Genomic DNA, 57,671 nt, shown 5'->3' with positions numbered 1-57,671 from the left:
CTCCCAGTAGAAAGGAGTGTTTTTACTGCTCCTTTACAACGCCGTTCTTTCCTGCAATTTGCTGGAGCAGGTGCTGCGACCATTGCATTAGTAGCCGCAGGATGTAAAAAAGACAGGAACGATCCTATGGTTCCTGGCGGAGTAACATTAAATTTTAAAGATGATTTCGGTGTATTGAATTACGCTTATGCTTTAGAACAATTAGAAGCTGCCTTTTATATTCAGGTAGCGTCAAACCCACCATCAGGTTTTTCTCCTGCTGAAAAGCAGTATTTTCAAGATATCCAATTTCATGAAATTGCACATAGAGAGTTTTTTAAGAAAGCTTTAGGCACAGCTGCAATAGGAAGCTTAGAAGTTGACTTTTCAAGCATAAATTTCACAGATAGAGCGAGCGTTTTAGGCGCAGCTATGGCTTTTGAGGATTTAGGTGTTGGCGCTTATAATGGTGCTGGTAAACGTTTAACAACAAATGCTTATTTAGAGTTAGCGGGAAAAATTGTTTCAGTTGAAGCGCGTCACGCAGCATATGTTCGTGATTTAATTTCACCTGGAAGCTTTGCTTCTAGTCCACAAGTTGATGCAAACGGTTTGGATAAAGCCTTAACACCTGATGTAGTTCTTGCAGCTGCAGGAAAATACATCAAAACTAAAATTACTGTAACTAACCTATAACCTAAAACTTTAGAAAGCATGAATATCGTAAATATATTAGAAGAAATAGAAAAAGTAGATGGGGAGATCTATGAGAGATTAAATCCGAGAAGATCTGCAATGAATGATTTTTATAACATGGGTAAAAAAGTGGCTTTGGCAGCAATGCCAATGGCTTTAGGATCCATGTTTACCAAAGCATATGGACAGGCAGCTCCAGCTGCCGTTCTTGAGGTCTTAAATTATGCTTTAACATTGGAGTATCTGGAATATCATTTTTACAACCATTCTTTATTGGCCGCCCCTGGGTTAATTCCAGCCGGTCCCCCGACAGGTGCCATCACTACTATTCGTGACCATGAGAAAGCACACGTAGCTTTGTTAAAAGGAGCTGTTATACAAAATGGTGGAACACCAGTAGAGTTTGCTTACGCAGATTTTGATTTTACTGCGGGCGGTACATTTGGTGATGTCTATTCCAACTATGATACCTTTTTAGCCGTTGCTCAGGCATTTGAAGATACAGGAGTAAGAGCCTATAAAGGTCAGGCTACAGTGCTAAAAGGAATGGATGTTTTAACAGTTGCGTTACAAATCCATTCTGTTGAAGCACGTCACGCCGCCCACATCCGTACAATGCGCGCTGGCCGTGGGGCAACCATCAAACCATGGATTAGTCTTGGAGCAGGAGGTTCTGCTAACGATACTGGTATAGGTGCAGTTGATCCGGTTTATGCTGTTGAAGCTGTTGATATGCAGGCTAATGTAACTATCACAGGCATTGCAACAGGTGTGACTAAGGCGGCGGCCGTAGAATCATTTGATGAGCCTTTAACTAAAGCAAATGTTTTAGCAATTGCAGGATTATTTATTAAATAGTTTAAACCACACTTATTTTATATACAAGAGTTGTTTAAGTTTAAGAGAGGGAAGGGGCGAAAGTCCTCTTCCTTTTTTAACTATATGAGGAATCTTAGTAGTTAATCACTTGCTCTTCCAAATGTTCTGGCAAATCACGGTAATTATACTGTTGACCGCGTAACTGAGGTTCAAAGCCAGCTTCTCTAATCGCATCCTGTATTCCCTTTGCAGTAAAACGATGCGGAGCTCCTGCAGCCGAAACCACATTCTCTTCAATCATAATAGAACCAAAATCATTGGCGCCGGCGTGTAAACATAGCTCAGCAACACTTTTCCCTACGGTTAACCAAGATGCCTGTATGTTTTTAACATTTGGCAACATAATTCTACTTAGCGCTAGCATTCTTATATACTCATCACCAGAAACATTATTGCTAATACCTCTCAGGCGTTTTAATAAAGTACCATCATCTTGAAAAGGCCATGGAATAAATGCCAAAAATCCTTTAGCATCTGCAGGTTTCTCACTTTGTACTTCTCTAATCCAAACTAAATGTTCAAAGCGTTCTTCAATGGTTTCCACGTGTCCGAACATCATAGTGGCAGAAGTAGTGATGTCAAGCTGATGAGCTGCACGCATCACATCCAACCATTCTTGTCCACCGCACTTTCCTTTTGAGATCAATCTTCTAACACGGTCATTTAATATTTCTGCTCCCGCCCCAGGTAACGAATCCATACCAGCCTCTTTAAGTGCTTTTAAAACTTCGGTATGAGAAATGCCCTCAAGTTTTGCAACGTGTGCAATTTCCGGTGGGCCCAAAGCATGCAGTTTTAGATCAGGATATAGTTCCTTTAATTGTTTAAACAGATCTGCATAAAATTTCAAGCCTAAATCCGGATGATGTCCGCCTTGCAATAACAATTGATCTCCACCTAGTCTGAAGGTTTCTTCAATCTTTACTTTATAAGTTTCTATATCTGTTATATAGCTTTCATCATGTCCCGGTCTTCTAAAAAAATTACAGAATTTGCAGTTTGCAATACATACATTAGTCGTATTCACATTTCTGTCTATCTGCCAGGTAACCTTGCCACTGGGTACTTGTTTCTTTCTCAATTCATTGGCAACATAAGCCAGCTCAGCCGTAGCTGCATTATTGTATAAAAAAACACCCTCTTCTTTTGTTAAAAAGTCGAACTGTAAGGCCCTTTGTAGTAATTCGGCAGTATTCATAGCACAAACTTAGATAAAATTGATGCTTATATTTTCAATACTGTGCAATATTTTTATCAGTGTGCAAATGCTAACGCAGTTTTATCTAAGTTTGCCGGAATTATTTTTAATCTATGGTAGACTTTAATCGTTTTACATTACCCAACGGACTTCGCGTGCTTGTGCACGAAGATGATACAACGCCAATGGCGGTATTAAATATCCTTTACGATGTTGGTGCTCGTGATGAGGAGCAAGATAGGACCGGGTTTGCACACTTATTTGAACACCTGATGTTTGGTGGTTCTGTAAATATTCCTAGTTATGATGAGCCTTTGCAAAGAGTAGGGGGAGAAAATAATGCCTTTACCAGTAACGACATTACTAACTATTACATTACCCTTCCGGCTGTAAATCTGGAAACTGCCTTTTGGTTAGAAAGTGATAGGATGTTAAGCCTTGCCTTTTCAGAAAAAAGTTTGGAAACACAACGTAATGTAGTTTGCGAGGAGTTTAAACAACGTTATCTGAATCAACCATATGGCGATGTTTGGTTAAAGTTAAGACCACTGGCTTATAAAAAACACCCTTACCAATGGGCAACTATAGGTCAGGACCTAAAGCAGATTGAAGATGCAAAAATGGAAGATGTTAAAGCATTTTTCAAAAAACATTATAACCCTCAAAATGCCATTATGGTTGTAGGCGGTAATGTTAAAACAGAAGATGTTAAGGCCCTTGCCGAGAAATGGTTTGCACCTATTCCTGCCGGAGATAAATATAACAGGAACCTTCCTCAGGAACCATTACAAACCGAGGAACGTAAGGAAACCGTTAAGGCTGATGTTCCATTGAATGCCATTTACATGGCTTTTAAAATGCCTGCCCGAAAAGATCCTGAGTACCAAAGTTTCGATCTGATGTCTGATATTCTTTCACAAGGACAATCGTCCAGATTATACAATAGTTTATTAAAAGAGCAACAACTATTTAGTGATATACATGCTTATGTTACCAGCAGTATAGATGAAGGTCTATTTGTTGTAGAAGGAAAGCTTGTTCAAGGTGTTACCGTTGAGGCCGCAGAGGCTTCGATATGGGCTGAACTAACAAAACTAACGCAGCATGAAGTTACAGAAGAAGAAATCACCAAGGTGAAGAATAAATCTGAATCAATTATGGTCTTTGCTGAAATGAGTCTTTTAGATAAAGCCATGAATCTTGCCTATTATGAATTGTTGGGTGATGCCAACGGACTCAATACCGAAATAGATAAGTATTTAGCTGTTACCCCTCAGGGCATTCTTCAAGCCGCTAAAAATACCTTTGTAAAAGCGCAATGTTCAACTTTATATTATTTAAACGCCAAAGATGCTTAATCGTACACTAGCCCCGGAATCATTACAGGTTAATGAGATCAAATTTTTAGAGCCCTTAGCCCAACATCTCGACAATGGCATACCTGTTTTTACCATTAATGCAGGTAAACAGGAACTGGTAAGGATAGAGTTTATATTCGAAAATGTAAACTGGGATGCATCAAAGCCATTACAGGCCGTAGGAGTTAGTCATTTAATCAACAATGGTACTGCTCAGTTGAGCGCTAAGGAAATTGCAGATAAAGTAGATTATTATGGCGCATTTTTACAAACGGAATATGGAGCAGATCAGTCTAGCGTAAAACTATATACGCTTAACAAACACCTGCAATCAGTACTGCCTATTTTAAGATCAATCTTAAATGAAAGTATTTTCCCTGAACAGGAACTGGCTATTTTTGTTCAAAATCAAAAACAATCCCTACAGGTAAATCTTCAAAAGAATGATTTTCTTGCCAGAAGACAATTTGCAAATTCAATTTTTGGCGATACGCCTTATGGATCAAATATCGATGCTGAGGATTACGATGCACTAAAAAGGGAAGATCTGATCAACTATTTTAAAGCTGCTTTTAAACCAGAGAATTGTACCGTAATAGCTGCCGGAAAGTTCGAAGAAAACGAATTCGCGATACTAAATAACGTTTTTGGGAACCAGTGGGAAAATACTGAATCCTCTGTAATCAATAAATTTACATTTGAAGCGAGCCCTAAAGGTGAACTTTTAATTGAAAGGCCAGAGGCCATCCAATCTGCCATTAGAATGGGAGCTTTAAGTATTAGCAGAAATCACCATGATTTTCCTGGATTTCAGGTGCTAAACTGTTTGCTTGGGGGTTATTTTGGGTCACGACTAATGGCCAATATCCGCGAAGATAAGGGCTATACTTACGGAATAGGCTCGGCAGTTGTTTCTTTAAGAGATGCCGGATATTTCTTTATTGCAACCGAAGTAGGAGCAGAGGTATGCAATAATGCCCTTATTGAAATCGAAAAAGAAATCAACTTGTTAAAAACCGAATTGATTGCTGATCAGGAGTTAGACCTGGTACGTAATTATATGCTCGGTTCAATGCTTGGTAGTTTAGAAAATGCATTTTCTCATGCAGACAAGTTTAAGAACGTTTATTTCTCAGGACTTGATCATAACTATTACGAGAACTACATCACTACAGTAAAAACAATTACCTCACAAGAATTGAAAGATCTTGCTGGTAAATACTTAAATACAGAAACCTTTGCCAAGGTTATTGTAGGTAAGAAATAAGAGTCAGATGAATTGGTGATGAGGATCGCTTTTAAAAACGATCCTCATCCGGACCCTCGAAGAAGCTACGAAGCAAATTTATCTCAGGATCCCGTTTAAGCGGGTTTTGACAGTACCTTTTCGGATACCATTACTCAACAATTTTAGCAAAAATACCTTTTTGCTTATCTGCCTGATAGATTTTTTTAGAAAATGCTACATAGTCATTGTATTTCTCTGGCGGATATTTTTTGTTGTTAATCGTTTTTGTCCGGCTATAGATAAGACTGTTGTCTTTTTGTACCACTTTGGCTGTGTACTTGCCAAATTCTGATTCAATCACAATATCTTTAGGCATAAACTCTACTTTATAACCTTTAGGGATATTTTATCGCGTTCATGAGAGCGTGTAATTTGTTTGACAATAATATGGTATATCCCGATAACAAATAGAATAATTTTTTTTCATAATTAATCTATTTGTAGAATATATTTACATCATGAACCACAAACTAATTTACCTATCTGTTTTTATAATAATCAGTCAGTTAAGCATTGCTCAGGATAAAGCGAAATATAAGGTCTGGAATCCTGCAAATGATACTTTAAATGTTTTGGAAGGTCAGGGATGGCCAAAAAAGGTAAAAGATTATTACGATCGTTTACCGGCAAAGGCCGAAGGCATAGTGCGTGCAGATGTATGGAAGTTATCAAAGAACAATGCTGGTGTAAACCTGCGTTTCCGTACAAATTCAAATGAAATCATCGTAAAGTATGCTGTTAAAGGCAATCTGCAGCTTTCGCACATGCCGGCCACAGGCGTGAGCGGTGTCGATTTATATGCAAAGGACAGAGATGGCAGATGGCTTTGGAGTGCCGGTGCTTTCTCTTTTGGTGATACCATTACTTATCGCTTTAATAACTTGGAACAGGCTAATAATCCAGATCGGGAATATACACTTTACCTGCCATTGTACAACGCTGTAAAATGGATGGAAATCTATGTGCCCAACCAAAAATCGTTTACGCCAATGTCACTGCATCAGGAAAAACCGATAGTAGTTTATGGGACTTCAATAGCACAAGGAGCCTGTGCAACTAGACCTGGTTTGGCCTGGACATCCATATTGCAGCGCAAACTAGACCAACCCCTAATTAATCTGGGCTTTTCGGGTAATGGTCGTTTGGAGAAAGAAGTAGTTGATTTGCTTACAGAAATTGATGCTAAATTATACGTGTTAGATTGTTTACCTAATCTTATCTCTATATCAAAAGAAGATCTTGCAGCAAGAATTGAGGCCTCTGTACTTCAATTGCAGGCAAAAAGGCCGGGAGTTCCCATTCTGTTAACAGAGCACGATGGCTATACAGACGAGCTGATAAGCCCTAAAAGGAAAACCGATTATGATAATCCAAATATTACCTTAAACGATGCATTTAAGCAATTAAAGGCGAAGGGGATAAAAAACATCTACCTGCTTTCGAAGAAGGAGATAGGTCAGGACATCGAGAGTACTGTTGATGGCGTACATCCCAATGATATTGGAATGATGAACTATGCAAATGCATACGAGAAGACCATTAAAACGATATTAAACCAGCCTGAGGGAAATATCAGTACAACCAAACCGACTACACAATATCGAGAGCTTCCTGGCTATGACTGGGAAAAGAGGCATAACGAAGTGTTAAATCACAACAAAACCAATCCGCCTCAGTTGATTTTTATAGGCAACTCGATCACCCATTTCTGGTCTGGTGAGCCCTTGGCGCATGTTGCAAGAGGAACCGAATCATGGAATAAATATTTTAAAGACAAGAACGCCTTAAACATGGGCTTTGGCTGGGATAGGATAGAGAATGTTCTTTGGCGTGTTTATCATGGAGAACTGGATGGTTTTGCAGCTAAACAAATTGTATTGATGATCGGTACAAACAATTTGCAATTTAATACTGATGCCGAGATAGCCGAAGGATTAAAGGCTCTTATAACATCGATAAAAGCAAGACAAACGAAAGCAAAAATTCTTGTCCTTGGCTTGCTGCCACGCAGAGAAATGGAAGTCAGGGTTGCTAAATTAAATATGTTATACGCAAAAATAGCACTGCACTTAAAAGTTCAATATGCTGATGCAGGAAGTCTTTTGCTTAATCCAAAGAAGAAAGTAGCTGAAGCACTTTTTACGGATGGATTACATCCTAACGCACAGGGCTACGAAAAACTGGGGGCTTTTATTAATAAACAGATTACCAATAATTAAGCAAAATAATATTACGCCTGTAAAATGAAATTTACGCAACCGTTTGTGTGAAAAAAACTTTTCCTGCCTGCCCATAAGCTGTGTATATTGGTGGTATAAACTGATTTGACTTCTGGTCAAACACCTATTCTTAACCATATAAAACACAAGATGAAACCAAACCGTAGAAAATTTTTACAACAACTGGCAATAGGTTCCGGAGCTGTGGCTATCGGCCTTCCTACATTTGCCAATGAAAATGCACCTAGCGATCATGAGCTGGCAGTGGCATTACATCAGGGCAATAGTAGTCAGAGATTCAATATGAGTGGATATGCCGCTCCAAAAATTGATAAAGTAAGGGTTGGGATCATAGGTCTCGGAATGAGAGGCCCGGGTGCGGTTTCCAGATTGTCGCATATAGAGGGAGTAGAGATCAAAGCACTTTGCGACAAATTACCTGCAAGAGCTTCAGCTGCACAAAAATATCTTACTGATAAAGGCCTTACTAAAGCAAAAGAATACTCTGGCGAAGATGGCTGGAAAGAAATGATTGAAAAAGAGGATCTTGATTTGGTTTATATCTGTACGCCTTGGCATTACCACACGCCAATGGCTGTGTATGCTATGGAGCATGGTAAACATGCAGCAACAGAGGTTCCTGCTGCGCTTACGCTTGAAGATTGCTGGAAGCTGGTAGAAACATCAGAGAAAACACGCAAGCACTGTATGATGCTCGAGAATTGTTGTTATGATTTCTTCGAAATGCTAACGCTAAACATGGCCCGTAATGGCATGTTTGGCGAATTAATACATGCCGAAGGTGCATACATCCATAACCTGTTGGGGTTAAACTTCGATAAAAATGGTTATGCAGATATGTGGAGGTTAAAAGAAAACATCGATTATAATGGTAACATATATCCAACCCATGGTTTAGGCCCAATTGCGCAATGTCTAAACATTAACAGAGGCGATAAAATGGATTATTTGGTGTCCATGTCGACCAATGATTTCCATATGGAACATGAGGCTGAGGAAAGAGCCAAAAAAGATGATTTTTACAAACAATTTGTAGGTAAAAATTATCGTGGTAATATGAATACTACAACCATCAGAACCGCTAAAGGAAAAACAATGATGTTGCAGCACGATGTGACATCGCCAAGAATCTATTCCAGAATTCACCTGCTTAGCGGAACCAAAGGTTTTGCAAGTAAATGGCCAGAACCTGAACGTATTTCATTTGGCGAAGAATGGGTTACTGAAGATGGATTAAAGAAATTATATGATACTTATAGCCCTCCAATTATTAAACACGTTGGAGAGATCGGTAAAAAGATTGGTGGCCATGGTGGTATGGATTTTATTATGGACTGGCGTTTAATTGATTGCCTGCGCAATGGATTACCTCTTGACCAAAACGTTTATGATGCTGCATCATGGAGCTCTATAGTGCCATTAAGCAAAAAATCAGTATCTAAAAAATCTGGAAGTGTTGATGTGCCTGATTTTACCAGAGGAGCATGGACTAGCAATGCACCTGTAAACTTAACCCTAGATGGTGGTGGTAACACTACCGTTAGAAGCGTTAAATAAGAGCGGTTTAAAATAAAAAAAAGAAGAGGGTGTGTAAAAAGGTAAGGTCGTCATTTAGAGGTGAGCTATAGCAGGATGTTATTAGAATGACGACCTTACCTTTTTACACACGCCCTTCCTTTTTTATAAAACAAAATCTTACAAATTACTCTCAATCGCACCCACTTTTTCCCTGTAAAGGTCAACCGGGCCATCAAGCAATACCGCTACCACTGTAAGATCTTTATCAAGTCGATCTTTTGGCAATGGAATATAAACAATCCCGGGTACAGCACTCCAATAAAGTTTGTTGTATATCTGCGGTTCAATCATAGTTCCCTCTCCAACAATTCTAATCCGGCTAATTTTATTTTTAATTCCTTTTAACGCAACTGGCCCTGTAGGTTTTCCTTCCACAAAAAGATACACCGTCTGCTTGTCGGCAGATAAAGCGCTTGTACCTTGGTAATGTCCATCAGGCAGGCCTTTTCCTGTCTTGTATAAGCTCTCTGCATTTTTGGTGACCCATTTGTACAGTTCAGCGTTTAAACCTGTCTTGCCTGCTTCAAAGTCAAAGCCATCGGCTGGCAAATCTGTATCCTTAAACGGATTAACCCCATTATGCAATGAACTTGCAATGTTGTTAATCTGTGTTTTATAGTCTGCTTTTTTACTGGTAAGATCATTGAAACTTAAAGAAACTAAAGATTGATCATTCACTTCAACAGGGCTATCAAATTTTAGAGCAATTACCGTTACATCCTGATCAGCTGCGGATGCAGGGATCTTTATGGAAACATTTTCGCCATTGCGCTCAAAAGTCGCTTTCAAATCAGAGCCCACAATCTTAGCAGAGCGTACAGCCGGTTTGATTCCACTTAACAACAAGCCTCCATTATCCGGAATCCAGTCGGCATATAAATAAAGTGTTTTTTTATCCGCAGAAAGCGCAGTTTTTCCATTAAAATGACCTGCTGGTAAGCCAGCATGAGTTCCATAAATGGCTTCAGCATGCTTTTTAGTCCACCTGCCTAAACCTTTCAGGATATCCACCTGCTCTGCAGCAATAGTGCCATCGGCTTTTGGCCCAATGTCAAGTAATAAATTACCGCCCATGCTAATACAATCAACCAACGTACGAACAATCATATTTGGCGACTTATATTTAAAATCATAAGGCTGATAACCCCACGAATCATTCATTGTGTAGCACAGCTCCCAATGTTCGCTATTTGGCTTAAGTACCGGAATACCCTGTTCAGGAGTTTCATAGTCGCCATGATGATTCAAACGGGAATTGATTATAATATTCGGATTATACTTTTTAAGGTCTGCTGAAATCTTTCCGGCCTGCCATTCTTCCGCAGAATGCTCCCAATCGCCATCAAACCACAATAAATCAGGCTTAAAGTTCACAGAGATTTCATTCATTTGAGTATGTAAATATTTCTGGAACTTATCCCATCGCTTAGGCTCTTCACTAAGCTTATACCTTTTTCTGTCTCTGGTAAAACCATCATAATCAGGATGGCTCCAGTCTGGTAAAGAAAAGTAAATACCCGTTTTCAAGCCAGATTTTTTAACTTCCTTTATAAAAGGAGTAATTACATCTTTCTTAGCGGCACTTTGCTTTAAGGTAGTCGTTGCATCAATTGCCTTGCTGCCCCAAAGAGATACCCCATCATGATGCTTAGTGGTAATTACAGTATACTTTGCGCCACTTTCTTTAATCAGTTTAATCCATTCTTCCGGGCGATACTTAGCCGCCGTAAAACCAGCCAACTGCTTCATGTAATGATCATGATTGATGTAGTTATTAAAAAACGACCATGATTCGGATATGCCGTTTACAGAATAAATACCCCAGTGTATAAAAATTCCAAGTTTTGCATTGGCAAACCATTCCATTTTTTGTTTTTTGTTACCACTATCCTTAGCACCTGGTTGCTGGGCATTTACTTTGCCGCATAGCATTATTACAAATAGTAAAGGGGTTATTCTTTTTTTCATTAAAAGGACCGTTTTTTGTTTTTATGATTTAGTGATTAATTATTTTTGCAAATAAGATTTCTGATAAGAAAGCGGACTTTTTCCTGTTATAATTTTGAAATGTTTATGGAAGCTGGCAAAATTATGGAAACCACTTTCATAACAGATCTGTTTAACGTTCATACTGTCCTCAATCAATAATTTGCAGGCATGTCCAACCCTTATCTCACTTATAAACTGAGTATAAGTTTTCCTTGTTCTTGATTTAAAGTATCTGCAAAATGAATTAGGGCTAATGTTGGCCACCGCTGCCATTTCCTCCATCTGAATCTTCCTTTTAAAATTAGCCAGAGAGTAGTTGTAAATGGCATTGATCCTGTCATTTTCTGTCTCTTCAAAATCGTGGCGGAAACCGATAGACGACAATAGACTGCCTTGTGAGTAGTTTTCTATGGCCAGCAAGGCTTCTACGAGCAAAATAATCCTTTTAGGCCCTTCAGATAATAAAATAGACTCGATCAGTTCCCCAATTAATTTTTTGCTTTTATCTTGAATCTGAACACCCCTCTGCGCACGCTCCAGCAACAATTTAAGTGATTTGTTTTCAGGAAGATTTAAAAACGAATTACCCCAAAAGTTCTCACAAAAGTGTACCACAACTACATCTGCATTACTTTTTTCGTCATTAAAGTAATTATCATCAAATCGCCAGTAGTGGGGTAGGTGAGCCCCAACAAGTACTACATCGCCAGATCTGAAACGTTTAATGCTATCGCCAATAAATTGAGTGCCATTGCCTTTTTTAAAATAGATCAGTTCAACTTCGGCGTGGTAGTGCCAGCGGTTATTAATGTAAGGCACCTTGTCTCTTCTCGCGCTAAATGAATTTACAGAGTTGTTAGCTACTTTAAGCAATTGAGGTTTCATCTTAGTCTAATTTAGTTGTCAGATGTAAGTCACTTAACCTAACTTATACTTAAAAGAATAAGGTCAAGATCCGGTTCATTTGATTTGGTTAGGGTAATGATTTCTAAATGTATAAAAATCTTTTAAAATTACATGTATTGATGATTAAATGATATTAAATTGTAAAAATCGCTGAATATTTGATGATTTTTCGGCTCAAATGAAACTACGCAAACGTTTGATAGTAGCTTTAAACCGCCTTAATTATTAAGCAATACGATCCTTTTTTAATTGCATGAATATTAATAAAGAAAAATAAAACAGGATGATTTTTCGTTTGTTATCATAGGCTAGCTAATTAAAAAGGAATGATTGAATTATCCGAGAAAAAAGAGCGAAAATCACAAAATATACTAATCATTGAAAATGATGATGATTTAGTAGAGTTATTAGAAGAGTTATTTAATTACGAAGGCTATCAGGTACGTTGTTATAAAGAGACTAATGATATTTTTTCATTAATGGAGGATTTTACACCAGATATTGTATTGCTAGACTATTTACTTCCCGGAATTAACGGCGGAGAATTATGCGCCCAATTGAAAAGGGATCCGTCTACCAAACATATTCCCGTGGTGATATTTTCAGCATACTCTCAGGTATTGCTATCTCTGGGTAGCTATGGCTGCAACGCATTTATTGCTAAGCCTTTTGAACTGACTTCATTGTTAAATCAAATAAATAAATGTTTAGAAAATCCTTTGAAAATATTTACTGAAAAAGGGTTTGATAAAAAAACTTCCGCATCAGCGGGTGTTAATGAATAGGTAATCTTAGTTAAGGTACCAATAGAGTTTCAGTCATGAATGCAATTGGTTACATAAGGGTATCACCGTATCTGGAGTCTGTAATAGCTCAGGAAACAGCAATCAAGAATTTTTGCGAACAAAAAGGGTTAAACCTATTAATCGTATTTAAGGATACCGGCGAGTACAATGAAGATATGGAGCGCGAAAGCTGGCTCGCGCTCGAAGAATACGTAAGATATAACGAAAGCGGAGTCGATTTCCTACTGTTCTTACTACCAGCAAAAATAACAAGATTCAATAAAATGATAGATCAGATTCAGGATCATTTTAAACGGGAATACGGTGTGATGCTAGTAGCTGTATTATAGATTGTCTACGTGCTTACTAATAGCTGAACCTAACTCATCAACCTGTTTAGGCGTAAGTGAACCCCATATTTGCTCCCATTTTTCATCCTTTCTAATCTGGGCCTCTTTACCATCCAGGCTGCATACATAATACGGTATCCCATCGGTAGTTTCAGTTTGCTTAACTTCTACCTTAATCTTTTTTTGTTCGTTGTCATGAAGCATAACAGTGAACTTTAAGTCTTCAGATGCTTCCATAATTTTCTAATTTAGTTTTGTAACTTATATAACAACTAGCGCGAACTAAAGTTTGGCTTTTGTTGTGTTCCTCATATAGTTCACACCTCCTTCACAAAAAGTTTTGGGTTTGGTGTGAAGAATATGTGAAGAAACTTTAATGCTGTGAAGAACTGTACTTAAAACGTTATAAAAGATATATGATCAAAATTTTTAAGTTGTTTATATTTGGTGAACACTAATGTTCATCTTTAGATAATGCTAAAAGGAATCACGAAATTGTTTTTGTTGGGAAGCTGTGCTTTGATCGTTCTCATGCCCACCTTTGTTAGCGCACAATCAAAAAAAAGTAATGCTTCAAAGCCTAATGTCATATTTATCTTAACTGATGATCTTGGATATGGCGATCTGGGCGTGTTTTTTCAAAATCAGCGGAAGGAAAAAGCGGATCCAAAATTTCCTTATCAATTTACTCCAAATCTCGATAAAATGGCTGCCACTGGTGCGCAATTAACTAATCAGTATTGCAATGCCCCGGTATGTGCCCCATCCAGGGCATCTCTTTTAACAGGGCTTAATCAGGGCAACGCAAAGGTAAGAGACAACCAATTTGATAAGCAAATTGAAAATAACCATACTATTGCAACGGTATTGAAAACTGCAGGCTATGCTACATCGGTTATCGGAAAATGGGGTCTGCAGGGCGAAACTAAAGATGAACCTAACTGGCCGGCACATCCTCAGAAGAGAGGGTTTGATGATTTTTTTGGCTATATGCGCCATGCCGATGGGCATGAACATTACCCTTACGAAGGAATTTACAGAGGTAAAAAGGAAGTGTGGGATAATTATAAAAACCTAGCTGCTGATTTAGCGAAATGTTACACTACCGATTTATGGACAGCACGTGCAAAGAAATGGATAGTAGATCATGAAAGTGCCAAAGGACCCGAAAAACCTTTCTTTATGTTTCTTGCCTATGATTCTCCGCACGCTGTGTTAGAGCTACCTACTCAGGCCTATCCTGAAGGTAAGGGACTAAAAGGTGGTATACAGTGGCTCGGTACCCCGGGCAACATGATAAATACAGCATCTGGTAAAGTTGATTCTTTTGTGCATCCAGATTACAGAAATTCAACATACGACAATGGAAAAGTAAAAAATGCGCCATGGCCTGATACCTTTAAACGCTATGCTACAGCTACCCGAAGAATAGATGATGCAGTAGGCGATATTTTGCAGCTTTTAGAAGATCTGAAAATTTCTGAGAATACTATTGTTGTTTTTACATCTGATAATGGACCATCTATTGAATCTTATCTTCCGGCAGGTTATGCGCCTAATAACCCTGAGTTTTTTACAAGTTTTGGACCTTTTGATGGAATAAAAAGAGATGTTTGGGAAGGTGGATTAAGGATGCCAACTCTGGTAACCTGGGCTCAGCACATTCCGGCTGGTAAAGTGGTGGTATCGCCAAGTATGCTGTCAGACTGGATGCCTACTTTTGCTGATGTTGCAGGTATAAGTGCACCAGCCAGAACAAATGGTGTTTCGTTGGTTCCATCTTTAACAGGAAAAGGCAGCCAGGCAGAAAGTTTAATTTATTCTGAATATTCTGAAGGTGGTAAAACACCCGATTTTAAAGCTTTTGAAGCCAGCAGGAGAGGCCGGAAACGTGGGCAAATGCAAATGATCCGTCTTGGTGATTTTGTTGGTGTGCGTTATGATATCAAATCTGCCGACGATGATTTTGAAATCTATGATATAGTAAGTGACCCCAAGCAAACCACCAACCTTGCGTCAATACCTTCGTGTAATGAATTGCAGATTCAAATGAAAGCCAAGTCATTACAGGTTAGAAAGGCAGATCTTGAGGCTCCACGACCATATGATAAGGCCGAAATTCCGGCTGTTGAGATTTTAGATAAAACATATCCCGGACTTTCATGGAAATTCTTTAAAGGAAATTTTCCGTATGTAGTTTCAGAAACAGGTCTAACTGAAGTTTTAAATGGAATTAGCAAACATTTAGGAGAAGAAGTGCCAAAATCAAGACCGGGAATGACTTTGTATGAAGGTTTTATCAAGGTTCCATCCAATGGAGAATACAGTTTTTCACTTCAGGCAAGTGGAAAAGCTTATATGAGAATTCATGAAGCAGAGCTAATTGATGCGGATTTTGGTTATCAGTCGGTGAGTCAGGAAACAGAGCGTGTTTATCTCAAAGCCGGCTACCATCCGGTTAAGATTTATTATTTAAGAGCGGCAGGTAAAGAGCGCATACTTTCTTTAAAAATGAGATATAAAGATGGTGATTGGAAGCCCCTAAAAGGTGCCGATTTTTGCGCTATTAGATAATTTGTTAACCGGATTTTCTGACTTCGCAATAATATTCTAATTAAGATGAGAAAAAAGTATGTTTAAACTTTCTTTTATTCAAAAAGATAATTACATTTGGGCTTACCCTTTCGGGGGTATGTTTTTCATAGGTAGATGTAGGGTCGAAAATTAATTTTCGGCCCTTTTTTGTTATCTAAGGTTCCGTATCTTTATCCGTGCTATGAGGAAGAAGAAAATTATTGTTGCAATTACTGGTGCCAGCGGATCTATTTATGCTAAATTACTGTTAGATAGTTTGTTGAAATTGTCGGATCAGATTGAGAAAGTAGGAGTTGTAATGTCAGACAATGCCAAGGAAGTTTGGCGTTTTGAACTTCAGAATCAGGATTACGACAGTTACCCCTTTGCTTTTTACCCAAAAATGGATTTTAATGCTCCATTCGCATCAGGATCGGCAAAGTTTGATACAATGATTATCATTCCATGTTCAATGGGTACTCTGGGCAGAATTGCACATGGGGTTTCTAACGATTTAATTTCAAGAGCCGCAGATGTTGTATTGAAGGAACGCAGAAAATTAATAGCCGTAGTAAGGGATACACCTTTTAGCCTGATACACATCAATAACATGAAAGCTGTAACGGAAGCAGGAGGGATTATATGCCCTGCCAGCCCATCTTTTTATTCCTTACCCAAAACTATTGAAGAGGTTGCACAAACAGTAGTAAGCCGTGTAATAGATCTTGCAGGACTAGAGCAAGATAGTTATCGATGGAATGAATCATAATTTCATTTAAAACCTTATCTTTGCGGGCTGTTAGAAATTAACACTGAATGAAGAAGGTTGCATTTTATACACTGGGTTGTAAGTTGAATTTCTCTGAAACGTCAACAATTGGCAGGTTATTTACCGATGCCGGATATGCTGTTGTAGATTTTACGGATGGGGCGGATGTGTATGTAATAAACACCTGTTCTGTTACAGAGCATGCTGATAAAAAGTGCCGTAAGGTAGTTAAAGAGGCATTAAAGTACTCGCCTGATGCTTATGTAACCATAGTAGGGTGCTACGCTCAGCTAAAGCCTGTTGAGATTGCCGAAATAGAAGGCGTTGATATGGTGCTTGGTGCAGCAGAGAAATTTCGGATAGTTGAATACATCTCTGATCTTACCAAACAGCCTAAGGCCGTTATTCATCAGCAAAACATCGAAAAAGTTAATCATAATTTTATTGCGGCCTATTCAATAGGTGATAGAACACGTACCTTCTTAAAGGTGCAGGATGGATGTGATTATCCATGTACTTATTGTACTATACCATTGGCGCGTGGGGGCAGCAGAAGCGACACCATTGAAAATGTAGTAAACCGCGCTAAACAAATAGCTGAAAGTGGCGTTAAAGAAATTGTGCTTACAGGGGTAAACCTTGGCGATTTCGGGATAAGAAACGGAGAAAGAGAAGATAAATTCTTTGATTTGGTAAAAGCACTGGATGAGGTTGAAGGTATAGAAAGGATAAGAATTTCTTCTATCGAGCCGAACTTGTTAAGCGATGAAATCATTGAATTTGTTGCTGCTTCCAAAAGATTTGTGCCTCATTTTCATATCCCCCTGCAGTCTGGATCTAATAAAATATTAGGTTTAATGCGCAGACGCTACCAACGGGAACTTTATACCGAACGTGTTGCTAAAATTAAAGCTTTAATACCCGGCTGTTGTATTGGAGTTGATGTAATCGTTGGATTTCCTGGTGAAACCCATGAAGATTTTCTGGATACTTATCAGTTCCTAAACGAGCTTGATATTTCTTACCTGCACGTATTTACCTATTCAGAACGCGAGCAAACAGCAGCGGCTGAAATGAAAGGCGTTGTTGCCGGAAGTGCCCGTGCGGATAGAAGCAAAATGCTTCACATCTTGTCAGAGAAAAAGAGAAGGGCCTTTTATGAATCTCAGATTGGTTCAGTTGGCGAAGTGCTTTTTGAAGACGATCAAAAGAATGGTTTTATGCATGGTTTTACCAAGAACTATGTAAAAGTTAAAGCTAAATATGATCCGGTAATGGTAAATGAAATCAAAACCGTAAAACTTATTGAACTTACTGCTGAAGGTGAAGTAGAAGTTGCCGAAACAGAAGAAGTTTTAGCGCATTAATACTATATTCGCATAAAACTTTTTTATACGTATGTTTCCTACTGTATCTCATTTTTTAGAATATCTTTTTGGTATACAAGTCCCGCTGCCGTTTAACACATTTGGTGTTTTTGTGGCTTTAGCTTTTATTGCTGGTTACTGGGCTTTTACTCAGGAGTTTAAACGTAAGGAAGCACTTGGTATTCTTCATCCCATCAAAAAAACGATGACTATTGGTAAGCCTGCTACAACAACTGAGCTGGCTTATAATGGAGTATTCGGGTTCCTGATCGGATATAAATTGGTTTATGCACTCTTAAACTATCAGCTGTTTGTAAGCGATGCCCAAACAGTACTTCTTTCATTAAAAGGAAATATACTTGGAGGCTTGTTTTTTGCGGGCTTGTTTGCTTACTGGGATTATAAAGAGAAAAATGCGCATAAATTACCCAAGCCAAAAACTGTTGAAGTAACCCAGCACCCATACGAACTAATGGGTACACTTATCGTTTGGGCTGCTATCTGGGGCTTTCTTGGTGCAAAGATATTCGACAACCTGGAACATTGGGATTCATTTGTAAAAGATCCTATCGGCAGCTTATTGTCATTTAGTGGTTTAACATTTTACGGTGGACTAATCTGTGGTGGTGCTGCTGTTTTATATATCGCAAGGAAAAATAACATTAAAGTATTGCACATGCTTGATATTGGCGGACCGGGTATGATGCTTGCGTACAGTGTGGGCAGAATTGGTTGCCACATGTCTGGTGATGGCGACTGGGGAATTGCTAATCTAAACGCTAAGCCAATTTCATGGCTTCCGGATTGGTTATGGGCTTATACTTATCCAAATAACGTTGCTAACGAAGGAAATCCTATTGCAGGTTGCGTTGGCAGGTTCTGTAACGAATTGCCTCAGCCGGTATATCCAACACCTATATATGAGGTAATTGTATGCTTTATACTGTTCCTGATCTTATGGAAGATCCGTGACCGCATTAAATCTCCGGGAATGATGTTTGGTATATATTTAATGCTAAACGGTCTGGAGCGCTTTTTTATTGAATTGATCAGAGTAAATACTAAATATAATGTTGCCGGTATACAATTTACACAGGCAGAGCTAATTTCAAGTATTCTGTTTTTGTCTGGCTTAGGTCTTGTTTTATATTCATATAAGAACAAAGAAAAGCTGGCTAACTATTAAAATCTGTTTCTGAGTTGAATTACGAATTAATATGTTCTAAGGTAATTGCTGTTACCCGTTTAACAGGCAATTTTATAAGAAAGGAGTCAATGAACTTCGATGCAGGTGCTGTCGAGTTTAAAGGCTTAAATGATATGGTTTCTTATGTAGATAAGAATGCTGAAAAGTTATTGGTTAGGAATTTAGCCAAACTAATTCCTGAAGCAGGTTTTACTACTGAAGAAGAAACCATAAATAGTAAAGGCACTGTTTACAATTGGATCATAGATCCATTAGATGGTACTACCAACTTTATTCATGGTGTTCCCACTTATTCTATAAGTATAGCGCTTTATGAAGAGGATAAACCCGTTGTTGGTGTAGTTTATGAGATAAACCGCGGAGAGATGTTCTATTCCTATAAAGGCGGCGATGCTTATTTAAACAATAAAGTGATTAAGGTTTCCTCCAGGCCGGCTTTATCAGATTGTTTACTGGCTACAGGATTTCCATATTATCAGTTTGATAAACAAGCACAGTACATGCAGTTGCTTTCAGAAATGATGCAGAAAACGCATGGCTTACGGCGCATAGGTTCGGCTGCGGTTGATTTAGCTTATGTGGCATGTGGTAGGTTTGATGCTTTCTTTGAGTATAACCTGAACGCCTGGGATGTTGCTGCCGGTGCTTATCTGGTACAACAGGCAGGAGGAAATATATTGAACTTTTCCGGAGGCGATGAATTTCTAGAAACCAGAGAAATTCTGGCTACAAATGGTTTGATTGATGGTGAAATATTAGAAGCGATTAAAAGGAATTTTCATAATTAATAGAATTTAGTCAGCTATCACTGGGTCATCTCCTTTGTCCTTTGGTTAACCAAAGGAGGTGACGAGCGCTTTAAAACAACGATAAGGCATATCCATAACACAAAAGCGCCTGCTTCAGTATGAAACAGGCGCTTTCTTTATATTTAAATCAGCTTACAAAGCTTCAGATACTACTTCTTTTACTTCAGGAACCATGCGTTGCAATAAGTTCTGAATTCCTGATTTCAAGGTAATGGTAGAAGAAGGACAGCCGCTGCATGAACCTCTAAGTTCAACTGTTACAATACCCTCATCAAATGATTTGTAGCTAATTGCACCACCATCTTGTTCAACTGCCGGGCGAACATAATCGTGTAGAATTTGCTGTATTTTAATCTCAAGGTCTGTTCCTTCAAAAGTAGGCGTCTCATCAGATGTTTCTTCTTTTATTTTATATTCAGATTCAACAGCTCCTTTAACAAATTCTTTAAGAATTGGTTCGATATCCGGCCATTCAACACCCTCTGTTTTTGTAATCGTAACAAAGTTACTTGCAAAAAAAACACCATTAACAAAGTTGAACTTAAACAGTTCCTTTGCAAAAGGAGAGTGCTCAGCACTTTCTTTAGTTGCGAAATCTTCACTGCCATTGATCAATAATTTATTGACCATGAATTTCATTGTAGCAGGGTTTGGAGTTTGTTCAGTATATACGTTGATAGTCATTGTCTTCTTTTTTTCTACAAAAATAAATAATTCGCCGGTGCAATTTAAGGTATCGATGTCTGTTTTAGGTCATTATATCTAAAATATGCCCGTGTAGTTAAAAGGAGTGATGTTCTTTAATTCCTGTTTAATCTGATCATTCACATTTAAGCCATCAATAAAGTTCGCCATGGTATCAGCAGTAATCTTCTGATTGGTACGGGTAAGATCTTTAAGTGCTTCGTATGGATTAGGATAAGCCTCTCTTCTAAGTACAGTTTGAATTGCTTCAGCAACTACAGCCCAGTTGTTTTCAAGGTCAGCATGGATAGCGTCATTATTCAGTAACAATTTATTTAAACCTTTTAATGTAGATGCAATGGCTATTGTAGTATGCGCAAGAGGCACGCCTACATTTCTAAGTACCGTAGAATCTGTAAGGTCTCTCTGTAAGCGTGAAATTGGCAATTTAGCAGCAAAAAATTCGAATAAGGCATTTGCTATACCCGCATTACCCTCTGCATTTTCAAAATCAATAGGGTTTACTTTATGCGGCATTGCAGAAGAACCAACTTCACCTTCTTTAATCTTTTGTTTAAAGTAGTTTTTAGAAATGTATGCCCAAATGTCTCTGTCAAGATCAATAATGATGTTGTTTATTCTTTTTAAAGCATCGCATTGTGCCGCGAATTGATCATAGTGCTCAATTTGCGTAGTATACTGAGCGCGCGAAAGGCCTAATATCTCATTTACAAAATTATTAGAGAAATCAACCCAGTTTACATCAGGATAAGCAATATGATGTGCATTAAAGTTGCCTGTTGCACCGCCAAATTTTGCGCTGTTAGGGATGTTTTTTAAGCTGCTTAACTGAATCTCTAAACGTTCTGCAAATACCATAAACTCTTTACCAAGTTTAGTAGGAGATGCAGGCTGCCCATGCGTATGTGCAAGTAAAGGCACATCTTTCCATTCAGTAGCCAGATTTTTTATTTTAGCAATTAACTCAGTTATTTGAGGATAGTAAACCTCATCTAAAGCTAATTTAATAGTATAAGGTATAGCTGTGTTGTTGATATCCTGAGATGTTAATCCGAAATGGATAAATTCTTTATAAGCTTCCAGACCCAATTGATCAAATTGCTTTTTTATAAAATATTCAACCGCTTTAACATCGTGGTTGGTGATTTTTTCTGTGTCTTTAATTTCCTGAGCATGATTATCGTCAAACTGCTCATGAATTAAACGTAGTTTACCGTAAATAGATTTATCGAATTCTTTTAAACCAGGCAAGCCTGTTTCACAAAGTGCAATAAAGTATTCAATTTCTACAAATACTCTGTATTTTATTAATGCTGACTCTGAAAAATATTTAGAAAGGCTTTGTGTAGTGTTTCTATAACGTCCATCAACTGGAGAAATAGCTTGAAGAGGAGATAAATTCATGAATTTGACTTATTTTTACAAGCGCAAATGTAGCATTTATTAGCCTTTTAATGAAGTAAGGTTGCTGAAAAGCAAAACTTTGGACAACAAAAAAGGCCTTGGAGATTCCAAAGCCTTTTTTATTTTGTTAAAAATGACTAGTGTTTAGTTGAGTCAACAGTAGTAGTTACAGTTGTATCTTTTACAGTTGAATCAGTTACGTTAGTATCAACTTGAGTAACAACAGTAGATGAATCAGTTACAGTAGTATCTGTAGATTCGCCTGATTTCTCAGAGTTACAAGCTGCTACTGATAAAGAGATTGCTAAAGCTAAAAAGCCAAATTTAAATGCGTTTTTCATTCTAATTCTATTTTAAATAATTAATTAATTTTACAGATTAATACAGTAAAGTTTAAAAGGTAACCCATCTAATTGAAAAAAAAATAAAAAATATTTTAATGCTGGTGACTGGGTTACTCTTTATAGTATTGCCGTATTAAGGAGGAAATAAAAAAAGTAATTTTTTTTGTTATCATTGGGTTACCATTCACGTTTAAATGTATTAATTGGTGAGTAATAAGTTAAGCAGTTCAGTTCCAACAGATAGAGAGGTAGTTTTAGGGGTCTTAAATAACTCAGAGGAAGCGCTAAATAAATTGTATACGGGGTATTTTCCGATGATTTTACAGTTTATCTTAAATAATAACGGTGATGAAGATGATGCAAAAGATGTGTATCAGGAAGGCATAATTGTTTTATATAATAAAATTAAAAGCGGAGATTTCGAGTTAAGCAGTAAACTAAAGACCTATATATACTCCGTCTGCAGACGTATTTGGTTAAAGAAGTTAGCACAGCAAAGCAAAAAAACCAATAACATCTCTGATTTTGAGGATGTGATAGCGATAGAGGAGGATGTTGAACAGCATGAAGAGAAGGACAGGCAATTTGATAAGATGCAAGAAGCACTCCTCCATTTAGGCGAACCCTGCAAGACCATTATTCAGGATTTTTATATTAACAACCTTTCCATGCAGGAAATTTGTGAAAAGTTTGGGTATACCAATACCGATAACGCAAAAACACAAAAATATAAGTGCTTACAAAGGTTAAAGAAATTATTTTTTCAATCGTGATATGAGGAACGAAATAGAGTTAGAGGGTATAATCGAAGATTACCTTAACGGTAAACTTACTGAGGCAGAAGCCACCGCTTTTGAGCAACTACGCTTAAATGATCCAACTGTTGATCATAAGGTTGTTGCGCATAAGGTTTTTCTGGATTCGTTAAAGGATTATGCCTCAAATCTTGATTTGAAAAACAAGATGGATCATGCACATGATCAGATCGATGTTGATGTATTAAGCAGAAAGCTTGGACCTCATCCTTCGTTTATTGTGAATATGTGGCGTAAAAATAAATCAGCAATTGCTGTGGCGGCCTCTTTTATATTATTAACAATTGTTACCATTTATTCTATACAACAAACTACAGAGCAAACGGGTAGCTATAAACAAATGAGTGCTGAGCTTAGTAAGCTTAAAAGCTCTACGAATAATTTGATCAGAGATGTGAAATTCAGCCAAAACTCAAAGGTTCCTGTTAAACCTGTGAAATTTGGAGGTACTGGTTTTGCAATTTCTTCTAACGGATATATTTTAACAAGCTACCACGTAATCGAAAAATCTGATACCGTTTACGTTCAGAACAACAAAGGTGACCTTTACAAAGTTGATATTACCTATAAGGATCCTATTAACGACATTGCTATTCTGAAAATCATTGATAAAAAGTTCTCATTAGGCTCTTTACCTTACTCATTGAAAAAAGGGAAAGTTGGCCTTGGGGAGTCTGTTTATACACTTGGCTATCCTAAAGATGAAGTAGTATTAGGAATAGGCTATTTAAGTTCACAAAGTGGTTTTAATGGTGATACTTTAGCTTATCAGGTAGCTCTTGATGTTAATCCTGGTAATAGCGGTGGTCCGTTATTAGATAACAGCGGAAACGTAATAGGCATAATCAATGCCAAAGAAAGCTATACGGACGGAGCAACCTTTGCGGTAAAAGCAAAGTTCCTACAAGAAGCATTAAGCTCTATTCCGCAAGATTCTATAGTTGGCAGGATATCTTCTGTTAGAAAGAATCGAATATCGAAATTAGAGCCATCAAAACAAGTATCCAAAATACAGGAATACGTTTTCATGATAAAAGGTTATAACTAATAACTAACACATACATTTGAAACCCCGAAACTTTAATTAGTTTCGGGGTTTTGTTGTTTTTGACCTGTTCAGAGGTATTCTTACCGCATTTTTTATTATTTGGTTAAACAGTAAATTAATGGTAATAAAATTTATAAATAATTTATTATTTCACAGGCTAACCAAATAATAAAGACAATGGGAGTAAGAGAAATAGTTATCATAATCGTTTCCCCTTTTGATGTTATATCAGGGATGTAGATTGGGCGAAAAACGAACTATTGGAGGTACTGGTGGGCTTATACTTGTGTTTTGTTTTAGTTTTATCGGATTAACAATTGTTTATTTTTCACCAAATAAGAATGATCCCGATCAAGCTAAAAATGGAAAGAATTTTCGAGAGGCGCTCGTTTTCATTGGGTTGTTAATTCTGTTTTTAGTTTTATTTGTTGTAGTTGTTTACAATATTAAACACCAAAGCGTTTAATCAGAGATTTATTTTTGCTATCTTGTTGATAATTAGATGTAACTATATGGGTGTCATATTTGAATTACTTTTCGTTATCTTCCAAGTCGCTGCTGGTAGTAGCAATAAGGAATCCACAGCAAATAAGTATGTCGCTGTGGGCTTCTTTGTCGTTTTGTTATTAGTTACAATCCTAATTTGGTGGTACAATCCTGCACCACATGTTACTGGTATTAAAACGCTCTAATCAGTTTTTATCTTCTCTAATCCTCCATGATCAATCCTTATTGTACTAATTCGGTTAGATCAGAATAATAGCGAAATCTGTGATTTATTGCAATATTTGATAATTGTTGTTTAACGGAGTCGTTTAATAATTAGTAGATTTAGCCTTAACCTGATTGCTTGCAATGTTAATGTGTTTTGAGGCGGGTTAAGACCACAAAAAACCGATGAAAGAACTTTGATTTCGGGGTTTTGTTTAATATAAAATTTTAAATATGGATTTCGGAAAAGTAGCAGATAGCCAGATAAAGGATGTAGATTTTACCTTGCCAAAAGATGGTATACAGACTTCAAAAACATTGTCGAAAGATAAGCCGGTGAAAAACCCTGAGTTTTACGTGGGTTGTGCCAAATGGGGCCGAAAAGAATGGTTGAATATGATTTATCCACCAAAAACTAAAGAAGCTGACTTTCTGGATCAATATGTAAAACATTTCAATTCTATTGAGCTGAATGCGGTTTTTTACAGTATCCCAAATGCAGAGCTGATTAAAAAATGGAAAGCCAAGGCCGAGGATAATTCCGGTAATAGTTTTATTTTCTGTCCAAAATTTTCCAGAACAATCAGCCATATTAAAAGGCTAAAAGATGCAGAGGTACCAACAGATCTTTTTCTGGCAAGTATTTCTGAATTTGGTCAGTTTCTGGGGCCATGCTTTTTGCAGCTTGGAGATAACTTTACACCTAAAAGTCTCCCTGTTCTGGAAGAATATCTGAAATACCTGCCTACCGACCTTGCTGTTTTTGTGGAGTTGAGGCATGAAGGATGGTTTTTGGAAGAAGCGAACAGGAACCAGGTGTTTGATATGCTTGCAAAGCTAAATAAGGGTGCAGTAATTACTGATGCAAGTGGTAGGAGAGACTGTGTACACATGGAACTAACCATACCGGAAATATTTATTCGCTTTGTCGGAAATGGATCGGCACACCAGGATTCTGACTTTGCAAGGATAGACGATTGGGTGCTGAGAATTAAAGAGTGGTTGGATAAAGGTCTGGAAAAAGTCTACTTCTTTCTACACCAACATGATGAAAAGGATACGCCCATTCTTGCAGATTATACCATTAAACAATTTAACAAACACTTGGGAAGCAAGATTCCTGAAATTAATTTTATTACAAAAACAGGAGAATTATTTTAAATAGTATACTTAACTTGTAGACTTTAATATTTACTTTTAAACATTGTTATTTACTACTAAAATATATAATTATGAGTTTAAGAATAGGGGACGCAGCTCCCAATTTTAAGGCAGAAACTTCTATAGGTAATATCGATTTTTATGATTTTCTGGGAGATAGCTGGGGAGTCTTGTTTTCTCACCCTGCAGATTATACTCCGGTATGTACCACAGAACTTGGCCGTACGGCATCTTTAAAAGGAGAATTTGAAAAAAGAAATGTTAAAGTATTGGCGCTTAGCGTTGATTCTGCAGAGTCTCATAAAGGCTGGATTAAAGACATCAATGAAACTCAAAATACAAATGTAGAGTTCCCTATCATTGCAGATGAAGACAAGAAAGTTGCCGATCTATATGATATGATCCATCCAAATGCATCAGAAACTTTAACTGTACGTTCGTTATTCATCATCTCTCCTGATAAAAAGGTTAAATTGATGCTAACCTATCCAGCGTCTACAGGCCGTAATTTTAACGAAGTATTAAGAGTAATCGATTCATTGCAACTTACTGCTAATTATAGCGTTGCAACCCCTGCAGATTGGGAAGATGGAGAAGATGTTGTTGTAATGAACAGCATTAAAACAGAAGACATTCCTGCAAGGTTTCCCAAAGGACATAAAGTAATTAAACCTTATTTAAGAACTACACCGCAACCTAACAAGTAAGCGTGTAATAAGGATAAACAACAAGAGGGGCATTGCAAAATGCCCCTCTTGTTGTTTTCTGAAATTCCGTTTCTCCGCATTTTGTCAATAGCTTAATATCAATCACAGCTGTTTAAAGCTGTCATCATCTCTGCTATCGAGATGGCGAAGCGAACTAACTAAACTTAGCCTGCAGTTCTTCAAACTTTTTGGCGATTTTATTACTAAGCTCAGTTTGTTTGTAGCCCACAGTCACCCGGTGAAGGTTGCTCAAAACATACATTCCTACCTGAATATCTCTTCCATAAGCATTAAGCCGCTCTGGTTCTAAAGAAGTAATATAAGTAAGCTCTTTATCTAAAAATTCAAGTGTTTCATTTGTCAATTTATTGGCGGCCTTAGTTTCATTTAAAGCATACATGTTTTGTATGGTCTGATACCTGTTTATCGTATCATCAACTGAATAATTTGTAAGAGGAATATCTTTAACGCTTTTAACTAAAATGTTGCGTGCCTTATCCGTTTTTCCTTCCATGAAAAGGTTTGTAGTAAGCGAGTTGGAAACACTCCATGAACTTTGGGCAACTCTTCTGCTTTCCGGATCGATGTATTTTGCAGTTTTAAAGCTTTTAAAATCAAATTTATGCATCAGGTTATCATACATCGGATCGCTATTGGTTTTCTCCATTTTATCGCGCGTATCCTTAGGATCGGTTTTGAAAGGTAACAAACGGAGCGCATATCCTTCAAGATATAGGTATTTGCCTAAACCTGCATAAGTATCTTCAGATACATTTGATTCAAAATATATTGGCCTTTCCCAATTGTTGTTTGCAATGATATCCAGCAAAGCCAGATCATATTTGTACATGATATCTTTATTGTATTTCCACTCCATCAAAGGTGTAACCTTGTCTTTGTCTTTAGCCGAAATGGTATGCGTTTTTACCAATTGATCTGAATCTACCGTTAAGTGCAAGTTTTGAGTAGGCAGGAAATTCACGAAACTTCCATCCGATAGTGGAAGTTTATCTTCCTTATTATCTGAAGTCAATACTGCTAAAAGGTCTTTTAACTCTACACTGTCTTTCAAATCGTAATCATAGTAGCGAATATAATCTCTAACGCCATTTACATACTTCTCTGTTGGCATTGTAATAGGCAGAGCAGCGGATTTATTCAACTGCAACTTCATTTGATTGATATATGCATCATCAGAAAGGTATTGAATATTTACTACCCGTATATCAGTACGAATACCTTCAACCTCTTGTGCATACCATAAAGGGAACGTATCGTTATCGGCCGTCACAAACAATATGGCGTTCGGAGCGCAAGAGTTAAGATAGTTTTTCGCCCATTCTAAGGCAGTTGCTTTGCCAGAACGGTTATGGTCGCCCCAGCCCTGAACACCCATAATTGTGGGTGCGGCTAATAAGCCAACCAACGAAGCCACTATAAGGCTCAATTTAGGTGCATTAAAGCGCGATAACCACTCCCTGATAGCAAATACCCCGAAGCCAATAAAGATAGCGAAGGCATAAAAGGAACCTACATAAGCATAATCCCTTTCTCTTACCTGTCTAGGATCTTGATTTAAATAAACAATAATGGCCAGACCGGTAAATAAGAAAAGCGTTGTAATTACTAACGTGTCATTTCTATTTCTACGGTATAAAAAGAACAGACCCGCAATACCTAATATTAAAGGTAAGCCGTAAAATCTGTTAAATCCTTCATTGTCAACAATACTTGGCGGCAGGTTAGTTTGGTTTCCCAATCGTATAGCATCCAGTGATTTAATTCCGGTTATCCAGTTTCCTTCGCTATAGCCTCCCTGCCCCTGATTGTCATTCTGTCGACCAACAAAGTTCCAGAAAAAATAGCGCCAGTACATAAAACCTAGCTGGTATGAGGCAAAGAACCTTAAATTCTGGGCAAAAGAAGGGGTTTGTCCGTCAGCAAGATTTAACCATTGCTTGTAAAAGTCTACATGATCTGGTTTGTCGCTATATGTTCTTGGAAACAATAAATTCTTGTCGTATTCCACTTCTATACCTCTTCCTGAAACCTCATATTTATCTTTTCCTTTCCTGTATTTGGTATAAGTTTCTTTGCCATCAATTTGTTTAGCATCAAAAGTTTGTCCGTATAAAAGGGGCGTTTGTCCGTAATTTGTACGCCCTAAATAGCCATATAAGGCAAAAGCATTATCGGGATTCGAAAGGTTTAAGCTCGGTTTCGCGTCTGCTCTTATAATGATTAAAAAGTAAGAGCTAAAGCCAAACAATACAAATGTTAGGCAGATCATGCTGAGGTTAAGATTGTACTTTTTATGCTTAATTGAGTAGTAGATGGCATAGGTAATACTGGCGGCCAAAAGCAGTATAAATGTTATGGCACCGTATCCAAATCCAAAACCCAGTGTGTTTACAAAGAACAAATCGAACCTTGCGGCAAACAGTACAAAGTACTGGATGATAACGAACTGAACTATTATCCATATAAGCCCTGCAATACCTATTGCTTTAATGATACCAAAGGTGGTGGGCTTTGCTGTTTTTTTGAAATAATAAACCAGTACTACAGCTGGAATGGCCAATAAACTTAATAAGTGGACCCCTATAGATAATCCTATTACAAATGCAATTAGTACCAGCCAACGGTCGTCTGTTTTACTTTCCCATTTCAAAATCGCCCAGAATACAAGGGCTGTAAATAATATGGAAAGTGAATACACCTCGGCCTCAACTGCCGAGAACCAAAACGTATCGGAAAAGGTAAATGCCAATGCACCCACTACGCCTGTGGCAATAATGGTAAGCATATCTGCGGTAGTTTTTTCCTGTTTGTAAAGCTTATTGGCAATCAGGGTGATGGTCCAATACAGAAACATAACCGTGGCAGCACTAAAAATTACAGAGCTGAAGTTCATCCAGTAGGCAATTTTTGTTACCTCACCTGCAGCCAACAAAGAAAACAGCTTTCCTATCATCAGGAACAAAGGAGCACCAGGCTGGTGACCCACTTGTAATTTATCGGCTGCGGAAATGAATTCTCCGCAATCCCAAAAGCTTACGGTTGGCTCCATGGTTAGCCAGTAGACAACTCCTGCAATCAGAAAAAGCAGAAATCCTACAAGATTGTTAATTTTTTGATAGTGGTTCATAGTTTGAGGGTAATTTTCTTAATAGTAAAAATAACTAAAACATTGAAAGTAAGTGGTTTTAGGAATGTTAAAGTATGTTAAAGAATGTTAAAATTGTTCGCAAAGAATGCTTGCGCTTTGGTTTGGAATTGTAATTTTATGCAAGCCAGCCTGAGCTTTGTATGGCACGAAAACTAATAACTGGATAAATGGAAATTAAAGTGATCCTTACAGGAGCTACCGGTATGGTAGGCGAGGGAGTATTATTAGAATGCCTGTCGCATCCGCAGGTAAAAGAGGTGCTTGTAATTGGGCGCAAGCCTTATCGCGGTCAGAAGCATCCTAAATTAAAAGAATGCATTGTGCCGGATTTTTTCAATATTGGTGGCATCGAAAATCTGCTAGCCGGTTACGATGCTTGTTTTTATTGCGCTGGTATAAGTTCAAATGGGATGAAAGAATCGGAATATACTTACATTACTTATGATACCACGATGCACCTTGCAAATAAGCTTGCTCTTCTTGATCCTGGGATGGTTTTCAGCCATATATCCGGTAGTCATACCGATAGTTCCGAAAAAGGGCGTGTGATGTGGGCACGTGTAAAAGGTAAAACAGAGAATGCTTTAATGGAGTTGCCATTTAGGAATATATATAATTTTCGTCCGGGTTTCATGAAGCCTACCGCAGGTCAGGTAAATGTTAAGGGGCTTTATAAAATTATAGCATCATTATATCCTTTACTGCGCTTGCTAATGCCGGGCCAGGTAAGCACTTTAAAAGAAGTTGGACAGGCCATGATTAATAGTGTTTTGAAAGGATATGCTAAGTCAATACTGGAGATAAAGGACATCAAAATATTAGCCGCTGAATAGGATTTCGTCATCTCAAAGTAATTCCATATGATGGCGGCAACCATTTGTCACCTAACTACGTAAATGCTTAAAAATGAATAGCTAATGTTCTTTTTTAAGGGGGCGGTCTACCACAATTAAAGGTGATAGGTGAGGGTGATGAGGCCCCGGAATATAAGTATTCCGGGGTTTTCTTTTTGATGACGCTATTAAAGGTCTCAATTGCGCGGAGTTGCAGATTCCCAAACTGAATAATCCGTTAAAAGCTGTTCATGTTCTTTTATCCATTTTTTCTTTTCTTCCTGATTGGAAGTAAAGCTAATAATGCGCGCTATTAACGGCATAAACTCTGATTTAGATAGTTTATAAAAATAATCAGCGTAAAAAGACCAGAAAAAATCCTTTTCTTTTTTCTTTTCAGAAAGTTCTCCGGTAATTCCAAAAATTGTTTTAAGCTGCAGTTCTAGTTGATCTGCTTCCGATAAACCAGCCAATCCGGGCGATAGCGAAGCCATTGATATGGCCAGGCTTGCTGCACCTAGGTCGGGATCCTTTTCAGTGGGATTATGATTTATCGTAATGTTGTTGACTCCGGCTGTTTTGGTAATCCCTGAGTTAAGAATTGATTTAACATCCTGATAAGCTTTAGTCGAGCGTTGGGTGGTGGCTTCCAGTATCAGGAAATTACAGTAGCCAAGAAGCGCAGCAATTTTGTTACTTGGTTCGGCCATGTTAATTAAAGCATATAACCGATGGCTACTTGCGTGTTTTGGATTTAAACGCAAAGCTTTGGTCACATTTTGTAATGCCTCCTCATTTTTGCCGAGGCGGCTGTATGTTATGGCAAGATTATAATATAGACCTTGATATTCTGGCTGCGCTTTTATGCCGCGTTTATAATACTCAATGGCTTTATCTTTCTGTCCCTGTATATCATAAATACTCCCTAACATGTCGTATGCACTGCCTGAATTAGACGGATTCCCTTCAATTATCTTATTCAGATAAGGGATGGCATCTTTAGCCGATTTATTGCTAAAGAGTGTGTAGGCAATTTCATAATTCGCGGTAGAATTATCCGGATCTAATTGTAATGCTTCTTTGTATTTTGAAATGGCTTCTTCAAATTTACCCGCGTCGTGGAGTTTAACTCCTTCGGAAATTAAGCCGTTAATCTTGCTTTTATCCTGAGATAAAACGACAGTTGAAATAAATAGAGATAAGAGAATGAGCGTTAATTGTTTCATGATCAGGAAAAATTTGGTTACGATTATTTCGTTAACATAAAGCTAAATTAAATTGGTCATTTTTTAGAAAGAATTGCTGAAATAACTACACCTAAAATTTAATAATGCTGCACTATTTCGGCATCTATTATTAAATAATCATGGTTTGCGCTTTGTGTAAAAATAAAAAACTTGTTGTGATCAGGCTTTATGTTATACTTCTTTACCAGGTTTTCTGCTTTATCCCGATAGTTTCTGGCAATTACATTTCCCCTTAGTGACTTTTCTTTTTTAAGATCACTGGCTGATAGGAGGCCGTTGATCTTAAAAATTCTGCCAGGAAAGGAAGAATCCACATGATCTGCAACATACAACTGTGTTTGTTGATGTAGCTTTTTTAACCGAAACCTTGCAGCTATCAGGTTAAAGGCTCCGCTTTTAAGCAGTGCGGTATCTGGTTCATACAGATAACCAGACGGAGTTTCGCTGAGCCATTCAACACCTGTTTCTTCTTCCCCTTTAAAAAAGGAGAATTCCTTTTGAGATTCATTTAGGGTAACCGAGGTTATTTTTGGCTGCCGGGCAGGTCTGTTGCTGTCAATAATCCATAACAGTTCCTTGCACTCATTTTTTACACTTATAATATGAACTTCAGAAACATTGCCTAGCTCCTTTAAACCAGCTGTAATGTCTAATAACGGTGCTGTTTTAATAATGATGCGTTTTGATTTGGAAAGTAGTAAATCCAGATGTTCAACCACATTCGGGGTGCAGTCTTTTAACATAAAAACTTTGCCTGCCGAACTTCTTCTTGCAGGATCCAGATAAATGGTATCAAAGATTTCGTCGGTTTTTTCCAGCAGCGCAATGCCATCTATTGCCAAGCATTTAATGTTTAGTTGGCCCAACATTGCTGCGTTATGGGCAGCTATTTGAGAGAGATCGACATTGATTTCGCAATGTGTTAAGTTTTTAACGGTTTTCGCAAAATAATAACTATCTACCCCAAAGCCTCCAGTAAGATCTATTAAGCTGTCGCCAATAGCCAATCCTGCTTTGTAGGCTGCTGTGGTTTCCGATGAACATTGCTCAATAGAAAGTAGGGCAGGGTAATAGATGGAATCCGTTTTATACCAGGTAGGTAATTTTTTTACCGATTTGTTTTTTGCCGCAATCTGATTAGCAAGCTCTTTAGAATCAACATCTTTAAACGGACTTTTAGACATGGCGAGTTTGTGTACATCATCAGTTAAATGATTGTGAATGTACTCCTGAACCTCGCTATCTAAAACCTGTTTATTCAACTGTTGTCTTGTCCCTCATTACAATTTGACAGGTATACCTGCTTTTAACTTCCAGTAGGATGCTTTTGTTAACAGTTACCCTATCTATAGTTTGCTGGTTATAGTACCTTATGGTAACCAATTCCAGGCCAGTGTTATACTTAACTTTATAGTGCTGCGAAAGATCTGCAATCAACCCTTCCAGCTTATTAGGATCATGATCAAAACTTACCGAAAAACTGATTGCAGAATTCAGCATGGTGGTAATTTTTACCTTGTGTTTATGGAACAGGCTAAAAATATCACTTAGGTTTTCTTCTATGATGAAAGAGAAATCTTTAGGGAAAATAGAGATCAGCGCCTGGTTTACTTTAAATATAAAGGATGGGACCGGCAGGTGATTGTTTTCTCCTGTAATGTCTGTGCCTTCGGCCTTATGATCAAGAAAAGAACGAACAAATAAAGGGATGTTCTTGTTCTGAATTGGCTTTATTGTTTTTGGGTGAATAATAGTTGCGCCATAATAGGCCAGTTCAATTGCATCATGATAAGATAAACGTGGAATTCTTTCCGTTTCATCAAACCATTTAGGATCGGCGTTTAAAACTCCTGGTACGTCTTTCCAAATGGTTAAGGAAGTCGCATTTAGGCAAGAAGCAAATATTGCTGCCGAATAATCAGATCCATCTCTACCAAGAGTGGTGGTAAAGTTTTCGCTTGTGCTGCCAATAAATCCCTGTGTTACTGCAATATACTGCTCTAAAACAGGGCCAAGTTTTTTCTGTATTTCCTGCTCTGTTTTTTCCCAATTTACCTGTGCTTCTCGGTAATTGTTATCTGTGTGGATAAAATTGCGGGCATCAACCCATTGTACATTGCAACCTGTTTCGTTTAAATAAGCTGCAGCTATTTTGGTCGAGACGATTTCCCCGATGGAAACGATTTGATCGTAAATGTAATCAGCTGCGTCGTCTGGCTCTTCTTCTATTAACCAATCTATTTCTACAAATGAGTTTGCCACATCGTTATACACCGGGTTGCTGTGATCCGGAAATAACTCGCTGATGATATTGAAATGGAATTGTTTTACTTCTTCAAATATCTGATGGGTATCCTCAAGACCTGTTAAATAAGCTTTTGTTAAATCCTCAAGTTTATTGGTAACCTTGCCCATTGCAGAGATCACAATTAACAGGTTGTTTTGTTGATTGCGTTCTTTAATGATGTTGGCCAGATTTCTTACCCCTTCGGCATCTTTAACTGATGCACCTCCAAATTTGTATACCTCCATTAATTTGCGGGACTAAGTAATGAATTAGGTTTAGCAATTTCTTTAAGCTCACTGAAGGGGATAACCAGTTCTGTTGTTCCATATGCATAAGCTTTGATTTCGTAAGGATTATAAAGAAACTTTAAGCCTTCATCAGTAACGGTGAAGTTGTCATTCAGTTTAAACGTATCTTTATCAAAGAAATAGCCGTCTTTTAAGCTCGCGGTAGCGCTAAGCTTTTCATTTTTTCTGAATATCTTTTCGGCCACGGCAGTAAGTTTTGCCAGGGAACCTGGTTGAATTAAGGAATCTAAAAGGATTTCCTGGTGCGTAGCCAGATTATAGTTCAGGTAGATGAATACACTGTTAGGGTGTGCGCCGCCCGAATAATTTACATAAGTGTTTAGCAGCGACAAGTAGCCTGGTTTTTGTTTCACAACCTTAGCATTGATATCTAAGAACCAGGTTTGTGGGTAATCCTTTTCAGACTTTTTAAAGTCGTCATAACCTTTTATAAAATCGGTAGCATATTCATGATATGTTTTGTAATTTTTGCCAGAATCTGCTGTTAGTTTTATTTTGCTTTCAACAAACTTGTTTACTTTTTCATCATTAAATAAAGGATATGAAATAACTGCCTTAGAGGTATCAGTTACATTTTTATTTACAGATACTGGGGTCTTGCTATAAACTTTTACTGAATCGTATTTAAAAGTTAATGAGTCGCCTGTGGTTACGGCACTTGTAGTGTCGGTGGTATTGCTTGATTTATTCTCACTCTGACAAGCTATAAAACCTATGGCGATAATAAATAATCCTAATTTTTTCATATTACTTCGAGATTTGTTCCTTCGAGAAGGATGCATTTAACCATCCTGCTTCTATGTCAGCAGCGTACTTTTTGTAAAAATTAATTGCCGGCTCATTCCAGTCCAGCACCTGCCAAACCATACCATTGTAGTTTTTATCTTTTGCTTCCTGTATAACCGTTTCAAAAAGGAGCTTGCCTGCGCCTTTTCCTCTGTATTCTTCAGTTACAATGAAATCTTCCAGGTATAAGCGGCAACCTTTCCAGGTCGAGTAACGGGTATAATATAAGGCAAAGCCAATAATTTTATTGTTATCCTCAGCAACAAAAGCTTTCCATACTTTGTTTTCGCCAAAACCGGCATCCATAAATTCTTCTATGGTTACGGTTACTTCTTCTGGCGCTTTTTCATAAAGAGCCAGTTCATTAATTAATTCCAATAATCTCGGACAATCTTCTCGCTCGGCGACTCTTATTGTAATGCTCATTCTGTTTTGTAATGTTTAATCTTCCTTTTACCAAAAATACTGCTGCCAACTCTTACCATTGTGCTACCTGCTTCAATGGCTAATTTATAATCGCCAGACATCCCCATAGATACTTCCTTAAAGTAGTCATCTTTTCTAAAAAAGCTAACTTTAATGCCATCAAAAAGTACTTTTAACTCCATGAATTCATCAAGAGTCTGTTTTTCTGTGGCGTTGTTACTTGCAATTCCCATTAAACCTGCAATACGTACATTTTTAAGTGTAGCAAATTCTTCGGACCTCAGCAGTTCAATTGCCTCATCAAAACCAAGACCAAATTTGGTGTCTTCATCGGCAATATAAATTTGAAGTAAACAGTCTATTACCCGCTTATTTTTTGCGGCTTGTTTATTTATTTCAATTAACAGCTTCAGACTATCAACCGAGTGGATTAGTTGTACGAAAGGGGCAATGTATTTTACCTTGTTGGTTTGCAGATGACCAATAAGGTGCCACTCAATATCTTTAGGCAATTGTGCTTGTTTATCAACCAGTTCCTGAACTATGTTCTCGCCAAAAACGCGTTGCCCGGCATTGTAGGCTTCCATAATTGCGGCGGGCTCCTGGTATTTAGATACGGCTATTAACTCAACCTGCGTCTTATCTAATTCGCTTTTATATTCTAATAAGTTATCTGCTATACTCATTTATCAGTATTTTTGGTAAAAATAAGAACCTTAGCGAACTTTGTCTAAGAAATAATGATGTTTTAGCCCATAATGAAGAACTTTATATATACAGCCTTCCTTTTTTTATTCGTTGCAGGCTGTAAGCCAGGTATTCCTTCCGATATTATTCAGCCCGATAAAATGGCTCTGGTGTTGCACGACATTCATATTGTGGATGCTTACATCACCACCATACCTAATATCGATACGTCAAAAACTATGGCTGCGGCTTATTATAATGGCATTTATAAAAGATACGAGATAGATTCTGCCCTTTATGGCAAGAGCATGGCTTACTATAGTCAGCATCCAAAAGTATTAGATGGCATCTATGATAAGGTAACCAAGGGATTAACCAAGCAAAAGAACGTTTTGGTAAAGGCTGATTCATTAGTACAAGCCAAGGCTGCTAAAATTCTTAAAGCAAAGATGAAGGTTGATTCTGTGAAGCGTGCAGATTCTTTGAAGAAGGTTACCGCACCACAACGAGCTAAATTTAAGGCCGACTCTTTAAAGAAAGTTATTGCAGTTAAAAAGGCTGATTCTATTAAAAAAGCGGATTCAACCAAGAAAGCAAAAGCTGTTTTAAGGAAGGCCATTAGGAAAAAGAGGACGGACTCTATAAAGGCGAGAGAATTATTAAAGAAGACTATTAATAAAAAATAAGATAGAAATAGGAATGTTATATCCGGAGAATTGTTTAGAGCGTTTGGGGTTTAATGAGGTAAAACAACTTATTTACGCACACTGTCTGAGCCCTATGGGGCAGCAAATGGTGGGCAAAATGCAGGTGATGACCAAGTTTGATCAGATCAATAAGTTTCTGAGACAAACAAATGAGTTTAAAAGTATCCTCGAGAACCAGGAGCCACTGCAAATCAGTACATTTTTCGACATAAAGTCTCTGGCCGATAAGATCAGAGTGGAGGGCACTTACCTTGTAGAGGATGAGTTGCATCAAATGTATGCCTCTTTACAAACTGTATTTTCTGTACTGAGGTTTTTTGATGAAAGAAAGGAAGTGTACCCTAATCTGGAGGCACTGTTTGAGCATCTTCCTGTCGAAAAGAATATACTTAAACGCATAGAATCTGTACTGGATCCGAAAGGAAAGATAAAGCCAAATGCTTCGGTTGCACTTCAAAATATAATTGGAGAGATAGCAAAAGCAGAACAGGACGTAAGGAAGAGAATGGACTCTATTTATAAGCAGGCCATTAGTAACAATTGGGTTGCTGATGGTAGTTTAACCATACGTGACGGCAGAATGTGTATACCGGTACTTGCCGAAAATAAAAGGAAACTGAAAGGTTTTATTCATGACGAATCGGCCAGCGGACAAACGGTATACATAGAACCAGAAGAGGTATTTTCATTAAATAATAAGCTTAGGGACCTGGAATTTGATAAGCGCAGGGAAATTATAAAGATCTTAATAGCGCTCACAAACGATCTGAGACCATATACGCCATTATTATTGTCATACCATGGTTTCCTTACTAAATTAGATTTTGTACGTGCAAAAGCGCTGTTCGCTATAGATGTTGAGGCCGATATGCCGGTTCTAATAAAAGAAGCCAAGACTAAGTTGGTTAATGCATGCCACCCTTTACTGTACCTTTCGTTTAAAGAGGATAAGAAAACTGTTGTTCCTTTAAATTTTCATATTAATGAGAACATGAGGATTGTACTCGTATCAGGGCCCAATGCCGGGGGTAAGTCTGTTTGTATGAAAACTGTAGGTCTGTTACAGCTAATGGTACAATCAGGACTATTGATTCCAGTTCATGAATCTAGTGAGGTGGGTATATTTGATCAGATATTTGCTGATATCGGCGATGATCAGTCTATAGAAAGTGATTTGAGTACTTACAGTGCTCACCTTACTAAAATGAGGTATTTTGTTGCCCATGCTACGCCGAAATCGCTGGTTTTAATTGATGAGTTTGGAACTGGTACCGATCCTCAGTTTGGGGGACCTATGGCCGAGGCTGTTTTGGAGGTGTTGAACAATAAAAAAGTAAGAGGGGTAATTACTACTCACTACTCTAATTTAAAGCTTTTTGCTGGTAATACCCCGGGCCTGGAAAATGCTTCCATGTTGTTTGATAACGACAAGATGAAGCCAATGTATGTACTGGAAATTGGTAAACCGGGAAGTTCCTATGCTTTTGAGATTGCACAGAACATTGGTTTGCAAAAAGAAGTGCTGGAACTTGCCAGGGCTAAAACCGGTACCAATCAAAACAGGATAGATAGCTTGCTGGTTGATTTGGAACGTGAAAAGAAACAGATCTACGATACAAAAGTGAATCTTTCCAATCAACAGAATAAGGTGAAAAACCTTGTTGCTGAAAATGAGAAACTTAAACTGTTTCTGGATGAGAACAAGAAAGTACTGATTAAAGAAGCTAAGCTCGAAGCTCAGGCGATTATTAGGAATGCCAATAAACTGGTTGAGAATACAATTGCAGAGATCAAAGAAAGCAAGGCAGATAAGGTAGTAACCAAAGAACTGAGGCAAAACCTCCAAAAGGTTTTGGTGCAGAATCATGTAAAGGAAGAGAAAAAGCCTGAAGTACCGGTGATAAGTAATACACCTATTGAAGTGGGCGACTGGGTACAGCTAAACAATAGCGAAACTATAGGACAGGTGCTTGAGATAAACCGTGATAACCTGGTGGTTGCATTGGGCGATCTTCGTTCTGTACTGAAGAAAAACCGTGTTCAGAAAATCAGCAACAAACAGGCTAAAAAAGCAGTTCAGAATAACTCATTTACCGGCAGTATTTCAGAAGCGATATCGAGTTTTACCGCTGAGCTTGATCTGCGTGGTATGCGTGGCGAAAATGCCTTGCATGAAGTAGAAAAATATCTTGATAAATCGATCATGCTTGGCTTTCCATTTGTAAAGATCATCCACGGAAAAGGGGATGGCATTTTAAGGAAACTGATTCGCGAATATTTAAAGAAATATAGTCAGGTAAACAGGGTAGAAGATGAACATGCAGATAGAGGTGGCGATGGCATCACTTATGTTTATTTCAATTAGATAAACTTATTTACATTTAGGATGTTGTATGAGAAAAAGACATCCTATGAAGGTATTAATTATAAGTTTGTTCGCGCTCTTTATGAGCGTTTCTTCTTGTAAGAAAAACAAATCAGGAGACTCACAGAATCCGGGTGATGCTAATATTAAAACCAAAGTTTTAGCCACAGGTCTATCACATGTATGGGAGGTTGTTTATGGGCCTGATCAGCAATTGTGGATTACCGAACGTTCAGGAAAAATTAGCAGAATAAATCCGGAAACAGGTGCTGTAACGGCGCTTCATACTATTGCTGAAGTGGTATCAAAAGGTGAAGGTGGTTTGCTGGGTATGACCCTAAATCCTGACTTTGAAGCCAACCCATGGGTTTATGTCGTTTATGATTACGGCTCAAGTTATAAGGGAAAAGTAGTTCGATTTACTTACTCAAACGGCACCCTGAATTCGCCTCTGGTTATTCTTGATCAGATTCCGGCTGCGTCTATACATAATGGCTCCAGGTTGCTGATTACAGCGGATAAGAAACTTCTGATCACTACTGGCGATGCAAGTGAGGCTGATAATGCACAAAACATGAATTCTTTGTCGGGCAAAATACTTAGGGTAAACCTTGACGGGTCTGTACCTGCCGACAACCCGGTTGCGGGTAGTCGCGTATGGAGCCTGGGACATAGAAACCCGCAAGGTTTGGTGCTGGCTAAGGGAAAATTATACGAATCTGAGCATGGCCCTAATAACGATGACGAGGTTAACATCATTCAAAAAGGACGAAATTATGGCTGGCCAGAGGTTGAGGGTTATTGCGACAAAGATGCTGAAAAAACATTTTGTACTGCCCATAATGTGGTAGAGCCTATTCAAGCATGGACACCTACAATAGCCACCAGTGGCTTAACTTATTATAGCGCTGATCTTATCCCTGAATGGAAAAACTCTTTATTACTGGTTAGCTTAAAGGCTTCTAAATTAACTCAGCTAAAACTCGATGCAGCCGGTGATAAGGTAGAAACCAGTAAAGATTACCTTGTAAATGATTATGGGCGGTTAAGGGCTATATGTGTGAGCCCCGATGGCAAGGTGTATATTGGAAGTAGTAATGGTAGTGATGATAAAATTATAGAAATAGCGAAATAGTTTGGTTCTAACACAATTTATAATATAATTTAGTAACAAAACTTTTAGTATGATAAACAAAGTCGTAGCAGGTGCTGATGAAGCCATCAGTGACATAAAAAACGGTAGTACTTTAATGCTTGGAGGCTTTGGTTTGTGTGGAATACCCGAAAATTGCATTGCCGCTCTGGTAAGAAAAGGGGTTAAAGAACTAACCTGTATATCAAATAATGCAGGAGTGGATGATTTTGGTATTGGCTTGATGTTGCAGCAGCATCAGGTTAAAAAGATGATCTCATCTTATGTAGGGGAAAACGCCGAATTTGAGCGTCAGTTGTTAAGTGGTGAGTTGGAAGTAGAGCTGATTCCTCAAGGTACTTTGGCTACAAGATGCATGGCGGCGGGATATGGTATGCCGGCTGTTTTTACTCCTGCAGGTGTGGGTACCGAGGTTGCCGAAGGTAAGGAGACCAGAAATTTTAACGGTAAAGATTACCTGATGGAGTACGCTTTTGATGCTGATTTTGCCTTAGTAAAAGCCTGGAAAGGTGATACTGCAGGGAACCTGATCTTCAGATCTACCAGCCGCAATTTTAACCCCGTAATGGCTATGGCGGGAAAAATTACCATTGCCGAGGTGGAAGAACTTGTGGAACCCGGGGTGCTCGATCCGGATCATATACATACTCCCGGTGTTTATGTGCACCGTATTTTTCAGGGCGCTAACTACGAGAAAAGAATAGAACAACGTACGGTTAGACCAAGAAATTAATTCTATAATATATTGATATGCTCGATAAGAATGGTATTGCGAAACGTATCGCAAAAGAAATAAAAGACGGTTACTATGTGAATTTAGGAATTGGTATCCCTACGTTGGTGGCTAATTTTATCCCCCAAGGAATTAATGTGGTGCTTCAATCTGAAAACGGTTTGTTGGGTATGGGGCCTTTTCCTTTTGAAGGAGAAGAGGATGCCGATTTAATTAATGCCGGCAAACAGACCATTACTACCTTACCCGGATCATCGATATTTGATTCGGCAATGAGTTTTGGAATGATCAGAAGCCAAAAAATTGACCTGACGATATTAGGAGCCATGGAGGTATCAGAAAATGGTGATATTGCCAACTGGAAAATACCGGGTAAAATGGTAAAAGGGATGGGAGGGGCAATGGATCTTGTGGCTTCTGCAAAGAATATTATTGTTGCCATGCAACACGTAAATAAAGCCGGTGAAAGTAAACTATTGCCAAAATGTTCTTTACCCCTTACAGGAGTAAACTGCATAAGAAAAGTGGTAACAGAACTAGCTGTATTGGATATATTACCTGAAGGTGGATTTAGATTAGTAGAAAGGGCTCCGGGAGTGAGTGTTGATTACATCAAACAAGCCACTGCTGGCAAACTCTTTGCTGATGATAAGGCGCCTGAAATGATATTGGATTAATTCTAAGCATAAACAGGCTTATTCGGCCTGTTTATGCTTGCAATATTTTACCTTCAGATCTACTGAGATCTCTTCGGTTATTTTAATGATATCATCAGGTGTGTCATGATTGTTTATAATAACCTGATCACACTCACCTTTGTAAGGTAGTAAGAACTCTTTGTAAGCAGGAACCACGTGATTGAGCCATTTGTAAACCACATCTTCTTCAGGGTATCCGCGTTCCATACCATCGCGTTTAATTCTGCGGTCTAATGCCACAGATTCTTCTGCCTCAACAAAAATTCTGTGATCCAGAAGGGCAGCAATTTCTTTAAAATGTAGGATAAAAAGCCCCTCAACAATGATAATAGGAGCAGGATTAATTTCCAGTATTTTGGTTATTGCTAATGGATTATTGAAGTTATATTCCTTCTTATAAACAACTTCTCCTTTTAAGAGTTTTTTAATATCAAGCAGAAATTGCTGATCATCTATGGTCGATGGTAAATCAAAGTTGTATAATTTGTTTTCTTCCTGAGTCATTTCACCAGCCGGGATGTAATAATCATCCTGTGAAACTAATGTTACTTCATCATTTTTGAAATGATGTAGGAAACAATTCAAAAAGAAGGTTTTACCGGATCCACTACCACCTGCAATACCGATAATAAAGGGCTTATTATTGTTCATTCTCTTGTCCGCCGTATGTTAAATTGCAATAAAATCTTTTGTCTAAAGCTCCCAGCGCATCAGCAACTGCTTTAGTCATTACAATTATAACATCTTTTGTAGACTCATTTTCAGAAAATTTACCAACAACCTTTGCAAAGGTTGACCTGTTGCTCATTGGGTTGGTAATTTTCATTACGGTGCCAATTGGAGCTGTGCGGTGCAAAACCAACATCTTAGTAGGGTCAAGATCAGTATCAGAAATCCATACGGCAGTACCTTTTTCATCGATCTGGTTTAAGCCATATCTGCTTGCTGCATATTTTAATGATGGATCTTTGATGGAGTTTAGGGTATCAACAGGGTGTTCAGGCTGTGGCGGGGTAACCGGATACTGACCACTGATCCATAATTTCTGACCAACAGTTAATGAGTTGTCTGTCAGGTTATTTTTAGCCTTTAACTGATCCATTGTTAACTTGTAACGTGTTGCGATAGAATACATGGTCTCGTTTGATGCAACTGTATGAATCAATAATGGGCCGTTATCTTGTTTTGCAGAATCCGGTTTCGTTGAATCTGGCTTTGAAGTGTCGGGCTTTGAAGTATCTGGCTTAACTGTTGTAGGTTTTTGTATTGGCAGTTGAGGTTTTATGCTGTCTTTTTTAACCACAATGGCCACAGGATCCTTTTGTGTATTTGGAACCGGCGGGGTATTGATCTTTTCAGGATCTACAGTTGTCAATGGTGTTCCATCCGGAGATTTTGTAGCAGGGATTTTTAATATCTGACCAATTTGTAAGTTTATAGTACGTAGGTTATTAACCCTTTTGATTTCGTTTACAGTAGTGCCGTATTTTTCGGCAAGCATATTAAGGTTTTCTTTTTTCTGAACGGCATGCTCTATCAGATTGCCCTCAGTGGGGGTGCCAGTAACTGCTGGCGTTGTGGTCTCTTTAGTGCTTGCAGTAGCAGCCGGATTTTCGTTAAATGGGATGTTGGTTGGTACTTTAATGATTACACCAATTTGAAGGTACTTGTTGTCATTAAAAGTCATAATATACTTAGGAACAACGTTATATCTTCTTCCTAATGAATAGTAGGTGTCTTTTGCGACAATCTTATGGACGATCAATTTTTTACCATTGTAATTTTCAACCCCAATTGAATCTCTGGTGTTTGCTTTGGCAGCTGAAAAACTAAGAAGTACGGCAAAGAATGATACTATATAATATTTATACATTAATTTTCTGATAAAGTAATTTCGCAATTATACGAATAATAAAAATAACCCCTGAATTGATAGTATAAACGTTGCTTATGATTTACTATTGTATGTTTAAGAACATTTTTCAAACCATTTTAATTAGGTATTGTTATATTTTCAATTCCTGCAAGGGCGACAAAATAAAAAAAATAAATACTATGGACGCAAAAGAAATCAGTTTAAATGAAAAGAAAGTAAAACCCGTTGTAGATATGCTTAACGATTATTTAGCAAACTACCACGTTCATTACCAGAAATTAAGAGGATGTCACTGGAACATTAAGGGGCAGAATTTTTTTACACTGCACATAAAGTTTGAAGAATTATATACCAACGCGCAACTTACAATTGATGAGATTGCTGAGCGTGTTTTAACGCTTGGAAAACCACCTCATAGTCGTTTTGCCGACTATATTAAAGAATCTGCAATAAAAGAAATTGATACCATAGGGTTAAAGGATCTGGATATGGTTGATGCTGTTCTTGACGATATGGCTAAACTAATTGAAATAGAACGCGAACTCCTCGAAGCTACAGATAAAGCCGGCGATGACGGATCTAATGATATGGTAAACAGGTTTATGCAGTTCAAAGAAAAAAATACCTGGATGCTTCGTTCATTTGCAGGCAAGAAATAAGTATTTGCAAATTACTAATGGCAGCTTGTAAAAGCTGTATTTAAGGCTGTTGTCATCTTGACGATAGGAGAAATCCCTTGAAAACGCACAGTAGCTAAGAAGCAAACTGGTATAACCAAGAGATCTCTCCTACCGTCGAGATCACGATTTGTATCATAGCATAGCGATACCTTTAAATATCAAGTTCTTTAATATCTTTGGCATGTAATGGGATATAAAAGTTTAGCAGACTGTGTTGCCGATCTTGAAAAGCATGGGCATTTAATTAGGATAAAAGAAGAGGTTGATCCTTACCTTGAAATGGCTGCAATACACCTGAGGGTGTATGAGCAACAAGGACCGGCGTTGTACTTCGAGAAAGTTAAAGGAAGTAAATTTCCTGCTGTTTCTAATTTGTTTGGAACATTAGAACGTTCCAAGTTTATGTTTCGCGATAGCTTGCCTAAGGTTGAACAGCTTGTGAATCTTCGTTCAGACCCGGTTAAAGCGCTAAAAAATCCTTTTAAATTGCCTGGTATCGCTTTTACAGCATTAACAGCACTTCCCTTAAAGCAAAGTCTGTTTAAAGCTAATTTTAGTAAAACTACCATCAGTGAGTTACCCCAGATTGTGAACTGGCCTATGGATGGAGGTCCTTTTGTTACCATGCCTCAGGTTTATACAGAAGATATCGATAAACCGGGTGTGTTAAATGCAAATCTGGGTATGTATAGAATACAGCTGGCGGGTAATGATTACGAGACCAATAAAGAAATTGGATTACATTATCAGATACATAGGGGTATAGGTGTTCATCAATCTAAAGCCAATGCAAAAGGACTGCCTTTAAAGGTGAGTATTTTTGTTGGTGGCCCACCTTCTCATCCTTTGGCTGCGGTAATGCCTTTGCCCGAAGGCCTTTCGGAAATGACTTTTGCAGGAGCCTTAGGTAACAGGAGGTTCAGGTACTTTTATGATGATGAAGGATTCTGCATTTCAGCAGATGCTGATTTTGTAATAACAGGTACTGTTTATCCGCAAGAGAATAAGCCCGAGGGACCATTTGGTGACCACTTAGGTTACTATAGTCTTACCCATCCTTTTCCATTAATGAAGGTGCATAATGTTTATCACCGGAACGATGCAATATGGTCGTTTACCGTGGTAGGCAGACCCCCTCAGGAAGATACCAGTTTTGGTGCATTGATTCATGAGATTGCAGGATCGGCCTTGCCGAAAGAAATACATGGATTAAAAGAAGTAAACGCTGTTGATGCAGCAGGGGTACACCCTTTGTTATTTGCCATCGGAAGTGAGCGTTATACACCATATCTTAAGGAAAGAAGACCTCAGGAAATTTTAACTATTGCAAACCATATTCTTGGTAAGAATCAGTTAAGTTTAGCGAAATACTTGTTTATAGCTGCCAGGGAAGATAATGAACAGTTAGATACGCATGATCTTTCTGGTTTTATACAGCATGTATTGGAACGTATTGACCTTACAAGAGATCTGCATTTCCATACCAAAACAACCATTGATACTTTAGATTATAGTGGCGAGGGGTTAAACAGTGGATCGAAAGTAGTGTTTGCTGCGGCAGGAGAGAAAAAGAGAGTGCTTGCTACTGAACTTACCGAAGGTTTTGTAATGCCTTCTGGTTTTAGTTCTGTTAAGCTTGCTATTCCCGGCGTAATAACTTTGCAGCTTCCGGTTTATACGACAGCTAAGGCGGCAAAAGGCGAGGTGGCTCTATTAGAAGAGGCTCTAAAAGGTAAAGATTTAAGTGGTATACCTCTAATTGTGCTTTGTGATGATGCTGAATTTACTGCTCAGAATATAAACAATTTGGTATGGGTAACCTTTACGCGCAGCAATCCGGCAACTGATATTCATGGTATTTCAGCGTTTATTGATGATAAACACTGGGGGTGTAAAGGTCCTGTAATAATTGATGCACGTAAAAAACCGCACCATGCGCCTGAGTTATTGAAAGTGCCTGAAATAGAAGAAAAAGTAAATAGACTAGGTGAGAAGGGGGGCTCGTTATTTGGAGTGATCTAGTTTCGTATGAAAAAGATTGATATACGACAGTATTGAGGGTAAAAACAGCGTTTTAATAGAGAATAGTCGTTAGAAAGTCGTTTATTTTATAGGGTATAATCGTCATCCTGAAATTAATTCAGGATGACGGGTGCATTCTATGAGATCGTGACAATCGTGCTCTCTAGAGAGTATAATCGTACTAACTTTTAAAACCTCAATCCAAAGGTTAAAAATACATTGTTTCTTGAAGTTTTAATATCAGCAACCGGTTCTAAAGGATTGTCGTCTGTACCAAGTAAATAAGGAGACAGCTCTGTGTTGGTTTCTGTACGTTGGTAAGCAACATCAACGTAATAGTTGTTGATGCGATAACCAAGTCCGCCAGAATAAAACTGGGTAGAGAAATGACCTTTATCATCGCCTTGTATTGCGGTTCCATTAACACCGTAACCACCTCTTAAGCTAAATGCATTGTCTATTTTATATTCTGCACCAACTCTGTAGTTAACGGCTTGTTTGTAATTGTCTCTTACCGAGTTGTTTTCGGCTACAATCCTTTCCGGATCAAGTCCCTGATCGGTTGAGAAACGAATAGTACTGTAATCTACATAATCCACATCGGCAGAGATCAAAGCTTTACCTGCAATTACATAACTGGCGCCCAAAGATCCTTTTAAAGGTGTTCTGACACGGTAATTGAATGGATAGTTTTGTACAGCACCATTGAGACTTCCTGCATTAGCACCACCCACAATTTTAGAGTCTAAAACTATAGAGGTATTGTCTTCTATAAGCATCCATGAAGGAGATTGTAAGGTTGCCCCAATTCTAAAGTTTTCAACCGGTCTAACAATTATCCCTAAACGGGCATTATATCCTGATCCTTTTGATTCCTGATTTTGTCTATAAGATAGGCTATACTGTGAGTTGTCGGTCATTGTTCCTGATTCAGTAAACTCACTGTCGTTGATATAACGAACATTAACCAATGATACACTGGCTCCAATATACACCTGATTGGAGATATTAATAGCTCCAGATGCGGTAAGCTCAGATGTTGAACCGGATCTTACTTCACTTTTCTTTTGAGTGTTAGATCCATTAATGGGTGCAAAATAACCATCATCATCTTGTTCTAAGATGTAACCATCATAAGCGTCTTTTTGCACAGAGCCATTGGGTATGCCGTTTGCATTGGCTTCATCAGCGAAAAAATCTATAATTGAATTACTTGGGTTTGTTCCGCCGTATTTGAAATTTGCACTAAAATCATTGTTTCTGTTATAGGCAATTCCGAATACACTACTTACCACCCCGCGTTGAGTGTCTTGTCCCTTCATTCTAATGGTGGGGCTAAAAAGAACCACACCAATATGGTTAAGGTTTATGTTGTCTTTTGTGGATTTTGTGTTTTGGTTCAGAAAGTTTGCATTTCCAGAGAAATTATTGAATTCCGGAGTTAAACTAAATTCAGATTTAGTGAACATTCCTAGTCCTGCCGGGTTACCGCCAATTGAGCTCATATCTCCACCAACCCCAATTTGTGCGCCACCCATACTTTTAAATCTGGAGGTACTACCATAATTGGTCTGAGAGAATTTTAAAGCATCAGGCGAGTAAATCTGGGCGTATGTTGTTCCTGAGATGGCTACTGTAGCCACCAGAGATAGTATCAGTTTTTTCATGTATCTTAATAATAGATTTTAAGTGCACCCTGCATGATGCAGGGCACTTTAAGTTATCCTCTTCCTGATCTTGATGATCTGCCGCCACCACCACCGCCGCCGCTGCTACCTCCACTGCTTCTTCCACCACCACTGCTTTCTCTTGCAGGAGGGCTGTAGCTAGGTCTGCTTTCTGGCTGACGGGCCGGAGCGCTTTCTCTTGTAGGTCTTACGGTTTCAGTACGTGTAGGTCTTGTTGCTTCGCCACGAGAAGGTCTGGTAGCCTGGCCATTAGACGGTACTCTGCCTGGTCTTGTTGAAACCGTTCCATCAGGATTGGTTCTGGAAGGTCTGGCCCTGTTAGGTATAATATTACCATCGGCATCCACTCTGGTTGCCGGTCTGGCATATCTGCGGTTCACTCCAACGCCGTTTTCTCTGCCTATACCTGGTCTGGCCCTGTAATCAGGTACGTTGGTAGTTCTGCCGGTGTAATAGCCACCGCCATACAATCCGCCGCCCCATAAGCCACCACCCCAAAGGCCTCCTCCGTAATAGCCACCACCGTAGTAGTAGTTATTCCAGCCAAAGTTGTTGTAGCCCCAGAAAGGAGAGCTTGCAAATCCCCAGCCCCCATAAGGAGAATTCCAGTAACTGTTGTAGAATGGGCTGTATCCAAAGTCCAAAGAACCAGAAGAATACCATCCAGAATAATAATATGGATCGTAGTACGTTCTGAAAGGACTTGAGTAATAAAATCTGTTTATACGAGATGAGTAGTCCTGATCATAATACGGATCACTTGTTCCGTAATAATCACTCTCATCATATTGTTCATCAGCATATTGCTGATCGTCGTATTGAGGTTGCTGTACTTGTCGAGGAGCGGGGGTATAAACCTTTGCCTTCACCGTACTGCTATAAACGTCATCATCTGTATTGGCACTTTGCTGCGCAAGCCTTGGCGCAGAGCAAGACGTAACAGCTATGGCTGCTAAGACGAGCATTCCTGTGAATAAATGGTTAGGTTTCATAAGTATATGTGTTGTTTGTGTGTTGCAATTTTTTTGTAGGTATAAATTTATAAATTTGTAGTCTACAATACAAGTCATTTAACACAAAAAACGTTCCATTCAGCTATGAGCAAAGGCATTACAAGTAAAAACGAAGATTATTCCCAGTGGTATAACGACATTGTTATAAAAGCTGACCTGGCAGAACACTCATCCGTTAAGGGATGTATGGTGATAAAACCTTATGGATACTCCATTTGGGAGAAGATGCAGGCTATTTTAGACCAAAAATTTAAAGATACAGGACACAGTAATGCTTATTTCCCGTTATTCATACCAAAGTCATATTTTTCAAAGGAAGCCTCGCATGTTGAAGGTTTTGCAACAGAATGTGCCGTTGTGACACATTATCGTCTGAAAAATGATGGAAATGGGAACATTATTGTTGATGAAACAGCCAAATTGGAAGAAGAATTGATTGTTAGACCAACCTCTGAAACCATCATTTGGAATACTTATAGAGGATGGATTCAATCTTATAGAGATCTTCCTCTGTTGATAAATCAATGGGCAAATGTCGTGCGTTGGGAAATGCGTACCCGTTTGTTCTTGCGTACTACAGAGTTTTTATGGCAGGAAGGACACACCGCTCACGCAACTTCTGAGGAGGCAATTGAAGAAACAAGAAAAATGCTTGATGTTTATGCAGATTTTGCCGAAAACTGGATGGGTTTGCCAGTCGTAAAAGGTGTGAAAACGCCAAATGAGCGTTTTGCAGGAGCCTTAGATACGTTTTGCATTGAGGCATTAATGCAGGATGGAAAGGCATTACAAGCTGGAACTTCTCACTTCCTTGGACAGAACTTTGCTAAAGCCTTCGATGTAAAATTCACCAACAAGGAAGGTAAGATAGAGCACGTTTGGGCAAGCTCATGGGGTGTTTCTACACGTTTAATTGGTGCATTGATTATGGCACATAGTGATGATGCTGGTTTAGTGCTTCCTCCAAAATTAGCTCCAATACAGGTGGTTATTGTTCCTATTTACAAAGGCGAGGAGGAGTTAACTAAGATCTCGACATTTGTTGATGAATTAATGCCAAAACTGAAACGTTTAGGGATTTCTGTAAAATATGACGACCGTGATACGCAGCGTCCGGGCTTTAAGTTCGCTGAATATGAGCTTAAAGGGGTGCCAATTCGCCTGGCTATTGGTGGCCGAGATATGGAAAACGGCACTGTGGAGCTCGCAAGAAGAGATACCAGAGAGAAACAGACTGTAATTCAGGAAGGACTTGAAATTCATATTGCTCAGCTTTTGGAAGAGATTCAGCAAAATATCTACAACAAAGCTTTTGACTATAGGACTGAGCATACTACTGATGCCAATTCTTACGATGAGTTTAAAGAATTGCTTGATGGAAAAGCTGGATTTATTGCTGCACATTGGGATGGAACACCTGAGACTGAGCAAAAAATTAAAGAAGAAACCAAAGCCACTATTAGATGTATCCCGTTAGATAACAAGCTGGAAGAAGGAGTTTGTATTTACTCTGGTAAGCCATCTACCCAAAGGGTATTATTTGCACGTGCATATTAAAATTTAATCGGATGGAAACTGAGAATTACAGTAAAATACTGAGCGAATTCGAGAGTAAAGCTTCATTAAAACAAAAGATATTTAGAAATACTACTGAGGTTTTTGGCTTGCTGAAAACCCAGCTTTCTAAAATTGCGGTTAAGCTGCAAACAGACTACGTGGCCAAAGATCCCTCCGTTGAGGTGCATTTTAAGGAAAGTGGTAAATTTGAAGGCCAGCTTAAGTTTTCAGGTGATATGCTGATGGTGTCTATGCATACCAATGTGTTTGCCTTTGATAAAACACATTCCATATACCAAACAAAATACATCAAAGAAGATGAGTCTTTAAGTTTTTGTGGAACTATTTATATCCATAATTTCCTCGCTGATTCCGTGAAATATAACAGGTTGGCAGATGAGGGATCGCTGATTGCACGCATACTGGTTAATAAGGAAAAGCATTTTATGGTTGAGGGAGAAGGTGCGCTTGATTTCTTATACCAAAGCATGGCTGAAAACGTTGTAACGGAAGAAAAGCTGACAGATATTATTGAGCGATCTATTCTTCACTGTCTGGACACTGATCTTTTATTACCCCCTTTTGCAGAAATAAAAGAAGTAACTTTAAATCAAAAACAATCAATGCTGGCTTCAAGCGGTTATCCAACCAGTAAAAACCTTGGTTACCAATTTAAATCAGAAATTGAGCAGAACGATGATATATGAAATTTGCAACTAAAGCGATCCACGCCGGACAAGAGCCTGATCCTACAACAGGAGCAGTGATGACCCCGATTTATCAAACCTCTACTTACTGGCAGAAATCGCCTGGTGACCATAAAGGTTTTGAATATTCCAGAGGGACTAACCCAACTCGTAAAGCACTTGAAGATTGTTTGGCAGCATTAGAAAATGCTAAATATGGACTGGCTTTTTCGAGCGGAATGGGCGCTACAGATACTGTATTAAGGCTATTGAAGCCTGGAGATGAGGTGATTACCGGGAACGATCTTTATGGTGGTTCTTATCGCATATTTACCAAGGTTTATGAAAAGTACGGCATTAAGTTTCATTTTCTGGATTTATCGAAACCGGAAAACATACTGCCACACATCAATGAAAACACCAAATTGGTTTGGATAGAAACACCAACCAATCCAACAATGAGGATCATTGACATTGAGGGGGTTGCTAAAATTACTAAACAGCATAAGTTAATCCTTACTGTTGATAATACTTTCGCATCTCCATATTTGCAGAATCCAATGGACTTAGGTGCTGATATTGTGATGCACTCTGTAACCAAATACATTGGTGGTCACTCTGACGTGGTAATGGGTGCTTTGCTTGTAAACGATGATCAGCTTTATAAAGATCTTTGGTTTATTTACAATGCCTGCGGGGCAACGCCAGGACCTCAGGATTCATTTTTGGTTTTAAGGGGTATTAAAACGCTTCATTTGAGAATGAAGGCGCATTGTGAGAACGGAGAAAAGGTAGCGCGTTATCTTAAAAATCATCCAAAGATTGATAAGATCTACTGGCCGGGTTTTGAAGATCATCCTAACCATGATATTGCGAAAAAACAGATGCGTGGTTTTGGAGGTATGGTGTCTATAACTTTAAAAGATGCTGATCTTCAGGAAACATTCCGCGTGGCTTCTTCTTTTAAGGTTTTTACACTTGCGGAATCGCTTGGTGGAGTAGAATCGTTAATTAACCATCCAACTACAATGACTCATGGTTCTATTCCTAAAACCGAACGTGAGAAAGTAGGAGTTACAGATAACCTGTTGCGCCTGAGTGTTGGTGTGGAGGATATTGATGATTTGCTTGCCGATTTAGAACAGGCATTAAGTTAATTCATCCCGTCATCTCGAACTGTAGAGCGCGATCTTGGATATCCAGATCAAGAGATCTCTCAGTCGTTCCTCATTTCGAGATGACGTATTGTAAATCTCGGGATGATGCATCGTAAATCTTGAGATCACATAATTTAATTAATAAAGTTATCTTAAATATTACACCTTGGAATTTTTAGAACTTAAAGAATTTTTGGATGTAAAGGTTGATCAGTATAACCGACCAAACTTTATTCAAAATGACCCTATCTGTATTCCACACCAGTATACTAAAAAACAAGACATTGAAATTGCTGCATTTTTTGCGGCAATTTTAGCTTGGGGGCAACGAAAAACCATCATTAACAAGTGTAATGAGCTGTTTGAGCGGATGGATAATGATCCGTATAATTTTATGCTGCACCATGGCGAGGATGATTTAAGGCGATTGCTTGGTTTTAAACATAGAACGTTTAACGACACGGATCTTCTGTATTTCGTGGCATTTTTTAATCAGCACTATCAACAGTTTGATAGCCTTGAGACTGCATTTTTATCTCCTTCTGATGTTTTTAGAGGTGATTTTTTAACTGACGAGCTTCAGCATGGGTACACAAAATATGCTTCTTCAAGCTGTATGTTATCAGAGTTAACCCAGCAGGAGCCAAAAACTGAAAGATCCCTTAATTATTTCAGGTCTTACTTTTTTTCTCTTCCGGATTATCCCAGGAGAACGATAAAGCATGTTTCTTCGCCAATGCAAAAATCTACCTGCAAACGTTTAAATATGTTTTTAAGATGGATGGTAAGGAAGGATAATAAGGGTGTTGATTTTGGGATCTGGAACACGATTAAGCCTTCAGATTTGATATGTCCATGTGATGTGCACGTAGATAGGGTAGCGCGTAAGCTTGGCTTAATTGAAAGAAAACAGACGGATTGGCGCACAGCAGTGGAACTTACAAATGAACTGCTTAAATTTGATCCTATGGATCCTGTTAAATATGATTTTGCATTGTTTGGCTTAGGTGTAGAAGAGAAATTTTAAGCTATTATGGTTACTTTTAAAGCGGAAATAGAGCGTTTTGCCGAAATGGGAGAAAAAACAGGTTGGACCTATGTTTTTATTCCGCTTGCTATCGCCAATATGATTAAGCCCGATTGCAGGAAGAGTTATCGGGTAAAGGGCCGTTTAGACCACATTGAAATTGAAGGGATAGCACTTGTGCCAATGGGAGAGGGGAACTTTATTATGGCGCTAAATGCCGGTATTCGTAAGCAACTGAAGAAAGATCTGGGTGGAGTTTTAGAACTGGTTTTAGAAGAGGATACAGCTTTTAAAATAGAGTTGCCAGAAGATCTGGAGGTCTGCCTTTCTGATGAGGCGCATCTGCTTAAAAACTTTTTAAAACAACCTAAGTCGCATCAAAATTGGTATATCAATTGGCTTAATTCGGCTAAAACAGAAGCTACCCGTACCAAAAGAATCGTGAAGATCGTTTTAGCTATGGATAAGGATTGGGATTTTGGAACGATGATGCGTGATGGAAAGCCCAGAAAAGAAGAGTAGATTAGGGCCTGTCGTATTTTCTAAACCAGCTCCATACTTTCATTTGGATTACTCCAATAAAAGCTTCCCTGAAGATTCGTGTGCTCATTTTTGAAGTGCCCTCTGTGCGATCTGTAAATATGATGGGAACTTCAACTACATTAAATCCGTATTTGATGGCAGTAAACTTCATTTCAATCTGGAAGGCATAGCCAACAAATTTAATCTTGTCTAACGGAATAGTAGCAAGTACTTTGCGGCGGTAACATTTAAAGCCGGCAGTTGCATCCTGTATATCGATACGAGTAATTAGACGCACATACATAGAGGCGAAATAAGACATTAACACTCTGCTCATAGGCCAGTTTACTACATTAACTCCTCTAACATAACGGGAGCCCACAGCAACATCTGCACCATTAACACAGGCTTCGCGTAAACGTATCAGGTCATCCGGATTGTGCGAGAAATCGGCATCCATCTCAAATATATATTCATATTGAGGTTTGGCCAGCGCCCATCTGAAACCGTGAATGTAAGCGGTTCCAAGTCCTAGTTTGCCGGTTCTTTGTTCCAGGTGAAGTGCCGGATATTCTTTTTGAAGATTTTTAACTATTTCGGCTGTGCCATCAGGGGAACCATCATCAATAACTAATATTTCGAAGAAATAGCTTAACGAAAAAACCTTTCTAATGATTTTCTCAATATTTTCTTTCTCGTTGTAGGTAGGTATTATTACTAGACTGTCTGACACGTAAAATGAATTAAGTAGCGAAATTATGGATTCTAAATGAAAAAACCCTTAATATAGATTATACTAAGGGTTAAATTTTGTTAAAAATTGGAGTTTCCGATCTTAATTTACTTCTTGCATCAGCTTTTTTACGAGAGGGGAAATGATTAGAAGTACAATACCAGCAATTAAAGCGTAAATAGCCAGTTGTTTATATCCCTCTGTATAACTCATCAATTTCTGCACTGGAGTGTCGTTTTCGCTGGCTTTAGCCAATCCTGCACCCAGAAGGCCTGCAACATACTGACCATAAGCACTGGCCAAAAACCACATACCCATCATTACGCCCTGTAATTTAACAGGTGATAATTTGGTCATGATAGATAGGCCAATTGGTGAGAGACAAAGTTCTCCAAAAGTCATTACAAGGTATGCAGCGGTAAATATGTCAAGCGATGCAACGCCTTGAGCGTTGGCGAAAAATCTCGTTATATAAAAGATAAAGAAAGAACCAGATAAAAATAAAAAGCCAAGACCGAATTTGATCACTGTATTGGGCTCGATTTTCTTTTTAGCCAATCCAATCCAAATCAGGCTAAACAGGAACGCAAAGATAATTACAAAAAAAGAGTTTGCAGAATTGTTAACTCCGTTAGGATCCAGTTTTACAACTCCCAATAGGTTGCTGTCTAAATTTCTTGCAGCAAACAAACTTAAAGAACCTCCACTTTGTTCAAAAAATGCCCAAAATAATATCGAAAACAAGATAAAGATTAATGCTGCAATTAGTTTCTTTCGTTCAGCCCATCCATATCTTGTCATCTCAAAAAGAAGGTAAAGCAATGTTACGGGGCCAATAATATACATAAACCAATCCGTATATTGCGTTTTTGCCACCATGATCATAATTATAGGTACGATTGCAAGTGAACCGGCATACACGGCATAATCATACCATTTTTTATTAACAGATGTGCGGTGTATCACAGCAGGCTGAGCTGGTATTTTATCGTCTATACCACCAAGGCTAATATCTGTCACATCTTCATCTTTTCCAGGAGGAAGCCCAATCGGTCCCAGGTTTTTTTGAGTGAATAAAAAAGTGATTAAACTAATCGTCATTACAATTGCAGCAAGTCCAAATGCCAGGTGCCATGAATATTGTTTGCCAATAGTGATACAAGCGTAACCACCCAGCAATGCGCCAATATTTATCCCGGCGTAAAATACCGAGAATCCAGCATCCCTGCGGGCATCGTTAGCTTGATATAATTTCCCTACCATTGTAGAAATATTGGGTTTAAAAAAGCCAGTTCCTACAACTGTGAAGCTTATTCCCAGAAAAAAGAACTGATGAGGGTCATAGGCTAAAATGGCACTTCCCACGATCATTAGAATCCCTCCCCAGAACAGAGATTTTCTGAAACCGAGTATTTTATCTGCAAATAAACCGCCTATGAAAGTAAAAGCGTAGACAAAGGCTTGCGTTGCACCATATTGCAGATTTGCATCTACATCCTTCATGAATAACTGCGTGACCATGAAATAGGTGAGCATTCCCCGCATTCCGTAAAAGCAGAAACGCTCCCACATTTCTGAAAAAAAGAGTGCCCAAAGCTGCTTAGGGTACTTCCCTTTAAAATTCTGAATTTCGTCTAGTGTAATATTTTCCTGCATTGTTATTTCAGTTAGCTTATCTTACTTCGTGCATTAATTTTTTGATCACTGGAGTTAACAGGATAGACATTACCCCAATAGCAACGGCAACACCGGTTATGATTAAGAAGAAATAGCTAATCCCTTTTTCTGAGGCAATTCTATCAGCGTTTTCTCCAAGTATACCGGCAACTTTATTGGCAATAGCAATTGCCAGGTACCATACGCCAAACATAAAGGCAATCATTCTGGCGGGAACAAGCTTACTTACGTAAGAAAGGCCCACAGGAGAGATACAAAGTTCAGCCATGGTATGGAAAAGATAAACCATGATTAGCCAAAAAATACTCACTGAAGCTGTTTTTGCACCAGGAATAATGTCTCTGGCCCCAAAAACAAGAAAGGCCATTCCTAGTCCTAGTAGGATCATCCCTATGCCAAACTTAACATTTGCACCAGGATTAAATCTGCTTTCCCACCATTTAGAGAACAATGGAGCTAACGTGATAATAAATAAAGAGTTAAGTACACTAAACCATGAAGCTGGAATTTGAGTAAGGCTTTCTTTTACCTTCTCAATTTTAAGCGCGGCTAAAGTAGAATCTGAAAGATTTAAAAAACCTGCTCCATAGAAATCCCGAACTAACATCCAGATAGTAATGATCCATATGATCACAAAGCTGATGCTTAGGATAATATTAGCCAGGCCATATTTTTTAAAGGTCTGCTTAAATAATAGTAATAAAACCCAGGTGATAATTCCTAAAGGAACTACTGCAATTAAGGAGTTGGCAATTAAGAAGATCAAA

52 protein-coding genes (2 of these 52 only partly in view) are annotated in these 57,671 nt (G+C 38.4%); 30 read left to right on the top strand and 22 right to left on the bottom strand.

Annotation, left to right across the window (positions count from 1 at the left end; genetic code table 11):
- Both AC6CH7_RS05945 and AC6CH7_RS05940 read left to right on the top strand, forming a co-directional pair.
- Window positions 1-675: the 3' portion of a ferritin-like domain-containing protein gene (locus AC6CH7_RS05945; protein ID WP_498261820.1), read on the top strand. Its footprint begins 36 nt before the window's first position; the window shows 675 of its 711 coding nt (coding positions 37-711); its start codon lies off the left edge, out of view; the stop codon is at window positions 673-675.
- 18 nt (window positions 676-693) lie between these two features.
- Window positions 694-1,533 (top strand): ferritin-like domain-containing protein, encoded by an 840-nt coding sequence (locus AC6CH7_RS05940; RefSeq protein ID WP_498261819.1) that lies wholly within the window; start codon window positions 694-696, stop codon window positions 1,531-1,533.
- 94 nt (window positions 1,534-1,627) lie between these two features.
- On the opposite strand, the gene mqnC is transcribed toward AC6CH7_RS05940, so the two are convergent.
- The gene (gene mqnC / locus AC6CH7_RS05935) at window positions 1,628-2,752 is read right to left on the bottom strand and encodes a cyclic dehypoxanthinyl futalosine synthase (RefSeq protein ID WP_068889664.1); all 1,125 of its coding nucleotides are present in this window, start codon (window positions 2,750-2,752) and stop codon (window positions 1,628-1,630) included.
- 113 nt (window positions 2,753-2,865) lie between these two features.
- Here mqnC and AC6CH7_RS05930 point away from each other — a divergent pair, with 113 nt between their 5' ends.
- Both AC6CH7_RS05930 and AC6CH7_RS05925 read left to right on the top strand, forming a co-directional pair.
- A complete protein-coding gene (locus AC6CH7_RS05930) occupies window positions 2,866-4,110 on the top strand; it encodes a M16 family metallopeptidase (RefSeq protein WP_498261818.1) in 1,245 nt (414 codons plus the stop codon).
- A complete protein-coding gene (locus AC6CH7_RS05925; RefSeq protein WP_498261817.1) occupies window positions 4,103-5,377 on the top strand; it encodes a M16 family metallopeptidase in 1,275 nt (424 codons plus the stop codon). The genes AC6CH7_RS05930 and AC6CH7_RS05925 overlap by 8 nt, the downstream gene beginning before the upstream one ends.
- 130 nt (window positions 5,378-5,507) lie before the next feature.
- On the opposite strand, the gene AC6CH7_RS05920 is transcribed toward AC6CH7_RS05925, so the two are convergent.
- A complete protein-coding gene (locus AC6CH7_RS05920) occupies window positions 5,508-5,741 on the bottom strand; it encodes a DUF3858 domain-containing protein (protein WP_498262344.1) in 234 nt (77 codons plus the stop codon).
- A 115-nt stretch (window positions 5,742-5,856) separates the two neighbouring features.
- On the opposite strand from AC6CH7_RS05920, the gene AC6CH7_RS05915 reads away from it, so the two are divergent.
- Together AC6CH7_RS05915 and AC6CH7_RS05910 are read left to right on the top strand one after the other, a co-directional pair.
- Window positions 5,857-7,617, top strand: coding sequence for an SGNH/GDSL hydrolase family protein (locus tag AC6CH7_RS05915; protein ID WP_498261816.1), 1,761 nt, complete (start codon window positions 5,857-5,859; stop codon window positions 7,615-7,617).
- A 150-nt stretch (window positions 7,618-7,767) separates the two neighbouring features.
- Window positions 7,768-9,195, top strand: a complete 1,428-nt coding sequence (locus AC6CH7_RS05910) for a Gfo/Idh/MocA family protein (protein ID WP_498261815.1) — start codon at window positions 7,768-7,770, stop codon at window positions 9,193-9,195.
- Window positions 9,196-9,333: 138 nt separating this feature from the next.
- On the opposite strand, the gene AC6CH7_RS05905 is transcribed toward AC6CH7_RS05910, so the two are convergent.
- A complete protein-coding gene (locus AC6CH7_RS05905) occupies window positions 9,334-11,184 on the bottom strand; it encodes an alpha-L-fucosidase (RefSeq protein WP_498261814.1) in 1,851 nt (616 codons plus the stop codon).
- Between the two features lie 39 nt (window positions 11,185-11,223).
- Entirely contained in the window at window positions 11,224-12,090 is an 867-nt protein-coding gene (locus AC6CH7_RS05900; RefSeq protein ID WP_498261813.1) for an AraC family transcriptional regulator, read from the bottom strand.
- Between the two features lie 347 nt (window positions 12,091-12,437).
- Between AC6CH7_RS05900 and AC6CH7_RS05895 the strand changes: the two genes are divergently transcribed.
- Together AC6CH7_RS05895 and AC6CH7_RS05890 are read left to right on the top strand one after the other, a co-directional pair.
- Window positions 12,438-12,896, top strand: a complete 459-nt coding sequence (locus tag AC6CH7_RS05895; RefSeq protein WP_498261812.1) for a response regulator — start codon at window positions 12,438-12,440, stop codon at window positions 12,894-12,896.
- A 35-nt stretch (window positions 12,897-12,931) separates the two neighbouring features.
- Window positions 12,932-13,246, top strand: a complete 315-nt coding sequence (locus AC6CH7_RS05890; protein WP_294870836.1) for a recombinase family protein — start codon at window positions 12,932-12,934, stop codon at window positions 13,244-13,246.
- Here the strand turns inward: AC6CH7_RS05890 and AC6CH7_RS05885 are convergent.
- On the bottom strand, window positions 13,241-13,483 hold the full coding sequence (locus AC6CH7_RS05885) for a hypothetical protein (RefSeq protein WP_498261811.1): 243 nt from the start codon (window positions 13,481-13,483) through the stop codon (window positions 13,241-13,243). The two genes, AC6CH7_RS05890 and AC6CH7_RS05885, sit on opposite strands and share 6 nt — an antisense overlap.
- 294 nt (window positions 13,484-13,777) lie before the next feature.
- Between AC6CH7_RS05885 and AC6CH7_RS05880 the strand changes: the two genes are divergently transcribed.
- The 5 genes from AC6CH7_RS05880 to AC6CH7_RS05860 all read left to right on the top strand — a co-directional run bounded on the left by AC6CH7_RS05880 (window position 13,778) and on the right by AC6CH7_RS05860 (window position 19,951).
- Window positions 13,778-15,820: a sulfatase-like hydrolase/transferase gene (locus tag AC6CH7_RS05880; RefSeq protein WP_498261810.1), complete on the top strand. Its 2,043-nt coding sequence runs from the start codon at window positions 13,778-13,780 to the stop codon at window positions 15,818-15,820.
- A 202-nt stretch (window positions 15,821-16,022) separates the two neighbouring features.
- Complete coding sequence (locus AC6CH7_RS05875; protein WP_498261809.1) at window positions 16,023-16,589, top strand: UbiX family flavin prenyltransferase; 567 nt, start codon at window positions 16,023-16,025, stop codon at window positions 16,587-16,589.
- Window positions 16,590-16,636: 47 nt separating this feature from the next.
- The gene (gene mtaB, locus AC6CH7_RS05870; protein ID WP_498261808.1) at window positions 16,637-17,956 is read left to right on the top strand and encodes a tRNA (N(6)-L-threonylcarbamoyladenosine(37)-C(2))-methylthiotransferase MtaB; all 1,320 of its coding nucleotides are present in this window, start codon (window positions 16,637-16,639) and stop codon (window positions 17,954-17,956) included.
- A gap of 31 nt (window positions 17,957-17,987) precedes the next feature.
- Complete coding sequence (locus AC6CH7_RS05865; RefSeq protein WP_498261807.1) at window positions 17,988-19,142, top strand: prolipoprotein diacylglyceryl transferase; 1,155 nt, start codon at window positions 17,988-17,990, stop codon at window positions 19,140-19,142.
- A 14-nt stretch (window positions 19,143-19,156) separates the two neighbouring features.
- Window positions 19,157-19,951 (top strand): inositol monophosphatase family protein, encoded by a 795-nt coding sequence (locus tag AC6CH7_RS05860; RefSeq protein ID WP_498261806.1) that lies wholly within the window; start codon window positions 19,157-19,159, stop codon window positions 19,949-19,951.
- A gap of 153 nt (window positions 19,952-20,104) precedes the next feature.
- Here AC6CH7_RS05860 and AC6CH7_RS05855 read toward each other — a convergent pair whose 3' ends face one another.
- The 3 genes from AC6CH7_RS05855 to AC6CH7_RS05845 all read right to left on the bottom strand — a co-directional run bounded on the left by AC6CH7_RS05855 (window position 20,105) and on the right by AC6CH7_RS05845 (window position 22,422).
- On the bottom strand, window positions 20,105-20,656 hold the full coding sequence (locus tag AC6CH7_RS05855; RefSeq protein WP_498261805.1) for a NifU family protein: 552 nt from the start codon (window positions 20,654-20,656) through the stop codon (window positions 20,105-20,107).
- 78 nt (window positions 20,657-20,734) lie between these two features.
- Window positions 20,735-22,081, bottom strand: coding sequence for an adenylosuccinate lyase (purB, locus tag AC6CH7_RS05850; protein ID WP_498261804.1), 1,347 nt, complete (start codon window positions 22,079-22,081; stop codon window positions 20,735-20,737).
- A 137-nt stretch (window positions 22,082-22,218) separates the two neighbouring features.
- The gene (locus tag AC6CH7_RS05845; protein WP_498261803.1) at window positions 22,219-22,422 is read right to left on the bottom strand and encodes a hypothetical protein; all 204 of its coding nucleotides are present in this window, start codon (window positions 22,420-22,422) and stop codon (window positions 22,219-22,221) included.
- Between the two features lie 209 nt (window positions 22,423-22,631).
- Between AC6CH7_RS05845 and AC6CH7_RS05840 the strand changes: the two genes are divergently transcribed.
- The 4 genes from AC6CH7_RS05840 to AC6CH7_RS05825 all read left to right on the top strand — a co-directional run bounded on the left by AC6CH7_RS05840 (window position 22,632) and on the right by AC6CH7_RS05825 (window position 26,867).
- A complete protein-coding gene (locus tag AC6CH7_RS05840; RefSeq protein WP_048906590.1) occupies window positions 22,632-23,198 on the top strand; it encodes an RNA polymerase sigma factor in 567 nt (188 codons plus the stop codon).
- Between the two features lies 1 nt (window position 23,199).
- Entirely contained in the window at window positions 23,200-24,288 is a 1,089-nt protein-coding gene (locus tag AC6CH7_RS05835; protein WP_498261802.1) for a S1C family serine protease, read from the top strand.
- Window positions 24,289-25,233: 945 nt separating this feature from the next.
- Window positions 25,234-26,160: a DUF72 domain-containing protein gene (locus AC6CH7_RS05830; RefSeq protein ID WP_498261801.1), complete on the top strand. Its 927-nt coding sequence runs from the start codon at window positions 25,234-25,236 to the stop codon at window positions 26,158-26,160.
- 71 nt (window positions 26,161-26,231) lie between these two features.
- Window positions 26,232-26,867: a peroxiredoxin gene (locus AC6CH7_RS05825; protein ID WP_498261800.1), complete on the top strand. Its 636-nt coding sequence runs from the start codon at window positions 26,232-26,234 to the stop codon at window positions 26,865-26,867.
- 154 nt (window positions 26,868-27,021) lie between these two features.
- On the opposite strand, the gene AC6CH7_RS05820 is transcribed toward AC6CH7_RS05825, so the two are convergent.
- Window positions 27,022-30,015, bottom strand: coding sequence for a DUF2723 domain-containing protein (locus AC6CH7_RS05820; protein ID WP_498261799.1), 2,994 nt, complete (start codon window positions 30,013-30,015; stop codon window positions 27,022-27,024).
- A 188-nt stretch (window positions 30,016-30,203) separates the two neighbouring features.
- Here AC6CH7_RS05820 and AC6CH7_RS05815 point away from each other — a divergent pair, with 188 nt between their 5' ends.
- Window positions 30,204-30,869 (top strand): NAD-dependent epimerase/dehydratase family protein, encoded by a 666-nt coding sequence (locus tag AC6CH7_RS05815; protein WP_498261798.1) that lies wholly within the window; start codon window positions 30,204-30,206, stop codon window positions 30,867-30,869.
- A 197-nt stretch (window positions 30,870-31,066) separates the two neighbouring features.
- Here AC6CH7_RS05815 and AC6CH7_RS05810 read toward each other — a convergent pair whose 3' ends face one another.
- The 6 genes from AC6CH7_RS05810 to AC6CH7_RS05785 all read right to left on the bottom strand — a co-directional run bounded on the left by AC6CH7_RS05810 (window position 31,067) and on the right by AC6CH7_RS05785 (window position 36,609).
- Window positions 31,067-32,095 (bottom strand): tetratricopeptide repeat protein, encoded by a 1,029-nt coding sequence (locus tag AC6CH7_RS05810; RefSeq protein WP_498261797.1) that lies wholly within the window; start codon window positions 32,093-32,095, stop codon window positions 31,067-31,069.
- Window positions 32,096-32,193: 98 nt separating this feature from the next.
- Window positions 32,194-33,378 carry a class I SAM-dependent methyltransferase gene (locus tag AC6CH7_RS05805; RefSeq protein WP_498261796.1) on the bottom strand — a complete coding sequence of 395 codons (1,185 nt, stop codon included), beginning with the start codon at window positions 33,376-33,378 and terminating at the stop codon, window positions 32,194-32,196.
- Window positions 33,371-34,648 (bottom strand): aspartate kinase, encoded by a 1,278-nt coding sequence (locus tag AC6CH7_RS05800; protein ID WP_498261795.1) that lies wholly within the window; start codon window positions 34,646-34,648, stop codon window positions 33,371-33,373. The genes AC6CH7_RS05805 and AC6CH7_RS05800 overlap by 8 nt, the downstream gene beginning before the upstream one ends.
- Window positions 34,648-35,457, bottom strand: coding sequence for a DUF3298 and DUF4163 domain-containing protein (locus tag AC6CH7_RS05795; RefSeq protein WP_498261794.1), 810 nt, complete (start codon window positions 35,455-35,457; stop codon window positions 34,648-34,650). The genes AC6CH7_RS05800 and AC6CH7_RS05795 overlap by 1 nt, the downstream gene beginning before the upstream one ends.
- 1 nt (window position 35,458) lies before the next feature.
- Window positions 35,459-35,923 (bottom strand): GNAT family N-acetyltransferase, encoded by a 465-nt coding sequence (locus AC6CH7_RS05790; protein WP_337716605.1) that lies wholly within the window; start codon window positions 35,921-35,923, stop codon window positions 35,459-35,461.
- A complete protein-coding gene (locus AC6CH7_RS05785) occupies window positions 35,920-36,609 on the bottom strand; it encodes a YggS family pyridoxal phosphate-dependent enzyme (protein WP_498261793.1) in 690 nt (229 codons plus the stop codon). Before AC6CH7_RS05785 ends, AC6CH7_RS05790 begins: the two co-directional genes overlap by 4 nt.
- 72 nt (window positions 36,610-36,681) lie before the next feature.
- Here AC6CH7_RS05785 and AC6CH7_RS05780 point away from each other — a divergent pair, with 72 nt between their 5' ends.
- From AC6CH7_RS05780 to AC6CH7_RS05760, 5 genes are read left to right on the top strand one after another with little or no spacing between them, the layout of a single operon-like run.
- The gene (locus AC6CH7_RS05780; protein WP_498261792.1) at window positions 36,682-37,296 is read left to right on the top strand and encodes a DUF4296 domain-containing protein; all 615 of its coding nucleotides are present in this window, start codon (window positions 36,682-36,684) and stop codon (window positions 37,294-37,296) included.
- A gap of 13 nt (window positions 37,297-37,309) precedes the next feature.
- Window positions 37,310-39,682 carry an endonuclease MutS2 gene (locus AC6CH7_RS05775; RefSeq protein ID WP_498261791.1) on the top strand — a complete coding sequence of 791 codons (2,373 nt, stop codon included), beginning with the start codon at window positions 37,310-37,312 and terminating at the stop codon, window positions 39,680-39,682.
- A 46-nt stretch (window positions 39,683-39,728) separates the two neighbouring features.
- The gene (locus AC6CH7_RS05770; RefSeq protein ID WP_498261790.1) at window positions 39,729-40,817 is read left to right on the top strand and encodes a PQQ-dependent sugar dehydrogenase; all 1,089 of its coding nucleotides are present in this window, start codon (window positions 39,729-39,731) and stop codon (window positions 40,815-40,817) included.
- 49 nt (window positions 40,818-40,866) lie between these two features.
- A complete protein-coding gene (locus AC6CH7_RS05765; protein ID WP_498261789.1) occupies window positions 40,867-41,568 on the top strand; it encodes a CoA transferase subunit A in 702 nt (233 codons plus the stop codon).
- Between the two features lie 17 nt (window positions 41,569-41,585).
- Window positions 41,586-42,245 (top strand): 3-oxoacid CoA-transferase subunit B, encoded by a 660-nt coding sequence (locus AC6CH7_RS05760; protein ID WP_498261788.1) that lies wholly within the window; start codon window positions 41,586-41,588, stop codon window positions 42,243-42,245.
- Between the two features lie 18 nt (window positions 42,246-42,263).
- Here AC6CH7_RS05760 and AC6CH7_RS05755 read toward each other — a convergent pair whose 3' ends face one another.
- Both AC6CH7_RS05755 and AC6CH7_RS05750 read right to left on the bottom strand, forming a co-directional pair.
- Window positions 42,264-42,917 (bottom strand): uridine kinase family protein, encoded by a 654-nt coding sequence (locus AC6CH7_RS05755; RefSeq protein ID WP_498261787.1) that lies wholly within the window; start codon window positions 42,915-42,917, stop codon window positions 42,264-42,266.
- Complete coding sequence (locus AC6CH7_RS05750; protein ID WP_498261786.1) at window positions 42,907-44,139, bottom strand: LysM peptidoglycan-binding domain-containing protein; 1,233 nt, start codon at window positions 44,137-44,139, stop codon at window positions 42,907-42,909. The genes AC6CH7_RS05755 and AC6CH7_RS05750 overlap by 11 nt, the downstream gene beginning before the upstream one ends.
- A gap of 182 nt (window positions 44,140-44,321) precedes the next feature.
- Here AC6CH7_RS05750 and AC6CH7_RS05745 point away from each other — a divergent pair, with 182 nt between their 5' ends.
- Window positions 44,322-44,801, top strand: coding sequence for a Dps family protein (locus tag AC6CH7_RS05745; protein ID WP_172659893.1), 480 nt, complete (start codon window positions 44,322-44,324; stop codon window positions 44,799-44,801).
- Window positions 44,802-45,008: 207 nt separating this feature from the next.
- Complete coding sequence (locus AC6CH7_RS05740; RefSeq protein WP_498261785.1) at window positions 45,009-46,844, top strand: UbiD family decarboxylase; 1,836 nt, start codon at window positions 45,009-45,011, stop codon at window positions 46,842-46,844.
- A gap of 188 nt (window positions 46,845-47,032) precedes the next feature.
- Here the strand turns inward: AC6CH7_RS05740 and AC6CH7_RS05735 are convergent, their stop codons facing one another.
- Together AC6CH7_RS05735 and AC6CH7_RS05730 are read right to left on the bottom strand one after the other, a co-directional pair.
- On the bottom strand, window positions 47,033-48,511 hold the full coding sequence (locus AC6CH7_RS05735) for an OmpP1/FadL family transporter (RefSeq protein ID WP_498261784.1): 1,479 nt from the start codon (window positions 48,509-48,511) through the stop codon (window positions 47,033-47,035).
- A 53-nt stretch (window positions 48,512-48,564) separates the two neighbouring features.
- A complete protein-coding gene (locus AC6CH7_RS05730) occupies window positions 48,565-49,524 on the bottom strand; it encodes a hypothetical protein (RefSeq protein ID WP_498261783.1) in 960 nt (319 codons plus the stop codon).
- Between the two features lie 105 nt (window positions 49,525-49,629).
- Between AC6CH7_RS05730 and proS the strand changes: the two genes are divergently transcribed.
- The 5 genes from proS to AC6CH7_RS05705 all read left to right on the top strand — a co-directional run bounded on the left by proS (window position 49,630) and on the right by AC6CH7_RS05705 (window position 54,494).
- Window positions 49,630-51,102 carry a proline--tRNA ligase gene (proS, locus tag AC6CH7_RS05725; RefSeq protein ID WP_498261782.1) on the top strand — a complete coding sequence of 491 codons (1,473 nt, stop codon included), beginning with the start codon at window positions 49,630-49,632 and terminating at the stop codon, window positions 51,100-51,102.
- Window positions 51,103-51,113: 11 nt separating this feature from the next.
- Window positions 51,114-51,809 (top strand): hypothetical protein, encoded by a 696-nt coding sequence (locus AC6CH7_RS05720; RefSeq protein ID WP_498261781.1) that lies wholly within the window; start codon window positions 51,114-51,116, stop codon window positions 51,807-51,809.
- A complete protein-coding gene (locus AC6CH7_RS05715; RefSeq protein ID WP_498261780.1) occupies window positions 51,806-52,945 on the top strand; it encodes a cystathionine gamma-synthase in 1,140 nt (379 codons plus the stop codon). Before AC6CH7_RS05720 ends, AC6CH7_RS05715 begins: the two co-directional genes overlap by 4 nt.
- 166 nt (window positions 52,946-53,111) lie before the next feature.
- The gene (locus AC6CH7_RS05710) at window positions 53,112-53,972 is read left to right on the top strand and encodes a TIGR02757 family protein (RefSeq protein ID WP_498261779.1); all 861 of its coding nucleotides are present in this window, start codon (window positions 53,112-53,114) and stop codon (window positions 53,970-53,972) included.
- 6 nt (window positions 53,973-53,978) lie between these two features.
- The gene (locus AC6CH7_RS05705; protein ID WP_498261778.1) at window positions 53,979-54,494 is read left to right on the top strand and encodes a YdeI/OmpD-associated family protein; all 516 of its coding nucleotides are present in this window, start codon (window positions 53,979-53,981) and stop codon (window positions 54,492-54,494) included.
- 1 nt (window position 54,495) lies between these two features.
- On the opposite strand, the gene AC6CH7_RS05700 is transcribed toward AC6CH7_RS05705, so the two are convergent.
- The 3 genes from AC6CH7_RS05700 to AC6CH7_RS05690 form a co-directional block, all read right to left on the bottom strand.
- Window positions 54,496-55,227, bottom strand: a complete 732-nt coding sequence (locus tag AC6CH7_RS05700) for a polyprenol monophosphomannose synthase (protein ID WP_498261777.1) — start codon at window positions 55,225-55,227, stop codon at window positions 54,496-54,498.
- Between the two features lie 102 nt (window positions 55,228-55,329).
- Window positions 55,330-56,883, bottom strand: a complete 1,554-nt coding sequence (locus AC6CH7_RS05695; RefSeq protein WP_498261776.1) for a peptide MFS transporter — start codon at window positions 56,881-56,883, stop codon at window positions 55,330-55,332.
- A 16-nt stretch (window positions 56,884-56,899) separates the two neighbouring features.
- On the bottom strand, window positions 56,900-57,671 hold the final stretch of the coding sequence (locus AC6CH7_RS05690; RefSeq protein ID WP_498261775.1) for a peptide MFS transporter. It continues 1,055 nt past the right edge of the window; 772 of the gene's 1,827 nt are visible here — the last part of the coding sequence; its start codon lies beyond the right edge, outside the window — the gene reads right to left on this strand; it ends in the stop codon at window positions 56,900-56,902.

The sequence above is a fragment of the Pedobacter sp. GQ55 genome (assembly GCF_059758925.1).
Note: the sequence above shows the minus strand (reverse complement) of the source record. Positions and strands in the feature narration are given on the sequence as shown.

What these genes read in the sequence shown, in the direction of transcription:
- AC6CH7_RS05940 (WP_498261819.1), top strand. Translation starts at nt 694, where the DNA reads ATGAATATCGTAAATATATTAGAAGAAATAGAAAAAGTAGATGGGGAG.
- mqnC (WP_068889664.1), bottom strand. Translation starts at nt 2,752, where the DNA reads ATGAATACTGCCGAATTACTACAAAGGGCCTTACAGTTCGACTTTTTA.
- AC6CH7_RS05930 (WP_498261818.1), top strand. Translation starts at nt 2,866, where the DNA reads ATGGTAGACTTTAATCGTTTTACATTACCCAACGGACTTCGCGTGCTT.
- AC6CH7_RS05925 (WP_498261817.1), top strand. Translation starts at nt 4,103, where the DNA reads ATGCTTAATCGTACACTAGCCCCGGAATCATTACAGGTTAATGAGATC.
- AC6CH7_RS05915 (WP_498261816.1), top strand. Translation starts at nt 5,857, where the DNA reads ATGAACCACAAACTAATTTACCTATCTGTTTTTATAATAATCAGTCAG.
- AC6CH7_RS05910 (WP_498261815.1), top strand. Translation starts at nt 7,768, where the DNA reads ATGAAACCAAACCGTAGAAAATTTTTACAACAACTGGCAATAGGTTCC.
- AC6CH7_RS05905 (WP_498261814.1), bottom strand. Translation starts at nt 11,184, where the DNA reads ATGAAAAAAAGAATAACCCCTTTACTATTTGTAATAATGCTATGCGGC.
- AC6CH7_RS05900 (WP_498261813.1), bottom strand. Translation starts at nt 12,090, where the DNA reads ATGAAACCTCAATTGCTTAAAGTAGCTAACAACTCTGTAAATTCATTT.
- AC6CH7_RS05895 (WP_498261812.1), top strand. Translation starts at nt 12,438, where the DNA reads ATGATTGAATTATCCGAGAAAAAAGAGCGAAAATCACAAAATATACTA.
- AC6CH7_RS05890 (WP_294870836.1), top strand. Translation starts at nt 12,932, where the DNA reads ATGAATGCAATTGGTTACATAAGGGTATCACCGTATCTGGAGTCTGTA.
- AC6CH7_RS05885 (WP_498261811.1), bottom strand. Translation starts at nt 13,483, where the DNA reads ATGGAAGCATCTGAAGACTTAAAGTTCACTGTTATGCTTCATGACAAC.
- AC6CH7_RS05880 (WP_498261810.1), top strand. Translation starts at nt 13,778, where the DNA reads ATGCCCACCTTTGTTAGCGCACAATCAAAAAAAAGTAATGCTTCAAAG.
- AC6CH7_RS05875 (WP_498261809.1), top strand. Translation starts at nt 16,023, where the DNA reads ATGAGGAAGAAGAAAATTATTGTTGCAATTACTGGTGCCAGCGGATCT.
- mtaB (WP_498261808.1), top strand. Translation starts at nt 16,637, where the DNA reads ATGAAGAAGGTTGCATTTTATACACTGGGTTGTAAGTTGAATTTCTCT.
- AC6CH7_RS05865 (WP_498261807.1), top strand. Translation starts at nt 17,988, where the DNA reads ATGTTTCCTACTGTATCTCATTTTTTAGAATATCTTTTTGGTATACAA.
- AC6CH7_RS05855 (WP_498261805.1), bottom strand. Translation starts at nt 20,656, where the DNA reads ATGACTATCAACGTATATACTGAACAAACTCCAAACCCTGCTACAATG.
- purB (WP_498261804.1), bottom strand. Translation starts at nt 22,081, where the DNA reads ATGAATTTATCTCCTCTTCAAGCTATTTCTCCAGTTGATGGACGTTAT.
- AC6CH7_RS05845 (WP_498261803.1), bottom strand. Translation starts at nt 22,422, where the DNA reads ATGAAAAACGCATTTAAATTTGGCTTTTTAGCTTTAGCAATCTCTTTA.
- AC6CH7_RS05835 (WP_498261802.1), top strand. Translation starts at nt 23,200, where the DNA reads ATGAGGAACGAAATAGAGTTAGAGGGTATAATCGAAGATTACCTTAAC.
- AC6CH7_RS05830 (WP_498261801.1), top strand. Translation starts at nt 25,234, where the DNA reads ATGGATTTCGGAAAAGTAGCAGATAGCCAGATAAAGGATGTAGATTTT.
- AC6CH7_RS05825 (WP_498261800.1), top strand. Translation starts at nt 26,232, where the DNA reads ATGAGTTTAAGAATAGGGGACGCAGCTCCCAATTTTAAGGCAGAAACT.
- AC6CH7_RS05820 (WP_498261799.1), bottom strand. Translation starts at nt 30,015, where the DNA reads ATGAACCACTATCAAAAAATTAACAATCTTGTAGGATTTCTGCTTTTT.
- AC6CH7_RS05815 (WP_498261798.1), top strand. Translation starts at nt 30,204, where the DNA reads ATGGAAATTAAAGTGATCCTTACAGGAGCTACCGGTATGGTAGGCGAG.
- AC6CH7_RS05810 (WP_498261797.1), bottom strand. Translation starts at nt 32,095, where the DNA reads ATGAAACAATTAACGCTCATTCTCTTATCTCTATTTATTTCAACTGTC.
- AC6CH7_RS05800 (WP_498261795.1), bottom strand. Translation starts at nt 34,648, where the DNA reads ATGGAGGTATACAAATTTGGAGGTGCATCAGTTAAAGATGCCGAAGGG.
- AC6CH7_RS05795 (WP_498261794.1), bottom strand. Translation starts at nt 35,457, where the DNA reads ATGAAAAAATTAGGATTATTTATTATCGCCATAGGTTTTATAGCTTGT.
- AC6CH7_RS05790 (WP_337716605.1), bottom strand. Translation starts at nt 35,923, where the DNA reads ATGAGCATTACAATAAGAGTCGCCGAGCGAGAAGATTGTCCGAGATTA.
- AC6CH7_RS05785 (WP_498261793.1), bottom strand. Translation starts at nt 36,609, where the DNA reads ATGAGTATAGCAGATAACTTATTAGAATATAAAAGCGAATTAGATAAG.
- AC6CH7_RS05780 (WP_498261792.1), top strand. Translation starts at nt 36,682, where the DNA reads ATGAAGAACTTTATATATACAGCCTTCCTTTTTTTATTCGTTGCAGGC.
- AC6CH7_RS05775 (WP_498261791.1), top strand. Translation starts at nt 37,310, where the DNA reads ATGTTATATCCGGAGAATTGTTTAGAGCGTTTGGGGTTTAATGAGGTA.
- AC6CH7_RS05770 (WP_498261790.1), top strand. Translation starts at nt 39,729, where the DNA reads ATGAAGGTATTAATTATAAGTTTGTTCGCGCTCTTTATGAGCGTTTCT.
- AC6CH7_RS05765 (WP_498261789.1), top strand. Translation starts at nt 40,867, where the DNA reads ATGATAAACAAAGTCGTAGCAGGTGCTGATGAAGCCATCAGTGACATA.
- AC6CH7_RS05760 (WP_498261788.1), top strand. Translation starts at nt 41,586, where the DNA reads ATGCTCGATAAGAATGGTATTGCGAAACGTATCGCAAAAGAAATAAAA.
- AC6CH7_RS05755 (WP_498261787.1), bottom strand. Translation starts at nt 42,917, where the DNA reads ATGAACAATAATAAGCCCTTTATTATCGGTATTGCAGGTGGTAGTGGA.
- AC6CH7_RS05750 (WP_498261786.1), bottom strand. Translation starts at nt 44,139, where the DNA reads ATGTATAAATATTATATAGTATCATTCTTTGCCGTACTTCTTAGTTTT.
- AC6CH7_RS05745 (WP_172659893.1), top strand. Translation starts at nt 44,322, where the DNA reads ATGGACGCAAAAGAAATCAGTTTAAATGAAAAGAAAGTAAAACCCGTT.
- AC6CH7_RS05740 (WP_498261785.1), top strand. Translation starts at nt 45,009, where the DNA reads ATGGGATATAAAAGTTTAGCAGACTGTGTTGCCGATCTTGAAAAGCAT.
- AC6CH7_RS05735 (WP_498261784.1), bottom strand. Translation starts at nt 48,511, where the DNA reads ATGAAAAAACTGATACTATCTCTGGTGGCTACAGTAGCCATCTCAGGA.
- AC6CH7_RS05730 (WP_498261783.1), bottom strand. Translation starts at nt 49,524, where the DNA reads ATGAAACCTAACCATTTATTCACAGGAATGCTCGTCTTAGCAGCCATA.
- proS (WP_498261782.1), top strand. Translation starts at nt 49,630, where the DNA reads ATGAGCAAAGGCATTACAAGTAAAAACGAAGATTATTCCCAGTGGTAT.
- AC6CH7_RS05720 (WP_498261781.1), top strand. Translation starts at nt 51,114, where the DNA reads ATGGAAACTGAGAATTACAGTAAAATACTGAGCGAATTCGAGAGTAAA.
- AC6CH7_RS05715 (WP_498261780.1), top strand. Translation starts at nt 51,806, where the DNA reads ATGAAATTTGCAACTAAAGCGATCCACGCCGGACAAGAGCCTGATCCT.
- AC6CH7_RS05705 (WP_498261778.1), top strand. Translation starts at nt 53,979, where the DNA reads ATGGTTACTTTTAAAGCGGAAATAGAGCGTTTTGCCGAAATGGGAGAA.
- AC6CH7_RS05695 (WP_498261776.1), bottom strand. Translation starts at nt 56,883, where the DNA reads ATGCAGGAAAATATTACACTAGACGAAATTCAGAATTTTAAAGGGAAG.